Annotated in this window: 38 protein-coding genes (1 of these 38 running past the window's edge); 25 read left to right on the forward strand and 13 right to left on the reverse strand. The window is 39.4% G+C overall.

The features are described from left to right. From CNR22_22935 to CNR22_22950, 4 genes are all read right to left on the reverse strand, one after another. Positions 1 to 2,739, reverse strand: the 5' portion of a protein-coding gene (locus tag CNR22_22935; GenBank protein PBQ34513.1) for a hypothetical protein. Its footprint begins 1,890 nt before the window's first position; the window shows 2,739 of its 4,629 coding nt (coding positions 1-2,739); the start codon lies at positions 2,737 to 2,739; its stop codon lies beyond the left edge, outside the window. 475 nt (positions 2,740 to 3,214) lie between these two features. Then, positions 3,215 to 6,658, reverse strand: a complete 3,444-nt coding sequence (locus tag CNR22_22940; GenBank protein PBQ34514.1) for a hypothetical protein — start codon at positions 6,656 to 6,658, stop codon at positions 3,215 to 3,217. 2 nt (positions 6,659 to 6,660) lie between these two features. After that, entirely contained in the window at positions 6,661 to 7,803 is a 1,143-nt protein-coding gene (locus CNR22_22945) for a histidine kinase (protein PBQ34515.1), read from the reverse strand. Between the two features lie 17 nt (positions 7,804 to 7,820). Continuing rightward, positions 7,821 to 9,173: a regulator gene (locus tag CNR22_22950; GenBank protein ID PBQ34516.1), complete on the reverse strand. Its 1,353-nt coding sequence runs from the start codon at positions 9,171 to 9,173 to the stop codon at positions 7,821 to 7,823. Between the two features lie 589 nt (positions 9,174 to 9,762). On the opposite strand from CNR22_22950, the gene CNR22_22955 reads away from it, so the two are divergent. Then, positions 9,763 to 10,851: a hypothetical protein gene (locus CNR22_22955; protein ID PBQ34517.1), complete on the forward strand. Its 1,089-nt coding sequence runs from the start codon at positions 9,763 to 9,765 to the stop codon at positions 10,849 to 10,851. Between the two features lie 11 nt (positions 10,852 to 10,862). Here CNR22_22955 and CNR22_22960 read toward each other — a convergent pair whose 3' ends face one another. From CNR22_22960 to CNR22_22975, 4 genes are all read right to left on the reverse strand, one after another. Further along, positions 10,863 to 12,275: a hypothetical protein gene (locus CNR22_22960; GenBank protein PBQ34518.1), complete on the reverse strand. Its 1,413-nt coding sequence runs from the start codon at positions 12,273 to 12,275 to the stop codon at positions 10,863 to 10,865. Between the two features lie 289 nt (positions 12,276 to 12,564). After that, positions 12,565 to 13,923, reverse strand: a complete 1,359-nt coding sequence (locus CNR22_22965; GenBank protein PBQ34519.1) for a hypothetical protein — start codon at positions 13,921 to 13,923, stop codon at positions 12,565 to 12,567. A gap of 94 nt (positions 13,924 to 14,017) precedes the next feature. Continuing rightward, on the reverse strand, positions 14,018 to 14,422 hold the full coding sequence (locus CNR22_22970) for a hypothetical protein (GenBank protein ID PBQ34520.1): 405 nt from the start codon (positions 14,420 to 14,422) through the stop codon (positions 14,018 to 14,020). Between the two features lie 32 nt (positions 14,423 to 14,454). After that, positions 14,455 to 20,004, reverse strand: coding sequence for a hypothetical protein (locus tag CNR22_22975; GenBank protein PBQ34521.1), 5,550 nt, complete (start codon positions 20,002 to 20,004; stop codon positions 14,455 to 14,457). A gap of 240 nt (positions 20,005 to 20,244) precedes the next feature. Between CNR22_22975 and CNR22_22980 the strand changes: the two genes are divergently transcribed. Beyond that, positions 20,245 to 20,901: a DNA-binding response regulator gene (locus CNR22_22980; protein PBQ34522.1), complete on the forward strand. Its 657-nt coding sequence runs from the start codon at positions 20,245 to 20,247 to the stop codon at positions 20,899 to 20,901. A gap of 56 nt (positions 20,902 to 20,957) precedes the next feature. Here the strand turns inward: CNR22_22980 and CNR22_22985 are convergent, their stop codons facing one another. Continuing rightward, positions 20,958 to 21,521: a chemotaxis protein CheB gene (locus tag CNR22_22985; protein PBQ34523.1), complete on the reverse strand. Its 564-nt coding sequence runs from the start codon at positions 21,519 to 21,521 to the stop codon at positions 20,958 to 20,960. A gap of 3 nt (positions 21,522 to 21,524) precedes the next feature. Then, positions 21,525 to 22,340 carry a chemotaxis protein CheR gene (locus tag CNR22_22990; GenBank protein PBQ34524.1) on the reverse strand — a complete coding sequence of 272 codons (816 nt, stop codon included), beginning with the start codon at positions 22,338 to 22,340 and terminating at the stop codon, positions 21,525 to 21,527. A gap of 274 nt (positions 22,341 to 22,614) precedes the next feature. On the opposite strand from CNR22_22990, the gene CNR22_22995 reads away from it, so the two are divergent. Genes CNR22_22995 through CNR22_23105 form a run of 23 tightly spaced genes read left to right on the forward strand, consistent with a single transcriptional unit; the run spans position 22,615 to position 54,560 of the window. Further along, a complete protein-coding gene (locus CNR22_22995; protein ID PBQ34525.1) occupies positions 22,615 to 23,382 on the forward strand; it encodes a hypothetical protein in 768 nt (255 codons plus the stop codon). A 26-nt stretch (positions 23,383 to 23,408) separates the two neighbouring features. Then, the gene (locus CNR22_23000; protein PBQ34526.1) at positions 23,409 to 26,663 is read left to right on the forward strand and encodes a hypothetical protein; all 3,255 of its coding nucleotides are present in this window, start codon (positions 23,409 to 23,411) and stop codon (positions 26,661 to 26,663) included. 20 nt (positions 26,664 to 26,683) lie between these two features. Further along, positions 26,684 to 27,229, forward strand: coding sequence for a chemotaxis protein CheW (locus CNR22_23005; GenBank protein PBQ34527.1), 546 nt, complete (start codon positions 26,684 to 26,686; stop codon positions 27,227 to 27,229). 13 nt (positions 27,230 to 27,242) lie between these two features. Next, positions 27,243 to 27,611 (forward strand): response regulator, encoded by a 369-nt coding sequence (locus CNR22_23010; protein ID PBQ34528.1) that lies wholly within the window; start codon positions 27,243 to 27,245, stop codon positions 27,609 to 27,611. A gap of 37 nt (positions 27,612 to 27,648) precedes the next feature. Further along, positions 27,649 to 28,668, forward strand: coding sequence for a chemotaxis response regulator protein-glutamate methylesterase (locus CNR22_23015; GenBank protein ID PBQ34529.1), 1,020 nt, complete (start codon positions 27,649 to 27,651; stop codon positions 28,666 to 28,668). Then, positions 28,656 to 30,479: a hypothetical protein gene (locus CNR22_23020; GenBank protein ID PBQ34530.1), complete on the forward strand. Its 1,824-nt coding sequence runs from the start codon at positions 28,656 to 28,658 to the stop codon at positions 30,477 to 30,479. Before CNR22_23015 ends, CNR22_23020 begins: the two co-directional genes overlap by 13 nt. Next, positions 30,480 to 31,100 (forward strand): hypothetical protein, encoded by a 621-nt coding sequence (locus CNR22_23025; GenBank protein PBQ34531.1) that lies wholly within the window; start codon positions 30,480 to 30,482, stop codon positions 31,098 to 31,100. It begins immediately after the preceding gene. A gap of 42 nt (positions 31,101 to 31,142) precedes the next feature. Further along, on the forward strand, positions 31,143 to 31,997 hold the full coding sequence (locus CNR22_23030) for a chemotaxis protein CheR (GenBank protein ID PBQ34532.1): 855 nt from the start codon (positions 31,143 to 31,145) through the stop codon (positions 31,995 to 31,997). Between the two features lie 59 nt (positions 31,998 to 32,056). Beyond that, positions 32,057 to 33,043 (forward strand): hypothetical protein, encoded by a 987-nt coding sequence (locus CNR22_23035; GenBank protein PBQ34533.1) that lies wholly within the window; start codon positions 32,057 to 32,059, stop codon positions 33,041 to 33,043. 4 nt (positions 33,044 to 33,047) lie between these two features. Then, positions 33,048 to 33,581, forward strand: coding sequence for a hypothetical protein (locus tag CNR22_23040; protein ID PBQ34534.1), 534 nt, complete (start codon positions 33,048 to 33,050; stop codon positions 33,579 to 33,581). A gap of 6 nt (positions 33,582 to 33,587) precedes the next feature. Then, positions 33,588 to 34,130 carry a hypothetical protein gene (locus CNR22_23045; protein ID PBQ34535.1) on the forward strand — a complete coding sequence of 181 codons (543 nt, stop codon included), beginning with the start codon at positions 33,588 to 33,590 and terminating at the stop codon, positions 34,128 to 34,130. An 11-nt stretch (positions 34,131 to 34,141) separates the two neighbouring features. Beyond that, positions 34,142 to 34,525 (forward strand): nuclear pore complex subunit, encoded by a 384-nt coding sequence (locus CNR22_23050; protein PBQ34536.1) that lies wholly within the window; start codon positions 34,142 to 34,144, stop codon positions 34,523 to 34,525. Positions 34,526 to 34,542: 17 nt separating this feature from the next. Continuing rightward, a complete protein-coding gene (locus CNR22_23055; GenBank protein PBQ34537.1) occupies positions 34,543 to 35,613 on the forward strand; it encodes a hypothetical protein in 1,071 nt (356 codons plus the stop codon). After that, the gene (locus CNR22_23060) at positions 35,610 to 38,672 is read left to right on the forward strand and encodes an ABC transporter (GenBank protein ID PBQ34538.1); all 3,063 of its coding nucleotides are present in this window, start codon (positions 35,610 to 35,612) and stop codon (positions 38,670 to 38,672) included. Before CNR22_23055 ends, CNR22_23060 begins: the two co-directional genes overlap by 4 nt. A 21-nt stretch (positions 38,673 to 38,693) precedes the next feature. After that, positions 38,694 to 39,599 (forward strand): hypothetical protein, encoded by a 906-nt coding sequence (locus CNR22_23065; protein PBQ34539.1) that lies wholly within the window; start codon positions 38,694 to 38,696, stop codon positions 39,597 to 39,599. 55 nt (positions 39,600 to 39,654) lie between these two features. After that, positions 39,655 to 40,134 (forward strand): hypothetical protein, encoded by a 480-nt coding sequence (locus CNR22_23070; GenBank protein ID PBQ34540.1) that lies wholly within the window; start codon positions 39,655 to 39,657, stop codon positions 40,132 to 40,134. 28 nt (positions 40,135 to 40,162) lie between these two features. Further along, positions 40,163 to 40,675 (forward strand): hypothetical protein, encoded by a 513-nt coding sequence (locus tag CNR22_23075; GenBank protein ID PBQ34541.1) that lies wholly within the window; start codon positions 40,163 to 40,165, stop codon positions 40,673 to 40,675. Between the two features lie 34 nt (positions 40,676 to 40,709). After that, entirely contained in the window at positions 40,710 to 48,989 is an 8,280-nt protein-coding gene (locus CNR22_23080; protein PBQ34542.1) for a hypothetical protein, read from the forward strand. Beyond that, complete coding sequence (locus CNR22_23085; protein PBQ34543.1) at positions 48,986 to 49,990, forward strand: hypothetical protein; 1,005 nt, start codon at positions 48,986 to 48,988, stop codon at positions 49,988 to 49,990. Before CNR22_23080 ends, CNR22_23085 begins: the two co-directional genes overlap by 4 nt. Before the next feature lie 16 nt (positions 49,991 to 50,006). Then, on the forward strand, positions 50,007 to 50,465 hold the full coding sequence (locus tag CNR22_23090; GenBank protein ID PBQ34544.1) for a hypothetical protein: 459 nt from the start codon (positions 50,007 to 50,009) through the stop codon (positions 50,463 to 50,465). A 28-nt stretch (positions 50,466 to 50,493) separates the two neighbouring features. Next, a complete protein-coding gene (locus tag CNR22_23095; GenBank protein ID PBQ34545.1) occupies positions 50,494 to 51,837 on the forward strand; it encodes a hypothetical protein in 1,344 nt (447 codons plus the stop codon). Between the two features lies 1 nt (position 51,838). Then, positions 51,839 to 52,762 carry a hypothetical protein gene (locus CNR22_23100; GenBank protein ID PBQ34546.1) on the forward strand — a complete coding sequence of 308 codons (924 nt, stop codon included), beginning with the start codon at positions 51,839 to 51,841 and terminating at the stop codon, positions 52,760 to 52,762. A 10-nt stretch (positions 52,763 to 52,772) separates the two neighbouring features. Further along, positions 52,773 to 54,560: a hypothetical protein gene (locus CNR22_23105; GenBank protein PBQ34547.1), complete on the forward strand. Its 1,788-nt coding sequence runs from the start codon at positions 52,773 to 52,775 to the stop codon at positions 54,558 to 54,560. 235 nt (positions 54,561 to 54,795) lie between these two features. Here CNR22_23105 and CNR22_23110 read toward each other — a convergent pair whose 3' ends face one another. From CNR22_23110 to CNR22_23120, 3 genes are all read right to left on the reverse strand, one after another. Continuing rightward, entirely contained in the window at positions 54,796 to 55,296 is a 501-nt protein-coding gene (locus CNR22_23110) for a hypothetical protein (protein PBQ34548.1), read from the reverse strand. A 242-nt stretch (positions 55,297 to 55,538) separates the two neighbouring features. Further along, a complete protein-coding gene (locus tag CNR22_23115; protein ID PBQ34549.1) occupies positions 55,539 to 56,642 on the reverse strand; it encodes a poly(A) polymerase in 1,104 nt (367 codons plus the stop codon). Beyond that, complete coding sequence (locus CNR22_23120) at positions 56,626 to 57,330, reverse strand: 2'-5' RNA ligase (GenBank protein ID PBQ34550.1); 705 nt, start codon at positions 57,328 to 57,330, stop codon at positions 56,626 to 56,628. Before CNR22_23120 ends, CNR22_23115 begins: the two co-directional genes overlap by 17 nt. Between the last annotated feature and the right edge of the window lie 341 nt (positions 57,331 to 57,671).

Below are 57,671 nucleotides of genomic sequence, written 5' to 3' on the forward strand. Positions count from 1 at the left end.
TACAGGGTCGCCTGTAATCTTTGTAAACCCACCAGACTTGTTATTGAGGTATAGAAAATCATTTTCATTAGAGGCATTAGAAACAAAAAGATCCAGCCAACCATCATTATTTATATCTCCCCAGCAACTCCCCACAGAATTCCCTCCATCGTTACATACAATTAAATTGCTTTGTCTGGTAAACGTTCCATTTCCATTATTCAGAAACAGTGAATTATTAACGCCTTCACCATTAGGAACAAACAAATCCTGATCTCCGTCGTTATCATAATCGGCCCATGAAGAACCAAGTGACATATAAGATTCAGTGCTCATAGGATTATTTGTGACCAACGAAAATGTACCATTACCATTATTATGATAAAGTTCATTAAACTTTGTGGGCATGTAGTTGCTCAGGAAAATATCAAGAAATCCATCATTGTCATAATCTGCGAAAGAACCGCTGTGAAAGTAAGCCACGTGATCGGCCACCGGGCTGTTCGACAAATTGGTGAAGCTGCCATTTCCGTTATTACGGTAAAGTGAATTAGGCTTTTTTGTGTTGTTAACCACAAGTACATCTTTGTCGCCGTCATTGTCGTAGTCGGCCCATGACGAACAGATGCTGGCAGCAGCGTCACTTGTGAGCTTAGCAATAGTTGATTTAATAAATGTATTATTGCCGGTGTTGCGATAGTAGATATTGGCAACCGTTGCGTTCTTTACGGTGAGATAGATATCTTCTAAGCCATCGTTATCCACATCTACTATGTTTGCGGTCCATGAATCTGTAAGGTCTGCCCCGAAGTTTGCTATTGAGAACATCAGATTCGAAGTGTTGGCAGAGATAATTTGAATTCCTTCTACAGAAGAAGATTGCTGTAAGGTGCCGTTAATTTTACCGGATATGTTTGTTTCTGCACTAACAACTGTATTGTTTGGAAGCAGGCTGCCATTATTGTACATGACTTGTGCAATTACCTGGGTTTGTACCACATAACTATGAGTAGCCAGTAATGAATCCTGAACTGCAAAATTGACAAGTGTTTGAGATGTTTGTTCAGTGATTGTTCCATTTACAGAAGTATTAGTTGTTTGATCTTTTAATACCGAAGATATTACCTTTGCCCCGCTGCCCACTATAACTGACACGTATGCACTATCAATGCTAAGCGGAGAGCTAAACACTATCTGCGAAGAAACCATAACCGTGTCTCCTGGTGCAGCATGATCGGCTGTTGAGCTTGAAATTTGTTTGTAACTCTGTTCCAGTGAAGATCCAAAATACATCATCCAGTTGTCGTTAAAATTAGTATTCATCACACTGATAGGTTTGTTGGATGTGATTTTCAAATACGGTCGTTCTGGTCCGGAGTTATTGCCAGTACCGTTGTAAATAGACTGCCATTCGCTCAGCGTTAAAAAACAATCTACATAACGACCCGGTAAAACTGTATATGTTCTGTTTATGTCAATTCCATTACTATAAGCGTCTTTTACAGAAACAATACAAGTATCATTGAATGAAAATAAATAGGCGTGCGTTACCATTTGACCAAATAATGCATTGGTAAAAGGATCTCTCACATTTTCCTCGTGACCCGGAGGTGCCATGTAAATTAGAAAGTTGTTACCAGAACTTGTACCCAGATCGGAACTCGCCATGGTACCTATGTCTGCAGTGCCCGGGCTGCCTGTTTCCAACCAATTGGCTTCAAAAACAGATACTTTTTTTCCGGCACTGCATCTTACTCTAAAACTGGTAGAGTAATTTACGCTGCCATTATTTTTACCCACCCAGTCAACGGCTGCACCCGAATTAACGGTCCAGGTTTTCATACTAACCCAGCTTCCCGCATAGTATCTTTCAAGAATTATACTATTAGAATTATCCCAGGACGCAATTCTTATTTCCTGTTCGCCCTTTGTACCACTTTGAAAGGGAACCCCAAAATAAAAAAGTTCTCCCGCAGAGCTTCCATTTGCTGAAGGCACATATCCGCCACCGTCGCGCTCATTGCCATATAAAGCGCCATACTGAAGTGTGATAGGTTTGCTGGCTTCAATGACATAGGTGTCGCCTGAACTCATAAGATCCCGTCCTTCACCTGAGTAATAAATGATATCCTGCCCTACCATTAACATTTTCTGCACTACCACAGTCGAACTTGCAGTGCTGATATTCGTATAACCTGTAATAAGGGTTGGCGCAAAAGAGATTTTACGAATGGTAATCACTGTGCTGTCAAAATAGGCAAAAGTATTTAAGTCTCTTTTTGAGCTGGTAATTTGGGGCGCATAAACAATAAATTTTTGTCCCAGGCCTGATTTGGTTGTTGAGGGCACCCAGTCGTGCTGCCAATCGCTGTTAGTAGATTGAGAGGCGTAAATAAGTTTATCGGAAGTAACCATAAAATAGTCGCCATCTTGTTTTAAGGTTCCACCTGATGCATACTTCGCATCATCGTTGATGCCATTGTCCTTAATGTATAAGATATAAGACTGCCCTGCCATAAGCACACCCGTTTTTGTATCATCTGTATCGCCATCGGCACCATCGTCAATGATAGAAAAATGTGTGCTGTCTTGAATGGCAGTAATAACCAAACATACGTCGCGATGAACAGCATCATTATTTGGTGGAACAAAAATATTGAACCAGGTAGATGGTTCGCCGGTAGCATTAGCGAATGCAAAGCTTAAAACAAAAAGAAACGTAAGAATTTGTTTTTTTAGTGTTGTGGCAATCTGTATCATGTGTAATAAATTTCTTAATCCTTTAGTATAAAAACCGGGCCAAACATGTAAGATGCTTATAAATAGAGCTTTGCAAGAAAATACTTAAGCATTGAATTCCAAAAACTGGAAGCTAAATACGTATTTCGGATCGTTTGCCAGGATTTAAGGAATCTTTCGGAAAAGTTGTGGTGAGTTAAAAATTCAGTTCGGTTTGAAGTTTACAATCTATAGTCCAACCTATGCCGCTTGATACATGGTCTACTCAGCAAATAAGGGCGGTAAACCGTCATGCCTTTCATGGCCAATAGTTGATGCTACCAAGAGGTAGTAAGGTTTTAAAACACCGCAGTATTTCGTTACTTAGATATAGATTATGAAAACAGTTTCCCGGATATCTACAGACTGGCAGAACATATTAAGCCTAAGTGCTCGTGTGTAAGACTTAAAAAATTGTTTAGCTATTTTGCGGATTGGCGTTAGAAGTTGCTCCCTGCTATAATTCTTCGTTCAAATCCGCGATTACTTTTTTAAGCACAACATCGGCATACTTCACCAGGTCTTCCAGTCTTTTTGAATAGATATGTTCTTTTGCTGTTTTTTCGATCTCACTTATTTCAGCTTTAAGACTTTGAATGTTCATGCCATCTATGCTGGGTTTAATGCGGTGTGCGATCTTACCAACCGTTGGAAGATCCTTTATTGCCATAGCGGCATTTATTTGTTCCATCGAAACGCTGCACTGTTCAATAAAAATACCAATCATTTTACGCACATAGTTTCTATCGCCCCGCGCCAGGGTTCGCAGTTTATCGAGGGTATAAAGTTTTTGTTCACCCTGAGTTTGAGGAAACTCTGCTTTGTGCAATTCTACCTGTTTAAAAATGCTGTCTACCAGCAGTTTTTCTTCGTAAGGCTTTGTTACGCAATCGTTCATTCCCACGTTTAAACAATTTGATATTTCGTTTTTAAAAGCATTTGCTGTTAGAGCGATAATCGGGGTAGCAAGCTTTAGTTCATTTCTGATCACTTTGGTAGCCTCAATACCGTCCATTACCGGCATCTGCAGATCCATGAGTATAACGTCGAAACGTTTTTTTCTTAGAAGATCTACTGCCTGCTGACCGTTCTCTGCTTCTGCTACAACGCAATTACTTCTCTCCAGAATTTTAATGGCTGTGAGCCGGTTAAATTCATTATCCTCTGCCAGTAAAACACGAATCGGTTCATGGTTCTTATGTCCCTCAAACATTACCTGCTCCTGTACGATTTTTGTTTCGTCGCCCAGGGGTAACGTAAGTTCTACGGTTACAGTAGTCCCCTCATTTTTTTTGCTTTTCACCGAAATAGTTCCATTCATCAGGTGAATCAGTTCTTGTGTAATGACCATGCCAAGACCCGTTCCGCCGTATTTGCGGGAAGTAGATAAATCTTCCTGGGAAAACTTTGTAAATATTTTTTTTACGTACTCAGCATCCATACCAATGCCCGTATCGGTAATGGAGATCTGCAGAGTCTGACTCCTCTTCGTTTCTTTTTTGAGTTCACAACCGATAGTAATGCCTCCCTTTTCTGTGAACTTAAGGGCGTTTCCAACCAGGTTTAGCAGGATTTGTTTGAGTCGTATAGGATCGCCATAAAACACCCGCTTAACTCCCTGCAGTACCGAAACATTAAGGGCCAGATTTTTTTCAATGGCTTTGCTTCCCATAATAGAAACAATGTCGTTAAAAATGTTATTCATCTGAAAGTCCTGAAGATCAAGGTTAAATTCACCAGACTCTATTTTAGAGATATCGAGAATATTGTTGAGGATAGAATATAAATGCTGTGAAGCAACGGATGTATTTTGCAGGTACATGCGTTGTTCACCGGTAAGTTCTTCGCGCGATAATTCGCGGATCATTCCGATAATGGCGTTTAAAGGTGTTCTGATCTCGTGACTCATGTTTGCCAGAAAAGCTTCTTTTGCTTTAGAAGACTCTTCTGCTTTTTGTTTTGATACCACCAGTTCCTGCTCCAGTTTTTTTCGCTCTGTGACATCAAAATTTATCCCGATAGATCCTGTAAGATTCCCGGCATCGTCGTAGTTGGGCGCACCGCTCACAATCCACCAGCGCAGTTCTCCCCGCTTGTTTTTCATTTGCAGTTCATATGTGTCAGACAATCCGGATAAACGTTTCATGAATTTTTCTTTGATCAGGTCCTTGCTAGAGCCTACTACCATTATATCCACAATGCTTTTTCCTATTATTTCTTCGGCGCTGTAACCCGATTGTTCGCAGAAGGCCTGGTTGCAGTGGCGGACTGTTTCATCTTTATCTACCTCTACAAGACCCATGTTCATGTTGGCGATAATGTTCTGATATTTTTCGTCCTTCAGACGAATGGTTTTTTCGTGTGCCTTTCTTTCTGTGATATCTATAGCGAGTGCAGTCAATTCAAAACTAGTTTCGGCGAGTGTTGCATACTGAACACTTTGACCAATCCAGACCTCTGCACCGCTTTTAGTGCTTATGGGAAACTCAAAATAGCTTGTTGGTTTTTTTTCAATTACCTGCTGCTTATAAAATTCTAAAGCCTCCTGTTTATAAGCATCTTTAATGAGCTCAGAAAAATGCATGTTTAATAATTCGCGTTGAGAATAACCGGTTATCCGCTCTGCCACAGGATTTACGTAAGTGAAATAACCAATTTTGTTTGTTTTGTAAATAATATCGGTAGATTTTTCGATAATGTTTTTGTACTTCTCTTCACTCACCTTAAGCGCTTCCTTGGCCTGCCTTTCTTCCGAAATATCACGGGCAATTCCCAAATAACCGCTTATTTCATTCACGTCATTTTTTATGGCGCAGATGGTCAGAGATACCGGAAATTTTTGTCCGTTTTTTCTTATGTAAGTCCATTCAAGACTTTCCACAACACCCCGCTTAGCTTTCGCAATAAAGGTTTCGAAGCTAGGTTTTATTTCCCGGGAGAGTTCTTTTGATAAGTGTACCGACCTTTCTTTTATCTCCCCAAGATCATGAAACGTAGAAGGATTATGTTTTCCAATAAGGTCTTCTGCTTTATAACCCAACATTATTTCCGCACCCTTGTTGAATGATTGTATCATCCCATCCACATCGGTGAAAATAATAGCATAGTTGGTACCATTTAAGATTGCCTCCTGTGTACTGATAAGATAGCGAAGTGCATTTTCATTCGTTTTACGTTCTGTGATATTTCTATATTTCCATAAATGCCCCTTGTAATGGTTGTGAATATAGATTGGAATAAAGTCTCTTTCCAGGTACTGCCCATCTACTAAAACTAGCTCCTCAGACAGCACGGTTTGCTTTTCAGCAAGAAGTGTAGTTATCCTTTGAACAAATTTTTCAGGATCGGAAAACAAATGTTTGTCATTTTCAGCGCGACCAGAAAAGTTCAATCCTTTCAGTTGCTCAGGTTCAAGCGTAATAGCAAAAAATTCGCTGAACATTTTGTTCGAAAATAATATATTCCGGTTTTCGTCCTCCACTAAAATTCCGGAGTTAATGTTACTCAAAAGGGTTTCCAGAAGATTAACGGTGCGACTGAGTTCTTTTTCAGCATTCTTTCTTTCACTGATTTGTGTATTGAGATAATCGGCAATTTTTAAAAGTTCGTCGTCGTTTGCTCCGAATGTAAAATCATCAGACCTTGCGGTTTTGTTTATGGCCTGTTTGAGTTTTTCGATAGAAAGTTTTTTTAACTCGTGTTCTTTTACAAGACTCTGATTAATGTTCTGGTATTCCTGCTCACTCATGCTGAAAGCATGCGTGAGAAGTTCACGGTCGCGGTCGTGAGCCACAAATGCATCGTTTATACCCTGCAGAAATTTATCCAGGGCGGGATTCGCAGCAATCTCATCAGAGAGATTTTTCCGGATCTGTTTTTGAAGGTGTGGATGTAATGCCATAATTAAATCTCGTCAAAGGTGGTGATAGTCATCGTTTGATTGTGCAGTTCGCATTTGGTTCCGCTGCTGAGTGGAGAAATTTCTCCGTAAGAATAAAAGCCTGTTGTTACCACATCTTTGCCAAGTGTGTCTCTAACCGCCTCTACTTCCTCCTCTACCCTTTTATCGAGAATTATTTTCCGGCCTACACAACTAATCAAAATGGCCAGTTTGGGATGGGCGTTATCAGAAAAAGAAAAAGTACTCTGGGCTGCTCCACTGGCGGCATCTATGAGCCTTTCAAAATCGGCCTTCATAAATCTTACGCGCGTTCCTTCTGGCACATCCCCTGCAAATACCATACTCTCTTCTTCTTTATCAATGGAAAGAATGGTTCTTACAACTTCCGCTTCACTGCCTGGAAGTTTCACCGATAAAGGAAAAAGTAAGGCCGAGCCGGGAAGTCCTTCAGCATATTTACCGAGGTATTTTTTATAAATACCCAGTGCATTCTTGTGATCGATCTCAAAGAGTTTATTGGCACTGGATTTGGTAATGGTTTTCTCGAGACCAAAAATATCCCAGCCCCCTTTGGATCCGTGAGATATTCTTAAAGCGTCACCATAAAAACCAATAGCCAAAATATTTCCTTTAGCAGGCTGACAATTAAGGCCAACAAGGGTAGAATTAAAATTTTCTCCATCTCCTGCAAGTCCGCCGGTAACAGGTATTTTATCAGGGTTAACTTCATCTATTCCTCTAACCAGTTCGCTGCCGTTAACCGTGGCACCATCTGAAAGTATAAAAATATAACGCAGTGCTTTTTTATCGAGTTTACTTACCAGGTTTTTGCCTGCTTCAAAACTCGATGTAAAATCAGCACTGTTTACCATAGCTGTTTGTAAGTGTGTTTTTTCAAATGCAACCGCAGTTAGCACCAGGCTATCATCTTTTACTTCCGAGTCTATAATTTCTCCTGCAGTAGAAGCCAGGGCTATCTGGGCATTTGGAAATTGCTTACGGAGTTCACTGTACAATGTTTCTGAGCTTAAGTTCTTTTTTCCTCCAAAACCGAGCAGCAGCTGACATTCGTCTTGGCGCATAACTGAAGAACTTTGAATTTTACCGAGTTGGTTATTCTGAAATAAATACGATGCTACTTTCATGGTAGTGGCGTTAAATTTTAATTAATGACAAGTTCTTTCTTTTTAATAAGATTATAGATAGTAGATTTACCAAGATCCAGTCTTCGGGCCACCTCCAGCACGTCATTGTCGTATTTTTTCATGAAAAGTTTAATGATATCCAGGGTATATTCATGCAAGGTTTTTTCTGTAGCGGTAATAACCGCTTCACTTTGCAGTGTATTAAATGTAATGTCCTGGGCGTGTATTTCTTTACCATCACTCATCACGCAGGCAAGATCTATAATAGACTTTAATTCGCGTACGTTACCCGGGTAGTTGTATTTTAATAAAGTTTCTTTTGCCCCGGCTGAAATAAGAATGGGTGCAAGACCGTTCCCTTTTGTAAACGCATCAGCAAAATGCCTTCCCAGGATAAGTACATCGTTTCCTCTTTCTCTGAGAGGAGAGAGTTCTATGGGGAGGCCAATAATCCTGTAAAACAAGTCTTCGCGGAAGGTTCCCTTCTTTACTTCTTCAGCCAGATTGCGATGAGTGGCTGTAATTAAGCGGGCGTTAAATTTTATTTTTTCATTGCCGCCAAGCCTTACGATCTCACGTTCTTGTAAGGCACGTAAAATTTTGCTTTGCAAATTCAAATCCAGTTCTGCAATCTCATCCAAAAAAAGTGTGCCGCCGTTTGCTTCTTCAAATTTACCAATCTTACGGCCTACGGCACCTGTAAAGGCTCCCTTCTCGTAGCCAAAAAGTTCGCTTTCCATAAGTTCAGCGGGAATTGCCGCCATGTTTACAGCCACAAAGGGTTTTTTATTACGCTCACTGCTATAATGAATGGCTTTGGCAACAACTTCTTTACCTGTTCCAGTTTGTCCTGTAATAGACACATTAATATTAGAGGTTACCGCTTTTTCAACGAGTGCAAAGGTTTTTTTAATGGCAGGACTTTGTCCGAGTATCGTTTTTTCAAAGCTGAATTTCTGCCCGAGTTTTTCTTTTAATTCAGCTACTTCTTCTTTCAAGGTAGAGTTTTCTCTGATTTTTTGAATAGAGTTCCATAACAGTTCTTTTGTATTATCATTCTTAACAAAGTAGTCTGCTGCACCGCCTTTTAAGAGATTAAGCGCTACAGAAATATCTTCCTGAGCGCTAATGATAATAGCTGGAATATTTTTGTTAACCGCATGGATCTTCGCCAGCAAATCATTTCCGTTCATATCGGGCAGCTCATAATCGATGCTGATGGCGTGTGGTTTTTTATAAAGATTATCAAGACATTCTTTTGCACTTGCAAAGAGATAAACTTCGTAATCCGGATTGAGAGAGAGGTGATGCTTTAAAAGATTACCAAACCATTGGTCGTCTTCTACAATAAATATTCGAAATGGCGTCATAGTACATTTTGTTAGTGGTTAAAAAATAAGTACTTAAGTTCCGTAACAAATATAGATAGTTTAAAAACTGGAATCTTTCCATAAACTGGAACTACCACACAGATGTAAGATTTTCTTGTTTTTTGTAAGCTATTCCGTATAAGCTGAAAGTTTGTGACCCATAGAGTATGTTTGCGTTCAAGAAGGGGATGTTTTATCATAAATCTTCCTGAGATATTCTTCCCTTAGGTGGCCCCCAAAATTATTTGCCGATAAGCTACCCATTTTATTTAGAGGAGTTTTTCTTAGTCAGTAAGTTATAACTGACAGCTAAAACTCCTTTGTACCAGATCAATTACCTGGTATTTAAAGATCTCTGGCTTTTTCATATTTTAAGATCACTGTCTTTATTTTGGAATATCAGGTTATTTGCGCACTCTTATCAAGCTTACAAACACCTGACACTAAATCCTTAAAAACGCTTCTTAAAATTTGAAGAACAATGAGCAGAATAGTGTATATTAAGGGTCTGCATCGTTTTATTTTAGCATCGAAGAGTTTTGAACCTGGATAGTAGTTATGCTGGGTTCATTTAAAACAGTTGAAGTATATGCCAATAGAATCAGAAAACATTTATAATTTATTAGGGTTAAAAGTTGCCGACCATGTTTCAGCAATGCTTGCTTATTGGGATAAGGATCTTATATGCCGCTTTGCCAATGCGGCCTACAGAGATTGGTTTGGAAAAACGAAGGAAGAAATGGTAAACAAGATGACCATTAAAGAATTACTGGGCCCCCTGTTTGACATAAACGAGCCATATATTTCTGGTGCCCTGGAAGGTAGATCTCAAACTTTTGAACGTGAAATACGTTTACCAACAGGTGAGCTACGTTACTCCCTCGCTAATTATTTCCCTGATAGTATGGATGGAAAAGTGAGAGGTTTTTTTGTTCATGTGGCAGACGTCAGTTCCATTAAACGGTTGGAAATGCAGCTAGTTAAATCCAATGAGATAATTACAGAACAAAACAAACGGCTAATGAATTTTGCCAATGTAACTTCTCATAACCTGGGCAACTATTCTCATGGCTTTGCAGGATATCTGGAAATGCTGGAAGAGAATGTTGCCAGTGAATCGCAAGTGAAAATAATAAATAAGCTAAAAACCATTTCAACGAATTTTACCGAGACAGTAAAGAACCTGAATGAAGTGGTTTACATGCAAAACACCGGCACGGTTGAATTAATAGAAATTAATCTGTATGATTATATTATTAAGACCATAGCAACACTGCATGTGCAAATTCGCCATAGCCAGGTGCTTATTTTCAATGCCGTTAGTGCCGACACTGTTATTTTATGCAACCCTGCCTACCTTGAAAGCATTTTAATGAACTTACTTACTAATGCTATTACCTATAGGCAACCAGAACGCGTTGCGACCATTGAGCTAAAATGTTCGGCAGAAAAAGAAGAAGTTGTTTTTTCTATTACCGACAACGGAAGAGGAATGAATTTAGAAAAACATGGCAGCGATCTGTTTGGCATGTACAAAACATTTCATGATAACCCTAACGCGAGAGGGCTTGGCTTGTATATTACCAGGTATCAGATAGAAACCATGGGAGGAAGAATTAAAGTGGAAAGTGAAGAAGGCAGGGGCACTAAATTCACTGTTTATTTAAAACAGAAGTAGTTAAAGATGTCTTAATTACCCTTTTTAGGATCGGGTTCGGAAGGCTCTTCTTCGTAAGATTTTAACCGGTTAAGCTCTTCCTTATAAAATTTCAGCAGACAACTTACTTCAACTTCTATCACCTGCAAAGTTGGCTTAATATCTACCGGTGTGCTAAGTGCGTTGAGATCCGTTAACTGCCAAATAGCCTCTTTCATAACCGTGGCTCCAAAATAGACTCCATAATTTAAGAGCTGGTGAAGAGATTTAGGATTAATACTCTCAATCAGATTTTTTTTAAGCAGTTCAAATTCAGAAGCCTCGTTTTCTAATATAACGATAAACTCCTGGATCCATTTTTGCAGCTGGCTGGATGAATCTCCCGTAATCGAAAGAGCCATGGAATAATCGTAATTAACAGAAGTATTCGGTTTACTACTTTCTTCCACCGAAAAATTTACGCCTACATACTTTCCCACGGTCCTCCTAAAGTCTTCTACACTTAGGGGCTTTAAAAGATAATCATCATAAACAAGCAATTTATTATCACGTCGAATTTCGTCTTCTGAGTAGCCGGAAATAATAATAAGCGGAGCGCTGTTGCCTTGTGCATTCAGGCTCTTTACTATTTCCAAAGCGGACATATCGGGCAGGCTAACATCCAGCAAAATCAAATCTACTTTGTGGATTTTTGCCTGCTGAAGTGCTTTTTTTCCGGTACCGGCTATTATTGCCTGATATCCTATTTCATCCACTAATGATCCGATGTAAGCCTGATTTAAAGCATTGTCTTCAATTACTAAGACAATGCCTTTTGATTGAGCTGCTACCGTTTTTGGGGTCATTTTATAACCACCCTCATTAAGCAATAAATTATCAGAATCGTTTGAATAGGCTGGCATTAGAGGCTCAGGACTTACAACACTTTTTGCAAGAGATTTTTTTTTACTGCCAGGAAATTTACCGGTACTTTGTTTTTGAATTTCAAGTTTCACTTCGGTAAGTTCAAAAACCGTTTTAATTTTACTGCTGAAGTTACTACCTTTCTCATTAAGGACTAAATTCGTTACACTATTAAGCCGGAAAAGCAATTCAGATGTTACCACGGGTTTACAAATGAAATCGATGTTCGTATAAACTCTCAGTAAATCTAAGATCTCATTTTTAAGTACAGAAAAGATAAACATCACCGGAATGTGAGAAAGAGCCACACTCTCTCTCAAGTCTTTAAACAAGTCGATAGCTAGTAACGGCGATTCTGCCCCTAATAAAATAACATCGGGGCTTTTAGTGAGTGCCATTTTTTTTGCCTGACTGTGAGTGCGTGATACAAGAACATCATATCCATTGGTTTGCAAGAATGTGCCAATTAGTTTTATGTCGTCGGTATTCGTCTCAATAAGTAAAACCTTATTTCCAGCTATTTTTGGTTTGTCAGCATCCATTTAGTGTTATAATAACAAGTTACATTTAAATTCATTCTATCCCTTTTTATAAATGACAAGGGATAAAAAAGAAAATTTAAACAAAATACAAAAGAGAAAAGTAAGACGTGGGCCATATCCCTCTTTCATTCTTCATTTTTTTAATTTAGTGTAGCTGTTAGAACAAGGGCAATCTTCGCTACTTTTTACTTTGTTAAAAAGATTGGATGCAATTAACAAACTTATTTTTTTCAGAAACATTGATTTAGTGTTTAAACAAAAGCGCTCTGTAAATGTTTAAACTTTAATTTTAAAGTTCAGGGAGATTTCTTTGTTTCCGCTTGCTATCAGGCTGGGAGACACTGTTAAACTCTACCACAACAACAGTTCCCACATCCACCTTACTTTCAATGACGATCTTTGCATCCATCATATGAACCAGCTTATTAGTGATTGTTAATCCCAAACCAGTACCACCGTATTTTCGGGTGCTTTGTCCATCCATTTGCATAAAGGGTTCAAAAACAACCTCCTGTTCAACATTTGGAATGCCAATACCTGTATCAGAAATCCGGAATATCATTTTGATTTTTCCATCCACCTGAGGTTCAGAATTAACATGAATGATAACACCGCCTGTTTTTGTAAACTTAATGGCGTTACCTATCAGATTAAACAGAATTTGTCTGAGTCTAACTTCATCAAGAAGTATCAACTTAGGTGTTTCCGGCTCAATAAAATAGCTCAAATCAAGTTCTTTTTCTTTAGCGCGTTGCCGAAACATAAAATAAAGCTCTGTCATTAAAACTTCAAGATTCATTACCCGTGTCTGCAACTTCATTTTTCCAGCCTCGATTTTAGACAAATCCAGAATATCGTTTATAAGTGACATTAAGTTACGCCCACCTATCAATATACCATCGACGTAGTTTTCGTATTTCTGCGATAGGGTATTACCCTTCAATAACTCTGAAAATCCAAGTATGGCATTCATTGGAGTTCTTATTTCATGACTCATATTGGTAAGAAATTCAGTTTTGGCCTTATTAGCGAACTCGGCTTTTTCTTTTTCATGAAGGAGTTTTTGGTTGAGTTTTATATACTGAAGGTTTAGGGCTTCGTATTCTGCGTTGCTCTGTTTGAGTTTGCTGACATCGGTTGCGGTGCATAAAATCCCGGTAATTTCACCATCTTCTGCAAGTATGGGAGACGAAGAAAACAATATATTTATTTTTTTGCCCGATTTTGACGCATACACTTTTTCTTCTCTTTCAATGCTAAGGTGATGAGGCAAATTATTGGCAAGCGTTTGCTGGTGCGAGAAGTCTTTTTCTAAAAAGAGTATATCGATAGGCTTTCCTATGAGTTCATTTTCATCGTATTCGAGAATTTTCCGTGCAGCATGATTGATTGATTTTATAACGCCCGTGCAATCGAGTATGATAAAAATCTCATTAATAGATTTGAGAATGTTATTAGAATATTCTTTTTCTTTCGCGATACTATCTAAACTATCCTTAAGATCGTCAACCATTAAGTTTATACCCATGGCCAGTGAATCGAGGTGATCATTTTCACCCGAAAGTTTTATCTGAGCCTCATAGTTACCCTGGGCTACATGCAAAATGGTATCCAGCATGCTTTGCAACCTGTCTTTGTCTGTATTCATCGTTTTTAGATTTCTTTAAGCCTTTCAGCCGAAACAGCATGGTCGCTTTTTAAACTCATACGTGTGGTGGTTGCATTGCTAAATGTAGTTCGAATCATTTCTCTTTTAACCATAGTAAAGCCTCTGTTTTTGTTTTAAAGAGGGCTATCTCTTTTTTTTGTGAAATACCGATATAAAAAGTTGCCAGCACTTTTGCCACCGGGTGCATGCCTATAAATGCCAATCGGCCTACCTCGGTACATTCGATAAATTTCTTCAGAATTTTCCTGGCCTCTAATGAGGGCTTTCCTGCGTGCGTAAGGTCTACAAGTACACTACTGGGCTTACCATTCAAGCACGCCAGGGTAAGATTGGCGTCTTTAATGGCCTGCGCTGTTTCCATGCTTGGCGTACCATAGGCTTCATTACAAATAATATCATCCTCGTTCAGATAAATTTTACTTTCATTTACCTGGAATTCCCGCATATTGATCCGGGTGATTTTTAGAGTTGGGTTCATGATCTTGTTCTTTATTTATGAGTGAAATGTGGTTAGGTTACTTCCGAAAATTCATTAAACAGGAGCGTAAGATTTTCGATGTCGAAGCTATGGGCGTAGTAGTTTAATTTTTCACCATATCTTTCAAGTTTCTTGTTTTTATTTGTTTTTGCATAACGAATTATCTCATTTGCAAAAATCTTAATGTCATCCAGGCTCATGAGATCAGACACTTCTTTCCACTTATTGTCAAATAGTATGCGCTCCTGTGGATCAATCTGAAAATCCGTTGCTTTTTTGGAAGCAATACTTTTCTTCACAGTCATTTTCGATTCAACCTCTGGTGAGTTATCCAGGAGTTGAAAAGCAAGATAATATTTGAGAATGGCAATTAATTTATCTCTACTAAAGGGCTTGCGAATGTAGTCGTCGCAAAATTTACGGATATTACTTTCGTTGTGCGTAAGGGCCAATGCTGTAAGGGCAACAATGGGAATATGCTGCAAATGTTTTTGCGATCTGATTCTTTCTACAGTTTCATAACCGTCCATTACCGGCATCATCATGTCGAGCAGAATAAGATCGGGTTGTACTGTTTCCAGCATTTCCAAAGCAACTTTTCCGTTTTCGGCTTCAATAATTTTAAGATTAGTAGACTCCAGAAATCCTTTAACAATTTGCCGGTTGGATTCTACATCTTCGACTAATAAAACAGTTTGATCTTTAAAAATAACAGTTTGTGGTTTCTTTGATGGGTTTACCTTTTTTAATTCGGGCGCCACAACACCTACATTTTCTAAAATCACAGAAACGGTTGTACCAACATTTACCATACTTGTAATGCTTATGATACCATTCATCATGTTCACCAGGCGTTTGGTAATAGCCAGACCCAGTCCGGTTCCTCCATACTTGCGTGTACTTTGACCATCCATTTGCCTGAATGGTTCAAAAATAATTTCTTTCTGATCTTCGGGTATTCCAATTCCTGTGTCAATTACGCGGATGATCAGTTTAAAGGTGCTATCATTTTCTTTCCAGTTGGAACTAATGTTTACTGACACCTGGCCAGACTGAGTAAACTTTATAGCATTACCCAGCAAATTAAATAAAATCTGTTTTAAACGCCCTTCATCAATAAGAAGGCACTTCGGAATATCCGGCTCAATAAAATAACTAAGACTTAATTTTTTTTCTTTAGCCGTTTGCTTAAACACATTATACAACTCCTTCATCAATGGCTCGATATTTACTATAGAATTATGGATCTCTATTTTACCAGCTTCAATTTTAGAGAGGTCTAAAATGTCGTTTATCAATGACATTAAACTGCGTCCGCCTGCCAAAATACCTTCCAGATATCTCTCATGTTTTGCGGAAGTGGTTTTACCGCGTAACAAATCGGCAAATCCAAGTATCGCGTTCATGGGTGTTCTTATCTCGTGACTTATGTTGGCCAGGAATTCTGTCTTAGCAATATTTGCAAATTCTGCATGATCTTTTGCACGAATGTATTCCAATTCAAATTTGCTCCTGGTAAGCGCGTCAGAAATAACATTTGCTACTACCTTAATTTTCGCGATCTGGTCGTCTGAAAAATTTAAAAGAAATGTGTTTGTTGCCACTCCAAAAATGCCGAAAGGAGCGCCATTATTATCAAGCCTGACAAACAAAACAGAACCCATGCCCTGCTCTTCCCATTCTTCTTTCTCTGCGGCCAGATCTAAGGACACATCGCGAATGTTTGGCACAATAAATACTTGTTGTTTGTAAATATGTTCTGCAAACCAGGGGAATTGATCGAGCGGCAAATTTTGAACGCGGTGTTTTGCAGAAAGAATACCCTCTGCATGCCAATCGTGGGTATTTGAAAATAAAAAATCTTTAATTTGAAAAACGAAACACCTTTCAACTCCTATAAACTGACCGAAGAGCTTGAGCGAATTACTGACAACCTCTTCTATATTTGCGACGTTAGCTTTTACAAGGTTTGTTGAAATTTCAGCGATTAGTTTTTGAAATTCATTTTGTTGTTCAATAATTAACTGTGTTTCGCGTTTGGCAGTAATATCCCTGAATGTTCCATAGATTCGCTGTATCCTGCCTTGCTGTATATCAGCTTTGCCTATAGCTTCTACCCATTTATTAGTACCGCCCCTATTGATAAGTTCAAGTTCGAGGTTAAAACCCTCTCCGGAGACCAGTATTTTTTCGAGTGCTTTTTGGATGCTGTCTCTGCTCTCTCCCTCTTTGTAAAAAAGCGAAAAATCTTTCGTGGGCGTGTAGGTCTCATCTACCTGGTAAATGAGGCGGGTAATAACAGACCACATTGTGATGCCTGTTTCCAGATCATACTCCCAGCTGCCGAGCATGGCAACTAAGTTGGCCTGTTCAAGATTTTCTGTTAACCGTATCAACTCCAGTTCTGAAGACTTTCTGTAAGTTATATCCTGCACTATACCGACAGACTTAACTGGGTTTTCGTTTTGATCATAATGCGTGATACAAGACGTCATTACCCATTTCGTTTTTCCATCGGGCGTTATCAAACGATGTTCTGTCTGATAGTCTGTATTATTTATCAGCGAATCTTTATAAGCGGCATTTACTCTTTCCTTATCTTCAGGATGGATGCTGTTAAGCAGGTCGTCATAGGTCAACGCTTTCTTTTCGTCAGGAAGCTCCCAAATCTTAAATACGTTTTCAGACCACCAGAGTTTATTGCTAAGCAAATCAAGTTCCCATCTCCCAATCTTGGCAATATCTTTAGCCTGTTTTAAATTTGCCTGACTCTCTTTTAAACTTTGCTCCGAAAGTTTAGTAACAGAAATATCAGAAATGTACCCATCAATCCTTATAATTTTATCTTGTTCGTCTCTAATAAGTTTCCCTTTACTTCTTATCCATTTCGAACTGCCTTTAGCATCTACAATTTTATATTCTTCTTCGTAAGCACCTTCATCATTAAAAAGCTTTTCGCGTATTTTTTCCACTACAATTTCATCTTCACCAAATACTACTTTCTCCCAAATCGCTTTGTTTGCCATAAATTCTTCAGCTGAAATGCCAAAAAGCTTGCTGATAGATGGGGTAATAAACAACAGCTTCATAGAGGGCATGCTTACTGACCAAATAACATCCTCTATTTCATCAAAAATACTGTCGAGTTTTTCTTTTGCATACTTAAGTTCATTTTCGCTTTGAATTATTTTCGTAATGTCTGTGGCCACTGAGTCAATACGAACAACTTCGTCTGCCGGATTTTTTACAAGCTTACTTTTAGTCGAAACCCATTTGTTTTCGCCTGATTTTGTTTTAATTTCATATTCACGTTCAACGGTTCCTTTCTCAAATAGTTCTAAATTGTATCCTCGTATTTTTTCTAATGTTTCAGAAGAATACATTTTTTTCCATGTATTTTTATCCTGAATAAATTCCCCGATCGAATAACCAGAAAGCCGCTCAGAAGCTTCATTGATGAAAATAAAATTGCCTTTGATGTCTGTAGACCAAACAGCACTTTCAACGTTGTTGATTATATCATCCATTTGCTTTTTAACGGTAGTCAACTCAAATTCAGCATTTTTGCGTTGCGTTACTTCATAGCTTATAGAAAGAAACTCTTCCATTTCTCCCTCTGCGTTAAAAATGGGATTTACCACAGAGTAGACCCAGTAATGACAACCATCTTTGCGTTTATTTTTCACTTCACCCGTCCAGATCTCTCCCAAACAAATACTATCCCAGAAAGCTTTCCAGAAAATTTCAGTATGATAGTCTGAATTGAGAAGTGAATAGTGTTGGCCCACTATTTCATTGCTTGCATACCCGGATATTTTACAGAACAGTTCGTTCACAAAAACAACAAGTCCTTTTGTATTTAAGCGCACAACCATTGCGCCCTGGTTCACGGTTTCAGTAAACTCTCTGAGTTGTTTATTCTGCAGTTCCAGTTTTCTTTCAATTTCCTTTCTTTCCGATATGTCCTGCCCTGTTCCTCTTAACCTTACAACTACGTCTTTTTCATTTAAAACACATTCACCTGTATTTAGGATATATTTAATCTCGCCATTGTTGCACCTGATACGATATTCAAATTGATAATCCTTTTTCTCAAGAAGTGCTTTATCGATAATTTCTTCAATTAAAAACAAATCTTCTTTAATAATTTTTTTGCTGCATACTTCTAATATGTCTGCATTAGAAGACGGAGATAGCTCGTAAAGCTCGTAATGTTGTTTTGAAAAAAAGAGAGACCTTGTCTTAAGATCAAATTCCCAACTACCGATTTTGGCCAGCGATTGAGCATGGTTTAATCCACGTTCTGCCTCCCGAAGATTCGTGATGTCTGAAAATACGCCAAGTGTTCTGGACAGTTTGTTTGCAGCGTCTTTCTCTACCTTAACGCGTGCAAATACGATTATTTCTGTTTTGTCTTTTTTTATTGCTCTGTACTCCAGTTCAACTTTACTATCATGTTTTTTTAATGACTGATATTTCTTAATGATAACTTCCAGATCTTCAGGATGAATGATCTTCCACCACAAATCTTTATCGTCGGTAAATTCTTTCGACGTGTATCCAAATATTTTGAAAGCATTTTTCCCATAGAAATGTTCGCCGGTGTTACGATCGACATACCATAACATATCGTCAATCGATTCTACAATATCATTGATTCTATCTTTGATTTGCAACACTTCGCCTTCATTTTTTTTTCTCTCCGTTATATCACTTAAAATAAGATAAGCGTGTGTTATTTTAGTATGGTCTTTTACCGGAACTATCTGAATAGAAAAGTAGCGTCTAAAAGATTTATCATCGCAGGTTGTGAACTCCTCGTGAATAGTTACGCCATTTAAAAAAACATTGCGAAGCCATTTCGTATATAAAGGTTTTACATCGTAGGGAAGTTGCTGGAGGATGTGATCCCCGGCGCTGACACTAGCGTTATGAAAGAACTCACGTACTTTATTAATGTAAGATATTTTGTAATCTGTATTTACAATGGTTAAAAGATCAGGTGAATTCTCTGTAACAATCCTGTTTTTTTTTTGTTCTTCCTGAAGTTTCTTCTCGCTTTCAGCCCTATAAATAAGGCCGCCAATTTGCTTGGCGAAAAGCTCAATATTTTCATGGTCAGTAAGTTCCTGACCTTTTGTAAGCACCAGCATCAATGTACCTATAACTTCCTTAGGACTATAAATACCAACCGAGTAAATATCCCCTATGTTCAATGCTTGCTTTAATACTCTTAATAGTCGTGCATGTACGAGAGTGCTTGTGCTTTCAACGTTAGTGCGCCGTACCAATGTCTTTGAGCCAAGCGCTTCTAAACCAAATTCCTCAAGAGGCCACTCCTTGCCTACTATCTCAAAACCAAAAAAACCCACAGCTTTCAGAATATTTTTCTTTATTCCCGAAAGAGCGATGCTTTTAATCTTTGCCTTATCCTCTGAAAGAAAATTAATGATTGCGTAACTGGCCCCGGATAAACGAAGCAAGTCGTCGCATAGTTCTGAATAATCTATATTCTCTGCGTTAATAGCATAATACTTAGAAGAAACTTCTTTAAATACCCGAAATTTTTCTTGTGATGACATACTCTAGTTTATATGAAATTACAACATAAATGTATCACTCTGTAGTTAAAAGAACGCATAAAGACCTGCTTGTTACTAGGGTATTTACCCTATTCGATTAGGCCTTTTACAAGTTGTTTATTCCATATTTTTCAAGTATAAATTCTCCGGTTAAAAACAATTCTCATTTTAAAACTGCTACTAGTGAAAAAGTTATTGCTTGAATGCCGCGTATTTCGCTACATTTACCAAAAATTAACAATGGTAAATATTTTTTTAGTTGACGATCATCAAATTGTTAAACAAGGAATAAAATCTTTGCTGAATGAGATTGATTTATACCAAATTGTTGGAGAAGCGGCAAGCGGTGAAGAGTTGTTAAGCCAATTAGGGAAATCAAAAATTGATCTTGTTATCACCGACATTACCCTGGAAGGAATGGACGGAATTGAACTAACAAAAAAGATAAAAAAAACTGCCGGAGAGTCTGTTAAGGTTATCGTCTTAACAATGCATGCAGATAATTATCATATTAACCAGTGCTTTGAAGCGGGAGCAAATGGTTATATGCTGAAAGATTTTATAAAAAATGAACTTTTTACCGCCATTGAAATGGTGATGCGAAATGAAGTATACACAAGTCGTACCATATCTAACGTGCTTGCCAACAATTATCTTAACCGAGAATTTCCCCAAAAAAAGAATGCAAATTTTAAGGTAGATATTTCAAAGAGAGAGAAAGAAATTATTGAATTAATTAGCAGCGGGCTGAGTAATAAAGAAATTGCCGCAAAAATACATCTGAGTGTGAGTACCGTGGATGCGCACAGATGTAATGTTTTTAAAAAACTTGAAGTAAAAAATACTGCCGGAATGATCATGAAGGCGTTAAAGTTAAAAATTATTGACGTAAAGTAATACCGCGTACATTCATTGAACTAACTTAACTCGTTTCGTCACCAGCAAGGCTTAATTTATTTTTCAAGTAAAAACGAAATTATTTTTCGCTCTGTAAATATGTAATCCACACATTTAAGCGCCAGAGCAGCAGCTGGCATAAAGGGTGCACTGCATTCTTCAGGATCCTGCACTATAGTAGTTCCACCATTATTTTTTACCGCGAGCATACCATGTGCCCCATCTTTATTTGCGCCGGTTAGCAGAATCCCGATCAATCCACTTTTATAAACTTTTGCAGCGGTTTGAAAGGTAAGGTCAATGGCGGGCCGGGAGTAATTTACCAGTCGGTCTGTTGAAAGTGAGAATGTTTTGTCGCTGCCAATAAGGAGGTGGTAGTTAGAAGGTGCAATATAAATATTACCCGGAAGAATAGGCTCTTTATCATTTGGCTCGAAAAGGGCGCAGTTGGCATTTAATTCGAATACCTCTTTGATTCCTTCGGCGACATTTTTCATGCGGTGAACACATACAATAACCGGCAAAGGAAATAGTTTTGGTAATGCTGCAATAATTGTATTAAGCACCGGGATGCTTCCTGCCGAACCTCCAATTACAACTGCCTGCCTGTTGTTTAGCATAAATTAAATCAGTTGGTAAATTTTTTCTATCGAATCGTATTCGGAGAAACTTCTGAAATTTTCATAATAAGACATCGTTTCTTTTTTTCCAATTACAACGAAACCCTTTTTGAACAAGCTTTGATGAAACAAATGAAAAACTCTCTCCTGCAATGTTTTATTAAAATAAATCATGACGTTTCTGCAAAGAATCATATCAAATTTTGAAAAACTTGATCCTGCTGATAAATCATGTTTCAGGAATTTTACATTTTCCAATAAATAGGGATCCATAATTACATCTGAATCTTTTGTGGTATAATAGTCTGACAAAGCGTGTCTGCCGCCCGATTTAATGTAATTCTCCTCGTTAAGCGGCATAGACTTTAAGGAGTATTTTCCTTTAGTAGCATTTAAAATAACTTCTTTATTGAGGTCGGAGGCAACCATTTTTGCTTTATGGTATAAGCCTTCTTCTTTGAGAAGTATAGCCATTGAAAAAACTTCTTCGCCCGAAGAGCAGCCCGCGTGCCATATTCTAATGGAAGGAAATTCTTTCAGGTGCTTTAAAATCTCAGTCCGAATACTATTCCAGCATTGCGGATCGCGAAACATTTCAGTAGTATTTACAGTGATCTCCTGCACAAACAAATCAAAAAAAGTGACATCGTTTAAAAGCTTTTGAGTTAAGGCAACTACATCTTCAAATGGGTGAAGACTTAAAAACCTCTCTATCCTGCGCTCCAGTGAGGCCGCGGCATAGTTTGAAAGATCGAGATTGTATTTATTCTGCAACTTTTCGTAAAGCGAATCCAGATTCCAGTTTTCAATTTTATTCATGCCTGACTATTTTACCGCAAAAGTATATTTAAATGGCTATCTACAATGTTTAAAATGCCGGCCTGAATTTAAACACGCGTAATTTTCTTAAAATTATGAATAGCCGCGCGAACCCTGTTAACACAGGCCACTACAGACTTTTCTCTACCTCATGAACTAGGTATTTACCCTAGTATCAATAGTGTTTTCCGAGGCTTTACAGGAATAACATTCGGCTTTTCACCTTATTCCTTTCCGCTTGAAGATTGCATTAGTTTGTAGGGAGATTAAAACCATGATAATTGCTTTTGCCAATCATAAAGGAGGAACCGGAAAGACTACCTCAGTCATAAATCTAGGGAAAGCTCTGAGCGATTCCGGTAAGAGAGTTCTGCTCATTGATCTCGATCCTCAGGGAAATCTGAGCTACTCGCTCGGACTGGCAAAACAGCAACTGACAGTTGCCGATTTTATGCTTGGCACCCATTCTTTTGAAGAGGTTGCCTGCGATGTAAATAATGTGCATGTACTGAGTGCTGACGGCAGACTCTACACAAGCATGGAATTAATTGCTGCGAAAGCGGATAAAGAATTTTTATTAAAAAAAGCTCTTGATAAAATAACAAACAACTACGATTTTATAATTATAGATTGCGCCCCTTCTCTTTCCATCTACACGGTTAACGCTTTTACAGCGGCTAATGGAATAATTATCCCTTTGGTTTTTGAAATACTATCCATACAAGGACTTGATCAGATATTAGTGGAAGTAACCAGAATTCAAACTACAACAAACCCTCATCTTAAAGTGATCGGCGCACTGGGTGTTATTGTGAATGAAAGCAGAAAATTGTCAGAAGAAGTATTAACATACATTAGAGACAATTACAGCGTAAACGTTTTTAATAACCACGTACGCAACAATGTTAAAGCCGCTGAAGCTCCCTCGTTTGGTATAAGCGTTATAGAATACGCTCCCACATCCACCAGCGCCAAAGATTATATAAATATCTCAAACGAACTTTTGACGATTCTTAAACACACAACCGAACATATCAATTAAACAATAAATAATTAAAACACTCTACTATGGCTTTAGGAAATAATATGAAAAAATCGGATGATACGTTCAACACTTCCGAAAATCAAAACGAATTTGGCACAGACCAACGTACTACTAACGGAAATGGATCTATGACTCAGAGCACTTTGGAAAATCAACGCATGCAGGGAATTGCAGACGCTATTGATGCCTCTTATGCCTTTATTGAATTTGATATTAACGGGGAAATTATCACAGCGAATGGAAACTTTTTGAATTCGATGGGTTATAACCTGAACGAAATTAAAGGTAAACACCATCGCATATTTGTTGAAAGTAGCTATGGTAATTCGATAGACTACGTTAAATTCTGGGAAGACCTCAAACAAGGCAACGTTCAGATAAACGAATTTAAGAGGATAACCAAATCGGGAAAAGAAATTTGGCTGCAGGCAGTTTACTCGCCGGTTAAAGACGAAATGGGAAGAATACTAAAGGTAGTTAAAATAGCTACCGACGTGTCTCCGCAGGTACAAATGCGTGAAGAAGCAAAACAATCGGCTGAGGAATTAAAGGCACAGGAGGAAGAGATCCGCCAGCAGATGGAAGAAATGTCGGCTACACAAGAGGAGATGGCTAGGGCAAGTGCTGAAATGAAAGGTATAACTACCGCTATAGATACTTCCTTTGCCTCAATTGAATTTGATACTAACGGAAACATTCTCACCGCAAATGCAAATTTTTTAAAAGCTGTAGGCTATTCTTTAGAAGACATTAAAGGTAAACACCACCGCCTATTCGTTGACAAAAATTATGCTAACACTGCCGACTATTCAAGATTCTGGGTAGATCTCGCCAACGGAAAAGAAAACAATGATCAGTTTAAACGCATCACAAAATCAGGCGATGAAATTTGGTTGCAGGCTGTTTATTCTCCTGTAAAAGATAGCACCGGTAAAGTAATAAAAGTGATTAAAATCGCTACCGATATTACAAATCAAAAAAATGCGGCACTTAATGCACAAGGTTTAAAAACGACTGTAGATGCTTCGTTCGCCGAGATTGAATTTGATACAAAAGGGAATATTTTAGAGGTTAACGAAAACTTTGTAAGAACGCTGGGTTACAATTCCTCAAAAGACATTCTCGGAGGTCATCATTCTATGTTTGTGGATAATGAGTATAAACGTTCTTTAGAGTATAAAAAATTCTGGGATGATCTGGGTAACGGCCTCACGCAAGCCGGAGAATTTAAACGCATTACCAGAGATGGGAAAGAAGTATGGATCCAGGCGGCCTACACTCCAGTTACCAATGAAGAAGGCAAAGTAATTAAAGTTATTAAGATCGCAACCGATATCTCTTCACAGGTACAAATGCGTGAAGAAGCCAAACAGGCAGCCGAAGAATTAAAAGCACAGGAAGAAGAGATCCGCCAGCAGATGGAGGAAATGTCGGCCACACAAGAGGAGATGGCCAGGGCAAGTGCTGAAATGAAGGGCATAACCACAGCTATCGACTCATCCTTTGCCTCTATCGAATTCGATCCTAACGGTAACATCCTTACCGCAAATACAAATTTTCTAAAAGCAGTAGGGTATTCTTTGGAAGAAATTAAAGGAAAACACCACCGCATATTCGTTGACAAAAATTATAGTAACACACCTGATTATTCGAGATTCTGGATGGATCTTTCAAACGGGAAAGAAAACAACGATCAGTTTAAACGTATTACCAGATCAGGCGATGAAATATGGCTACAGGCTGTATATTCCCCGGTAAAAGATAACACCGGCAAAGTCATAAAAGTGATTAAAATCGCTACCGATATTACCCTTCAGAAAATCGCAGCGCTAAATGCACAAGGCTTAAAATCAACAGTGGATGCCTCTTTCGCCGAAATCGAATTTGATACGAAAGGAACCATCATTGACGCCAATGAAAATTTCGTAAGCACACTAGGCTATTCAAACGCTAAAGATTTAGTCGGCAATCATCACTCTATGTTTATCGACTCCGAAACTAAACGTTCATCTGAATACAAAAAATTCTGGGACGATCTGGGTAATGGCATTACACAGCAGGGACAGTTTAAGCGCATGACCAGGGACGGAAAAGAAGTGTGGATCCAGGCAGCTTACACCCCTGTAAAAAACGACGAAGGCAAAGTAGTAAAGGTTATTAAAATTGCCATTGATATTACTGCGCAAAAGGAAGCAACACTCGAAACCGAAAAATCAACTATAGAAGTTAAACGCGTTGTAAGTGCGCTTGCTTCGGGTGATCTTACCCAACGGTATGCGATTGATTCAAAAGGAGAACTAAAAATGATGGGTGATTCTCTTAACACCGCAACTGCTAATTTAAACAGCTTACTAAGCAATATTTCCCAGATCGCGAATCTTGTAGCTTCCTCGGCAGAAGAACTTTTAACCAAAGGAGAGCAAATGAAAAACACCACCCAGGAGGTGGCCTCAGCAACACAGCAAATGGCTGAAGGAGCGCAACAGCAAGCTCAACAAACAGACGAGTCGAGCAAACTGATAGATGGCGTTTTGAAATCGGCAAATGAAATGGGTAAAAAAGCAGAAGTAATTAATGTTGCGGCAGAACGTGGTCAGAAAAGTGCCACCGAAGGTTTGTCTACGATACGCAAAGTGGTGGATAACATGAGCGAAATTTTAAACTCAGCTTCTATCACTTCCAATTCTATTAATATCCTGGCACAACGTTCTGAAGAGATCGCAAGCACACTAAGCGTTATTACAGACATTGCGTCTCAAACAAATTTACTGGCCTTAAACGCAGCTATCGAGGCAGCGCGTGCAGGTGAGGCTGGCAGAGGCTTTGCTGTGGTTGCTGAAGAAATCAGAAAACTGGCGGAAGGTTCACGTAAATCGGCCATAGATATTGAAAAAGTGATTCGTGAAGTGCAAAAAGACGTTTCGTCTGCGGGTAAGTCTATTGAAACAATGGAAGTGAGTGTTAAAAGCGGGAATACCGCCTCTAAGGAAGCTGAAGTTGTGTTTCAGAACATTGAGAAAACCAGCAGTGAAACGCTCGATCTTTCAAAAGAAATTGTTGATGCTACGGTTATTCAAAAAGAATCGATCAACTCCACTGTGAAAAATATCGAAAAAATTGTAGTGGTAGCAGAAGAAACAGCCTCAGGCACCGAACAGGTAGCGAGTTCTGGAAAAGAACTAAGTCAGGGTATGAATGAAGTTACTGCAACCAGCAAAGATCTGGCAAATGTAGCGAATCAGCTACAAGACAGTATTTCCAAATTCAAACTAAAATAATAACCCTTAAAACAATCACTATGAGTTCAACCACAGAATATACATTAGATGATGTAAAGCGTGAAGCCGGGAAGGAGATTCAAAAGCGCGAACATTCTGAAAGAATGCAGCTCATTATTTTCAAACTTGGAAGTGAAGAGTATGGCCTGTCCATCGAACAAATCAAAGAAGTTGTTTTAACTCCAAGAATTGCAAGAATGCCGCAAACCTCCGAACACATAAAGGGAGTAGCCAACATACGCGGTAGTATAATTGCGATAATGGACCTGGAGCAAAAATTTGGTTTAACAAAAATAACATCAGCAGAGGTATCGGCTAATTCCAATTACACTTTAGTTGTTGAAAGCGAAGAGTATAAAGTGGGTGTGCTTGTAAAAGAAGTTCCGAATACCCTCTCTATCAATGTATCTGATATTGACACAGCCTCTAACTTCGTTCAATACACTTCGTTTGACACCAACAGTGTTATAGGAGTAGTGAAATCGGGAGAGCGAATGATTATTCTGATCGACATGATCAAATTGATAGAAGCAGAAAACACTAAAGACGTATTAATAAAACAATAACTAAAATACCATTATGAGCAAAAGAGTTTTAATAGTTGATGATTCATTGTACATGCGTACCATGATAAACGAAGCATTAAAAAATGCTGGTTATGATGTTGTAGGTCAAGCAGGAAACGGGGAGTCGGCAATAGACATGGCCCTTGAATTAAAACCTGACCTCATAACACTTGACAATATTCTTCCCGACATGATAGGAACGGACATTTTAAAAGTACTGAAGCAAGACGAAGGCATAGCTTCAAAAGTCATTATGATAAGCGCTGTAGGACAGGAATCTGTCATACAGGAAGGCATGACTCTTGGCGCTTCAGATTACATTGTAAAACCTTTCACCACTGAGGGCCTGATTACCGCTGTGAATAAAGTAATGACTTCCTAAATTCATATAGAAGGTGGGACTTAACAAAACTATAAGGGTGCTGATTGCAGACGACTCTGTATTTATGAGGATACTCATAAAAGATATTCTCGAAGGAGAAAGCCAGATACAGGTTATAGCGCAGGCCAAAGACGGCAAGGAAGCCGCGGCATTGTGTGCTTTGCACAAACCCGATGTTGTTTTGCTGGATATGACCATGGGAGAGTATGATGGAATTTATGGCGTAAAAAAAATAATGGAATCTTGTGCCACACCCATCATTATTTTAAGTGCTTTGGGTAACACAGATATGTCGCCGGTTATGGAAGCATTATCTCTTGGAGCTATAGATTATCTTAATAAACCCGCCAATAACAATTCAAACATCCGCGAAGTTGGAGAGCCCTTAATAAGAAAAGTAAAAGAGGCGTCAGAAATCAGCCTTGCGCATCCGGTAAAAATTGACAAAATAATAAACATCAATCCCCATTCTTTTATTGATCAATCAAACTTTGACATTATTGTAATAGGGTCTTCTACCGGCGGGCCCACAGCTGTTGAAAAAGTAATCACGAATTTACCTGGCAACTTAAACATTCCTGTTTTAATTGCTCAGCACATGCCCTCTAATTTTGTTCCTTCTTTTGCTTCCAGGTTGGATGCGCTAACACCCCTGTCGGTGAGTATGGCAAGAAAAGACGACATCATTGAAAAAGGAAAGATATTGATAGCTCCCGGGAGCAGGAACATCATTGTGCGAAGAGAAAATGACAAAGTGCTGATCGACTACACACATCAAAGGTATAAAGAATTTAATTTTCCATCAGTTACCGGACTCATGTTATCCGTTGCCCAGGTTTATGGAAGTAAGAGCATTGGGGTTATACTTACCGGAATGGGTAAGGACGGCGTTGAAGGTATGAAAGCTATTTATGAATCAGGCGGATATACCATTGCTCAAAACCAGGAAAGCTGCGTCGTATATGGCATGCCACGAGCTGCAGTAGAAGAAGGATGTATCAGACAAATTGTTCCCTTGAATGAAATAGGCGGTTTTCTAACAAGTTGCCTTTCTTAAAAATTAATTTTATGAGTAAAGAAAAAGAATACAGGGAAATATTTTTAGCTGAAGCCCAGGAAGGTTATGAAGAGTTGAATAATCTCTTCACCGAACTTGAAAAAGACATTCATAACAAATCTGCAGTGGATGCAATATTCAGGATCACACATACTTTGAAAGGCAATGCTATGGGCATGGGCTTCGCATCCATCGCCGAACTCAGCCATGTGATGGAAGATATTTTTAACGAAGTAAAATCAACCAGGTTAAAATTAGACTCTATTATTTTCAGCAGCCTATTTAAAGCCAACGATGTTTTAGGCCAGTTGATAAATTCTTTGAACACAGGAGAAGAAATCAAATACAAAGGCATAAAAACAAAACTGGAGGTAATACTTAAAAACGTAAGACGCAACGATCAGGTTAACGATCAGGTTAACGATCAAAAAGCAACTGACAACAATCCAGCTGAAATCATTTCGGCAACAAACGATCAAAAAATAAACGCACTTACTTCCATCGTAGAAACTAGTGAAGCTAAACATCCCGTTCAAACAGAATCAGAGGGAGAAGAAGAAGAAAACATTGAACAAAAAATCGTTCTCTCTGATGTGGTTCAGGTGCCTGTGCGCAAGTTAGACGCCCTGCTCAACATTATCGGGGAGCTGATTATTGAAAAAGATACACTCACGGCACTAAACATAGAGCGCGGATACCAGTCAACCGATCTGGCAAGACTTCACCGGATAACATCCGACCTGCAATACGGCATTATGGATGTGCGCTTGGTGCAGATAGGTTTTTTATTTAATAAGTTTCACCGCATTTTACGCGACGTGGCCGTTATTGAAAATAAAAAAGTAGACCTGATACTGGAAGGAACTGAGATAGAAATTGACAGAAATATACTGCGTATTATGAGCGATTCGCTCGTTCATTTAGTTAGAAATTCTGTTAGTCACGGTATCGAATCTCCCCAGGAAAGAGTTGACCGGGGTAAACCTGAAACGGGAAAAGTAACGCTCCGGGCCATTAATGAAAAAGACACTGTATATATTGAAGTGCATGACGATGGAAACGGAATAGATCTGGCTGTAATAAAAAGGAAAGCCATTGAGAAAGGAATTATTTCGCAGGAGTACGCAAAAATTATCAGTGATGACGAAATAATGATGTGCCTTTTTGAGCCGGGTTTTTCGAACGCTGAAAAAATCACGGAGGTTTCGGGAAGGGGTGTAGGAATGGATGTAGTAAGACGTTCAGTAGAATCTATTGGTGGAAAAATTACTATAAGCACCCAACTTGGCAAAGGTTCTGTTTTCACCTTATCGTTGCCTTCCTCCATGGCTGTTAAAGGGGCCCTGTTATTTGAACTAAATAATCAAACCTTTGCTCTTGCGCTCACGCATACCGAAGCTGTCATCTCTATCGAACGCAAAGACATCCACAAAATAAGCACAGGCCTCATATCCAAATACCTTGGAAAAACCATCTCTATCATTTTTTTAAACGATCTATTTGAAATGGAAAGTCTGCAAGTAGCCATAGAAGAAGGCGCTTTTCATGAAACTTTTGATAAGATAAAAGAGGGACAAAAATTAGACGTGGTTATTGTTTCATATAACAAACACCTGGTAGGACTTGTGGTTGATAAATTAATGCAGCAGAAAGAAATCGTAGAAAAAGCATTGGAAAAACCTGTACAGCACATTCACATGTTCAGTGGTGCAACCATTCTCGGAGATGGAAATATTTGCCTGGTACTGGACGTTGCAGGCATACTGAAAAATCTATTTAAGGAAAAACTAACCTCAAAAATTGAAATTTAAATGATGAATAAAATTAGTGATATAGAACTTTCTGCTGCCAGCGAAATAGTAAACAAAGGTTTGTTTAAAGCAGCCGAATCTCTTTCGTTTTTTATGAAAGAGAAAATTTCGCTCGACGAGATGGATTATAGTTTTAATAAATCGTCAGAACCTGCAGATTTTACAAGCAAGAAAGGCAATAACATTCATCTGTTGTTAACTGAGATAATCGGAGATCTAAAAGGAATTTGCTGTCTTATTTTTAGCGAAGAAGAGGCCGACAAACTCCGCCAGGCTGCCCTACCCGAAGAAATAAGAAACAATCCTGCTATCATGGCCGAAATGAGCGACGGAATTTTGCTGGAGGTTGACAACATTATTTCAGCCTCTGTGATCACACAATTTTCTAACATTCTAAAGCATAAAATATATGGAGGCGTACCCGCTCTCAAAAAAATCAGCAGCGAACAGATCAATCAGTACATCAAAGGTAAACTCGAAGACGATATGTTCGTTGTGAGTTTTAACACCCATTTTGTTTCCGAGAACCTTGACTTTGGTCCGCAATTCTTATGGCTTTTTGACTCTTCTTTTGCTGAAAGTATTAAAAAATACACAGCACAGTTAAATACAATGCAATAAGCCAAACTTTTAAAAATTTATTTACTCTAATTTTTTCTATCTATGTCAGGCTTGCTCAAAGAAATATCTCAGCGCATTGAAATAAGCAATGAAGAACTAAATTCATTAACCACAGCGATAAAAACCCGTTATGGCATTGACTTTACAAGCTATGAACCTAAATCACTTAAAAGAGGATTTGCAAGACTCATAGCCAAAAACGATTTAGGTTCACTTGTCGGCTTATGGTCAAAAATCCTCAAGGACAAAGAGTTCCTTGTAAAATATATTGATGATCTTCTAGTAAACCTAACCGAATTATTTCGAAATCCGGAAGTATGGTTAAAAATAAAAGATGATTTACTTGAGACGCTTAAGTCAAAATCTAATATCAACATCTGGCATGCCGGCTGTTCAACAGGCGAAGAAATTTACTCTATGGCCATTGTTTTACGAGAACAACACCTGCTCAATAAAAGCAAGGCCCATGCCACTGATCTTAGCACAACCGCTCTTAATACAGCCAGACAGGGCGTTTATAATAAAATGCTTCTTAAAAAATACACCGAATCTTATCTCAGCTACTTTCCTAAAGGTGATCCAACCAGGTATTTTAAGGTTGAGGAAAATACGATTATTGTGAAAGATGAACTCAAGGGACACGTTACTTTTAATGTGCATAATCTTGTTCAGGATAAGATGCATAAAAAATTTAACCTGATCTTTTGCAGAAACGTGATGATCTATTTTGATGAACATCTTAAAATGAAAGTACTCCGTTTGTTTTACGATTCGTTAGAAGACGATGGTTATTTTATTATAGGTTATTATGACATGCTGCCTGATAGTTCAAAAGAACTATTCACTTTGTACGATGCCACTACCAGAATCTATAAAAAAAATAAATTAAACACATAACAAGTACTAGCTGTTTACCCTATTGTTTCTGACCCCTCATAACTTTTACTTTGACGTACATGGAAACTGACCAAAAATATAATAAAGTTTTAGAAGAACTCGACGGCACGAGGGAAGAAAATGCAACACTTCAAAACGAACTACAAAATTTGAAAATACAATTCCACGAGCTGGAAGAAACCAACAATCACCTTATTGCCGCTACCTGGCGCGAACGTGATCTAAAGAAAAAATTAACCGATACAATCGGCGAATTAAACAGAACTAAACTAGTTGTAGAAAATCAAAATAAACGTATTACAGAAAGTATTAACTACGCCCGTAAAATACAACTCGCTATTAATCCTACAGAAGCAGATCTACAAACCTGTTTGCCTGAAAGTTTTATTCTGTATTTACCAAAAGACATGATCAGCGGTGATTTCCCATGGTTGTTTCAACATGGCGACTTTATATACGTGGCAGCTGTAGATTGCACAGGACACGGCGTTCCTGGAGCAATGATGTCTATGATAGGCAATCTGCTATTAAACGATATAACAAATGGATCGGACATCATGCTTCCGTCACAGATCTTAAACCATTTGCACGCAGCGGTTGTACAGACTTTGAAACAAAATGTGCAGGATAATAACTCCAGCGACGGAATGGACATTGGCCTTAGCAGAATAAATATCAAAACCCGGGAAATAGTGTACAGCGGCGCGCACAGGCCCCTATTCCTGTTGAGAGACGAAGAAATAATTGTACACAGCGGAGATAAATTTCCAATCGGCGGAATGCATTATAAAGGCTTAAACAGTTTTACGGATACACAATTTCAATTTCAGGCCAACGACCGGATATTTCTCTTTACGGATGGATTTCCCGATCAGATAGGCTCCACTGGAAAAAAACTCATGACAAGAAATCTTAAACTATTTATCGAGTCGAATTGCAAAGGACCGATGGAAGAAACCAGGACGAAATTGTATGATTTTTTTCTTGAATGGAAAGGTGATCAAAAACAAATTGACGATATCTTAATTATGGGTGTAAAATTTTAATCAGATGTATATAGAGTTAACGAAGAGCATTCACAAACAAATGTCCGAGCATCAATTCGTGGTTTCCATTATGGGAAATTTTAATCAGGATTTTCTTAAATCATTGATAAAAATGACCGACAATAAACTTACGACACTCGACTTAAATGAATCTGTAAAAAAAAGAATTTTTCATTTTGTGGTAGAATGCGCACAAAATATCTGTACCTCAGATGACGGGCTTAACTCGACTTACAACAGTCTTTTTCTGATTGGAAAAAAGAAAGACGATTACCTGGTTTACCTGGGAAGTGTTTTTGATAATCATGCGGCTGTGCGTATTCAAAAACTTATTGCGGAAGTTAACGCAATGACCACTCCCGACCTTAAGGAAAAATTATATCAGGAAATGATAAAAAAAGAGAATACGGAAAATCATTTGCTTATGAGTTTGCTGGATCTTTCAAAACGTACGAAAGAAAAAATATCCTGTGACGAATTCATTTTCGACACCACCAATAAGTTTTTGTCTTTTAAAATAACCTTATCAAATTTTTAGCTCATAATGGACAGTCAGATTAATATTTACAACATGTTCAGGTTAATGCTTGACAACAAATTAATAATCATTTACCAGGGCTTATTTGACCAGGAAATAATAAAGTCGATGGTTGCCATGACCGAAAAAAAACTGATGCAGGATAACGTTGACGAAGGCCTGCGAAGAAAATTATTTAATATAATGGTAGAAGGCCTTCAGAACATTTGCAAGCACCAGTTTAAAACAGAGGTCTTTGAGCATAATCCTTTCCTGATGGTAGGCGCGGGTGACAGCTACTACAACATGTCGACCGGCAACCTTATAAATAAAGATAAAATCGCAATGCTTGAATCTAAGCTAGACGAAATAAACAGCCTTAGCAAAGAGGAACTTAAAGAGTTTTACAAGCAAGCCAGGCTCAAAAGCGTTATAAGTGATGTGGGTGGCGCAGGTCTTGGCTTTATAGACATGGCAAGAAAATCGGGTAACAAATTAGAATATAAATTTTACGACGTTAATACCACCCAGTCCTTTTTTGTTTTATACACTAAAATAAGTAACAATTAAATATATATACTATGGAAACGCTTGAATTGAAGATATCTGGCACTGAGGATACGCCTGAAATTAGCTTTAACAACGAAACAAAAGAGTTTATGATCTCAGGAAGATCTTTACCGGAAGACGTAAGCACATTTTATAAACCCGTGTTTGAGTGGTTGGATTTTTTTGCCACTACCACAAGCCTTAACACGGTTTTTAAATTTAAGCTTGAATACTTTAACACAGCTTCTTCCAAAATTATCCTGGACATCCTGATGAAACTAGAGGAGCTTCAAAATTCAAACAACTTTGCAATTAGTATCGAATGGTTTTATAACGAATCAGACGATGACATGCAGGAGGCCGGCGAAGAATACAAAGAGCTTGTTGAAGTTCCGTTCAATGTTATAGCCTATTAATATTAAAACAAACTACCATGGTAACTGAAATAAATAATGTACTCTCAGGACTTAATTGGCCTAAAGACAGCCTGGTTACCCTCCACCGTTTAAAGCTGGGAAGCTCATTCACGGAAAATACGCTATTAAAAAAAATAATTTCTTTAATCGGAAGTCGAAATTCAAGCCGGCTCAACCGACTAAATGAAAACTCAAAAATAGATCGTCCGCTAACCGCCGAAATGCGTTTTTACCTCTTTTTTCTCGTACTTAATTTAAACTTTGACTCCCATAGCGGTAAGATAAATAGCGATCTCGAGAAGATGATCGCTTCTCTGAAGCGCATTCTGCACATAGAGGAAGCGGTTTACCAGGATCTGCTTGTTTTCCTTTCCTGCAATAAACTTTATGCTGACACAAAGGAGAGTATATATTTAAGTCCGGCAAGAACTAATCCCTTACTAAAAGCGAAAGGTGTAAACATTCATTTTAAAAATAAAGATCAGAATAGAATACAGTACATGAAGTATTTTAACACGTACGATCTTTTTCTAACTAAAACCTTCTACTCTGCCAGACCTTATAATACTTTCGAAGACGAAATAAAAATAGAAGAAATAAATGTGGTTAGCGAAAAACAATGTGTAGTTTCTGACTATGGCATGTTTTCATTCGATGAATTAAAGCATGAGATCAGGAATTTCCATCCCCTGCAACACGTGCAGGTTTATGGAAATGATTATTTACCGAGTATTCAGCTTGATCCTTACAAAAGCGAGATCTCTATCTCGGGCTCTTCTGCCCCACTCTCGGTTACCAGCTATTTTGAACCCATACTGGAATGGGTAAATATTTTTAACTGGTATGGAAAAAAACACCTGCGGATTTATTTGAAGTTTGACTATTTTAACACCTATACCACCCGCTTTCTTGTTGATCTTGTAGCGCTTTGCAAAACTTTTTCTATTCACGGCAAAGAAATAATTTTTTTCTGGTACTACGATTTGGAAGATGTTGATTCGAAAGATTTCGGCGAATACCTCCAAAGTCATTTTTCACAACAAAGTACTTTTCACCTTCTTGAGAACGATAACACGGTTTACAAATGAGCGAAGAAATTTTAAAAGCCTTAATGCAATTATTTGCAATTCTCGCAAGACAAGATGGTGTTCTGATCGAAAACCACGAGGCGTACGTATTTAATTTTTTGTCGTCGCAACTGAGCGCCGACCGAGTTAAAGAGTATATGGAAATCTATACTGCGTTTTTTAAGGCAACCAAATCAGAGAGTCTTGCAACCGATGAAAAAGAAAGAAACCGCACCTCTATGAAAGATTCGGTTAGAACACTTTCCATCTGCAAAAAAATAAACAAAACTTTAGCCCAAAAGCAAAAATTAATAGTTCTTATCAGGCTCCTCGAATTTTTTAAGAAAGACTCGCAACATTCTCTCAACCGCGTACAAATTGTTGAAACGGTTGCTGATGTTTTTAAAATAGAAAAACAAGAGTTTAATGAAATAAAACAATTCGTTTTTCAGGAAGAAAAAGCCATCGACCAAAATCAGATTCTCATAAGCACAGGATTGGATTCTGAGAAAAACAATTGCAAACATTACATCGACATTCCGAACTATACCGACAGATGTAAATTGCACTTCATCAAAAGTATAAACATAATTATACTGAAATACCACGGTTCGGCTGAGTTGTTTCTCAACGGCATTGTCATACAGCCAGAGTCTATCTACCTATTTCCGCAAGGCAGCACCTTAAGATTACCGCAATCGTCCATCTATTATTCTAACGTAATTACCCTTTTTAACGAAGAGCGTCAGGATGCTGTTTTTTCTTTCTCGGCACATATTGTGGAACATAAGTTTCCGAACGGCACAGTGGCATTGAACGAATTGCGCATCGAGGAAAGTTCCGGAAACTTAGTTGGGATCATGGGAGCAAGCGGGTCGGGCAAAACAACCTTATTAACGCTTTTGTCAGGCCAGGAAAAACCATCGAATGGCACTATCCTAATTAACAATACCCCCGTAACAACATCTAATTCAGAGTTAAATGGGGTCATTGGATACGTTCCACAGGATGATCTTCTGATTGAAGACTTAACCGTGTACCAGAATCTTTATTACAATGCAAAACTTTGTTTTAAAGATTTAAGTGAACAAGAAACAGACGACAAGATCCTAAAAACACTGGCCTCGCTGGGACTAGAAGAGATTAAACACATTAAGGTAGGTAACGCACTTAATAAAAAAATAAGCGGTGGACAGCGCAAACGACTAAATATTGCTCTTGAATTATTAAGAGAACCTCATATTATTTTTCTGGATGAACCTACCTCAGGTCTCTCCTCGCGGGACTCAGAAAACGTAATGGACCTGTTAAAAGAACTCACATTCAAAGGCAAACTTATTTTTGTAGTTATTCATCAGCCTTCATCAGATATTTTTAAAATGTTTGATAAGCTTATGATCCTTGATAAAGGTGGCTTTGCAGCGTATTATGGCAACCCCGTGGAGAGTGTGATCCATTTCAAAAAAACCACACTTCAAATTAATGCAGAGGTAGCAGAGTGTTCAACGTGCGGAAGCGTAAATCCGGAAACTATCTTTAACCTGATTGAGTTAAAAGAAATTGATGAGTATGGAAATTACACCTCGAAAAGAAGACTTAAGCCTGTTCATTTTTATGAAATTTACCGCCAAAAATTTTTCGACACGGGCATAAAACAACAGGTGACAGAAAAAATTAAAACATCTTTAAATACTCCCGGAAAAATCAAACAGACCTTATACTTTTTTCTGCGGGATTTCCACGCGAAGATTGGCAATAAACAATACCTGCTTATTAATGCATTAGAGGTGCCTGTGCTTGTTTTATTTCTTAGTCTTATAATAAGGTATATCGACAGAAATAAGACGGATAACTACATCTATGCGCACAACTACAATATACCGGCCTATTTTTTCATGGCCATTATAGCTTCATTGTTAGTGGGACTTACTATAAGTGCTGAAGAAATATACAGGGACGAAAAAATACTAAAACGAGAAAAGTTTTTGCATTTAAGCAGGCTTTCCTATTTATTATCAAAGGTCATTATTCTCTTTTCGATTTCCTTTATACAATCTCTTCTGTTTGTTGCAATTGGCAACGTGATATTAGAAATCCGCGTTAATTATCTGGACTTTTTTATCATGCTCTTTTCCGTTTTTTGCTTCTCAAATATTTTAGGCTTGATCCTTTCGTCGACATTCAACAGTCCGGTAACGATCTATATTATAATTCCTTTAATCATTATTCCCCAGCTTATTCTGGGTGGCGCTATGTTCAGTTATTCTAAACTTAACAGCTTGTTTGGCGGCGGTTACAAGGTGCCTCCAGTTGCAAATTTAATGGTTTCGCGCTGGGCCTACGAAGCAATTATTGTAGATATGTTTACCAACAACAAATTTAACAGCGACAAGTTTAGTTACGACAAACTGGAAAGTAAGTTGAATTATAAGCTGGTTTATTTTATTCCAAAAATGGAAGAACTCGTTGGACGCAGAAATGAAGAAACAGCGAGTGCCTACCTTGCTACCAGCTCCATCATTAGAAACCAATTAGTAAAGGATGCGAAAGATGCAAAGAATTTAGGATTTACGCTAAATGTTCCCGATGAAAAATCAGCCTCCGCAGTTTTACATTACCTGGATACGCTAACTAAATTTTATATAGAAAAAAATAATTCGGTCGTTCGCATCAAAGAACAGTTCGTGACTAAAAAAATCCGGGCTATGGGTGGAAAAAAATCATACGAAGAAGAAAAACTAAAGTATTTGAACGGAAGACTTGACGAAATTGTTACAGCTTCTTTTGAGAAAGAGAAAATTATTGAGATGGATGAGGAGTTGATCCAGATCATCGACCCCATATTCAGAGATCCTGAAACATCTGCTAAATTCATGAGTTACGATGCCCACTTCCTAAGCGCAAACAAATATTTTGCAGGCATCCTCATCCCGACTTTTATTTTTAATCTCCTTGTAATTTGGGTAATTAACCTACTCCTGTTTTTTATTTTATACTTCAATTTTTTCAAGCGCTTGTTAAGCGTATTTGACAACCGCACATTTAAAATGAAGATTCCCAAAACTACAACTACTATTTAAAGTCAAACAAACACCGCCAACATGAAAAAAAATATATTGATAATCCTATCAGGCTTTCTTATTTCGGGATGTAACACTTCCTCAGACAATAAAAACGAAGCCGATATTTTAAATACTAAATCAGATACATTGCAATCTGTAAATATCTCACGGGAAGTGCTCGATGATATGATGCAAACCTTGCCATCGCCTATAGAAATGGCAAATCTTATCACTCAGTCGAAAGGTGGATTTAAAAAAGAACTTTTGATTCCTTCTGAAAATGCAGAAAGCTATTCTGACAAATATTCACAGGCGCTTGCTTTAGGCGGCTATGGCGTAGATCTTGGTTACCTGAATCTGAATAATAAAATGCTTTATACCATGAATTACCTCGAAAGCATAAATACAGTTTCGAAAGAACTCCGGGTAAATCAATTCCTTGATTTTTCAGTCTTAAGCACCCTGGCAAAAAACCGGAATAATGTAGACTCCCTGATCCAGATCTCAACTAATAATTTTAATCAGATCAATGAATATTTAAGATCTCAAAATCGCGGAGACCTGAGTGTATTGATTCTTGTGGGCTCATGGCTCGAGGGCTTACATATGTTCACCGCCATAGTACAAGAGAATCCATCTGACGAGGTTAAAAAAAGAATAGGCGAGCAAAAAGTCATCATCGACAATATTTATGCAATACTGAATAAAATCGAAAACATTCCTTATTACAAGGATCTGAAAATGAAACTGGCTGGACTTAAAAAGGCATATGCACATGTAAAAATATCTTATATCTATAAAGAACCGGAAATGAAAGAAGTAAACGGCGAACTCGTTGTTACGGATAATTCAGAATCTATTATAGAAGTAGCACCTGCCGATATTCAAACAATCTCAATCGAAGTAAAAAAATTAAGGTCTGATATTTTTCTTATAGACAAATAATTAAGCCACCAATAGTTAAAAATCCTCTCTCACTTAAAAAACCACGCAAATGAATATGAATAAGTCATTAAAGAAAACGTATTTTTTTATACTTACCCTGATCTCACTCGTAATTCTGTCGCCTGTTTTTGGTTTTAAAAAGGGCGGTTGCAACCATGAACGTCTGATGACGGAGGCCGTGGACCGTCTTAAAAAATACACGCTCCTGCAGGATTTTCCACTTTATATGAAGGAAAAGAAAAAAAAGGACGCCATTGAATTTAAAAAACAGATCATTACACTTAACAGGGGCGTGAAATATAAATTCTATACTGTAAGGAATACCGATTACGAAGGTTTACCAATACTCTCTATTTACAACAATGAGAAAATGGAATTTCTACTCGGTATAACCTACAATGCCAACCTCAAGAAATTTTATAACGAACTCGAATTTGAATGTAAAACCACAGGCAACTATTGTTTAGCCTTTAACTTCCAGGATGGTCTTGAAGGTTGTGGCCTTGGCGTTTTTGCATCACTAATAAAAGAATAAATCAGGTTCTGAATAAAAATTTAACCACATGCAAATGAAGAACGTTTATATTTTTTTACTGGCTTTGATCTCGTCGGAGTTTTGCGCTCAAAACCCAAAACTAAAAATATACATCGACACCGTTGAATTCAAAAACAAAGAAAAACAAGTATCTGCAACTGTGAAGATTGGAAAAAATAACGTCGCTATTTTATCGCCTGAACAAGATAGAATAATGTTGCCTGCCGATATGGATGTTAGAACAATTGAAGCCATCACATTTATAGTCTGTAACGACACTATCACGTTTTCAGTTAACAAGATACTTGAGGGAACAGATATATCGTCAGAATCAGTGCGACTGGCAGCGCTGAATATAATTTTCCATTCCGTAAAGCGGTGGGAACTTCGTGTAAGTGGTTTTAGCAGCGAAGCAGATAAAAAAGAAAAAGGTACAGAAAAAAATACCGGTAAGTTTGAACGTAAAAATGCTCAATCCAAAAATTTTAAGATTTACGCGCTCCGAACGATCAGCTGGAAATATTATATAGTGAAAGTATGATTTTTGATTTTAATCCTGCAAGCACCGATAACTAATGAAAAAACAAATGACTCTATTGCGTGATAAAATAAACAAGTTTACAAAGATCATCAGTCTACGCCTGGTATGTTTTCTTTTTATACTTACCCCTACTGTATCTTATGCCACGCACGTAGTAGGCGGAGTTCTCAACTATAGTTATAACGGAAATAATGTTTACACAATTAAATTACTACTTTACCGTGACTGTGGATCTTCGTCTGCAGCCCTTCCATCTAACGTTACCATTAGCATTCGGGGCGCTAATGGTGGCACTTTCTCACCAAGCATCGACCTCACAATAAATCTTGGAACAGTAACAACGCTGCCGTCAAATCTCGCTGCCTGTGCCGTTACACCAAACCCCCTGCCATGCGTTCAGGAAGGAGTGTATACCAAAACAATTTCTTTGCCCTCCGTTACAGGCGGTTACCACTTGTATTACCAGGTTGTTGCACGTAACCTGTCTTTAACAAATATCAATAGCTCCTGCAATTGTGTCGGTGAGAGTTTTTATGCCTATGTACCCAGCACAATTTCCAATAATAACGCCGTATTTAATCTCTTTCCTCCGCTTTTCATCTGTGTGAATAAACCATTTTCGTTTAATCATTCCGCTACGGATAGTAATGGCGACTCCCTGGCCTACTCACTATATGCGCCCTACGATGGTGACAATGGCACAGGATCACTAGACCCCACTTTCCCGTCTAATACGGCATCTTTCACACCTGTGGGCTACCTTTCGGGCTACACCGCTACTACTCCACTCGGCGCCTCACCCTTTTTTCTAAATGCAACTACGGGAGTTCTTACGTGCACTCCCAGTACCATAGGGCAGTTTGTTGTTGGAGTGAAAGTAAAGGAATACCGGAATGGCGTATTTATTTCGCAAACACTTAGAGATTTTCAATTTAACGTATTAAGTTGTCCTACCCCTCCTCCCACACTTGCAATCAACAATTTCACAATCAACAACGGTTGTTCCATAAAGGTGCAAGCAGGTGGTATCTCGGCTGCTTCGGCAACCTGGACTTCGATTTTTCCCGGAACTATTGGCACCTATAGCAACTATCTTTCGTGTACAGCCGCCTGTTTAAATCCCACCGTCTCTGCTCCAGGCTCTTCCAGCTCTATACCTTCTTATGTAGATTTTCGTGTATGCGGAACTTCCACCAACTGCGGCGCTGCTTTTATCTGTGACACATTCAGAGTATCTTTTAATTCCGTACTCAGCGTTTCCGTTTTGCCGGCAAACCCGGCACTCTGTAATGGACAATCGTCCACAACAATAACGGCGGTGGGGTCTGGAGGCACTCCTCCCTATAGTTACCTGTGGAATAATATAAATCCTTCTCAAACAATTAACGTCGGGTCTGGAACATATAGCATTAAACTAACAGATGCTTCGGGATGCCCTCCCGTGTACAACTCAGCTGTGGTAACAACTTACACAGTACCAATAACTGTAAATGCGGGCGCAAACCAAACGCTTTGCGCACAAAACCCAGTCACCCCGCTAGGCGGAACGGTAACAGGCGCAACCGGAGGTCTTTGGTCGGGAGGCACGGGCACCTTTAGTCCTAATAACAGCGCCACTGCAAATCTTTTTTATTCGCCCTCCCCTTCTGAAATAACTACAGGTTCAGTGAGTTTGTTTTTAACCAGTAGTGGAAATGGCAGTTGTCCCTCAAAATCAGACACGGTAGTTATTTATTATAAAAATTTTACCGGCACGCTTTCACCGCTTGCTTCCATGGCAAGTTGCTATGGTGGAACTAACGGATCAGCTACAGTAAGCATTCTCGGAGGGATTGGCCCACATACTTACACCTGGAGCACAGTACCTGTTCAAACTACATCGTTTGCTTTAAATCTTCAACCCGGATCTACGTATACTGCCTGGGGTACAAACGGTATTGGCTGCACATTTCAGACAACGGTTGCTATATTGCAGCCACCGCCTTTAAATAGTAATGGCACCATCACCAACGTTTCCTGCAACGGATTGACTAATGGCTCTGTATCGATTATCGCAATGGGCGGTACACCGCCCTATACTTACTCATGGTCTCCCGGAGGGGCCGCAAGTGCATCAGTCAATACCCTTTCCGCGGGTGTATACTCCGTTAAAGTTACTGACTCTAAATCATGTCAGGCGAGTTTTACCTATACGGTTACTCAACCTGCTTCTATAACCGCGGTATTTTCTCAAACACATGTCAGCTGTTTTAACGGTACTAATGGATCTATTAACTTAACTGTTGGAGGAGGTATTGCACCTTACTCATACAGTTGGGCGCCAAATGGCGCAACTGCGCAGAACCTATCAGGATTATCCGCCGGCAACTATACCGTTTTTATCCGCGACAACATGAATTGTCTCTCAACTCAAACCATTACGCTTACACAGCCTTCATTACTCACGCTAACTGTAGCTGTCGTAAACCAGAGTTGCGACGGTCTTGCTGATGGGTCTGCTGCTGCAACTGTTTCGGGGGGCGCAGGTGGCTATATTTATTTATGGCAGCCATCATCCATTACAACAAGTAGTTTGTCTAATCTGGCAAGTGGCAATTATACAGTCGTGGTAAGCGATATGAACAGTTGCGCCACTTCCAGTTATATCAGCGTTACCAAACCTGCTCCTTTAACCGTTAGTTTTATTAGTCAGCTGAATGTCTCGTGTAACGGTGGGTCTAACGGCATGATAACAGCTAACGTAGCCGGCGGCACGCCAAACTATGCGTATTCCTGGAGTCCCGGAGGCTTAACTACTGCCACTGCAAACAGCCTCTCGGCAGGTACTTACACCGTAATGATCACCGACAGTAAATCTTGTTCTGTGACGAACTCCGTAACCATCACGCAACCCTCTGCCCTTTCTGTTACAGGCACTACCGTAGGAGTATCCTGCTGGGCGGGAAACGACGGTTCTGTTCTTCTAAGTCCCGGCGGCGGTTCATCTCCCTACACATTTTTCTGGCTTCCCCTCGGCCAGTCTACAGCAAGTATCTCCAATCTAACGGCCGGTACTTATACATCTTCACTTACAGATAATAAAGGGTGCAGTATTTCAGCCGTTTATGTCATACCACAATCACCCCAGATCATCGTGACCTTTACACAAACCAATGTCAGCTGCTTTAATGGCAACAATGGCAGCATTACTACCTCTGCTTCCGGAGGCGCAGGACCATACGTGTTTCAGTGGATGCCAGTAAATAGTTCCTCGCAGAATATCACCGGGCTAGGCTCAGGAATTTACACACTCACGGTAACTGATAACCTGGGCTGCACCAATTCCAAAACCGCGTCTATCACTCAACCTCCGCTGCTGGCTTTAACAACAACAGTTGTAAATGAAACTTGCGACTATCTTAATAACGGTTCTGTGTTTGCCGCAGGATATGGTGGAACGCCAGGCTACACTTATCTGTGGCTTCCAGGATCCAACACTACAAACAGTGTTACTAATCTTTCCGCTGGCAACTATTCGCTAACTCTCAGTGATACATTAGGCTGTACCATCACTACAGTAGTTGTTGTTACAGAGCCAGCTGCGCTTTCTTTAAGTTTCAGCAGCCAGGTAAATGTATCCTGTAATGGTGGGTCAAATGGGGCCGTAACAGCCTCTCCTTCTGGCGGTACGCCTAATTATTCCTATTCCTGGAGTCCGGGAGGATCAGCCAATGCAATGGCAAATAGCCTATCCGCAGGGATATACAGCTGTTTGATTTCTGATAGCCACTCCTGTGTAACACAAAATACGGTCTCAGTTTTGGAACCCGCAAATCTTAATCTCATTCCCACTATTACAGATGTTAACTGCAATGGAAGCGCCAACGGGGCTATTTCGATTTCAATGAGTGGTGGCACGGCTCCTTACGTTCAAACCCTGATACCCGGAAATATTTCAGCTTCTAATTTTTCAAGCTTGTTACCCGGAACTTATACTATTGTTACCACAGATGCTCATGCCTGCATCATTAACACAACACTTTCCATTAATCAACCCATTACTATTACATCCGTAATAAGCACTACCAATTCTGCATGTCTGCTGCAATCAGGCCTCGCTTCTATTGAGATAACAAGTGGAGGAATTCCGCCTTTTTCGTATTCCTGGACTCCTGCCGGGGGCACTTCTACTCTAACCACCGGGTTGTATGCAGGCACCTACACGGTAGCTGTATTAGACAGTAGTGGCTGCGTGTCAACAAAAATCGTAAACATTAATGATACTGGCGGACCAGTAGTAAGCATCCTTTCTACCACAAATGTTTCTTGCCATAGTGGTTTTAACGGAGCCGTTGAAGCTGGTTTCTCCGGGGGAACAGGTCCTTCATTCACTTATTCATGGATACCGGCAGGCGGAAACAGCCTGACGGCAACAAATCTGCCAACAGGAATTTATGCTATTAAAGTTACCGATGCGCTTGGTTGCATTGGTATAGTAAACAGTTCACTCATTACAGAACCCCTGGAGCTCAGCGTAACTCTTAGTTTAACAGATGTGTTATGTTACGGTGGAAGCAATGGAGCAGCAAGTGCCAGTGTATATGGAGGAACACCGGCTTATACTTTTACCTGGTTACCTGCAATGAGTAGCGGAAATTCGGTAATGGCATTGCCTGCGGATAATTATACTCTGCAAGTCAGCGATAATAACAATTGTTCTGTTACGTCAACATTTGCCATTACACAACCTTCCTCGGCACTCAGCCTTTCTCTGTCTCCTGCCGGTGTAAGCTGCTTTGGAGGAAATAATGGTGCAGTGATAAATCTGGCAGCTGGAGGAACAGGACCACACAGTTACAATCTGGCACCCGGAAATATAAGTGGTCTGAATTTTTTTAATCTTACTCCTGCAATTTATACAATCACTACAACAGATTTTAATAATTGTGCTTTATCAAAAACAGTAGCAGTTGATCAACCCTCTGCTATAAGCCTTACAATCAGTGCGGCGAACTCCAATTGCAGTCTTGCAAATGGACAGGCTACCGTTTTAGCTTCGGGAGGTACCGGAACATTTTCCTACGGGTGGTTTCCTTCTGGCGGCACAAATTTTAATGCCGTCGGTCTCAGTGCGGGCGCATATACGGTTACCGTTAGCGATGCAAATAATTGCGTTGCCATAGCGGGCCAGACTTTATCAGACAATCCAGCCCCGGCAGTTTCGGTCTCGGTAACTGCAAATGTAAAATGTTTTGGCGGATCTGATGGAGCTGTTAATGCGGTCGTAACGGGCGGAACAGGCCCGTTTACCTATTCGTGGAGCCCCTCAACGGGCAATGCCTCTAGTGTTGCCAATCTCCCGGCAGGCACCTACACAGTTTTAGTATCTTCGGCAAACACCTGTTCAGTATGGGCAGTCAGCGCTGCTATCACACAACCCTCTCCGCTGTTTGCTATGGTTTCTACAACTTCGGTACAATGTTTTGGAGAGACGTCAGGATCAGCTACTGCACTTTCAGGTGGCGGCATACCGGCCTATTCTTATACCTGGTTGCCCGTTGCGGGAACCGGAACCTCGGCAATTGGTTTAGCGGCTAGTAATTGCACCTTGCTGTTAAGCGACGCTAACAACTGCACTCTTTCTTCAACCTTTGTGATTGCTCAGCCTTCTGCCGCGCTAAGCGTATCCATTCTTTCTTTCACCAACGTGAGTTGTTTTTCCGGAAATGATGGAGCTATCACTTCTACCTTAAACGGAGGAACTCCCGTTTATAATTTTAACTGGCACTCCGCCTCATCCACTGGGCCCTCGATTCTTGGCCTTCCCGCGGGTAGCTACTCCTTAACGGTTACAGATTTAAATAGTTGCACAGCGGACGCCTCACTTACCATTACTCAACCTGCTTCTGCCTTATCAGCCTCTGCGATCACTTCTTCTATAACCTGTTTTGGTTCTGCAAATGGCTCCGCAACAATAACTCCATCAGGGGGTACTCCTGGGTATGTATACGTATGGAATCCGAATGTGGGAAACACCAATGTAATTACTGGTCTTAGTCCGGGCACGTATGTAGCCACTATCACTGATTTAAATGGGTGTCTGACTAACTTATCTCTCCCCATCACCCAGCCTTCTGCACTTGCAGGAACGGTTACAGCAATTCATCCGGCCTGTGCACAAGCAAATGGTTCAGTTTTTTCTCAACTAGCCGGGGGAACTATTCCGTATAGTTACACATGGTCGGCCGGCGCATCCACTGCTTCTTCAATTTCGGGCCTGACTCCGGGTACATATAGTTTGTTAATCAGCGATAATAATTACTGCCTTAAAAGTTTCAGTATAACAATTTCTAATATTCCCGGACCAACTGTTACAGTTGTTTCAAAAAGCGTTTCGTGTTTCGATGGAAACAATGGCTCAGCTACCGTCAGTATTGCACAAGGCAGCGCCCCTTTTGTGATCAACTGGACACCCTATGGTGGAAATGCCGTTGCAGCTTCATCGTTAACGCAGGGTACTTACACAGCAACAGTAATAGATGCGCGAGGTTGTGAATCCACTGCCAGTACCAACATCACAGAACCCTCACAACTTGTTCTTGCTATTGCATCCGTTACAAATGTTGCCTGTGCCAATGGATCCAACGCTGCAATTGCCGTAGCCGCCAGCGGAGGTGTGCCGGCTTATAGTTTCTCCTGGCAACCCTCTGGTGTAGGCAATATAAAAAGCAATCTTTCTGCCGGGATTTATACAGTGAATCTTAAGGATAATAATAATTGCAAGAGGATCATGTCTATTCAGATCACGCAACCCACTGTGTTAACCTCCTCCATAACCAATATACAAAATGCCCTATGCTATGGCGGAGCTGGTAATGCCACAGTTGTCGCTGAGGGAGGCACCGCGCCATACACTTATACCTGGAGTCCCGGGGCAGCTCAGAATGGCAATACACTTTTAAACGCACCGAGCAAAGCATACGCGGTAAACATAAAAGACGCGAATGGCTGCGCAACCTCAAACACTTTATTTATATCCCAGCCTTCTCAAATTAAAACAACAGTAAGCAATAACGACACTATCTGTATCGGATCTGCCGGCATTTTAACTGCCAGCGCTACGGGTGGCACAGGTGGCTTTTACTATTCGTGGCAACCTGCAAACGTTATAAACACAGGTGTCTACACTTTAAGTCCTTCGGCTAATACGTCTTACACAGTGTCTGCTTTTGATCAAAATGGTTGCTTCGGCGTAGATGCCGATACTAAAATAATTGTTTACAATTTCGATTCACAAAATGTAAAAGTCTTTGGCGCTAGTCCTATATGTCCAGGTGCAGTAACCAGCGTCTTCATTGAAACACATGGAAATACAGGGCATCTGACGTATGCGTGGAACGATAATCTGGGGTCTGGCCCCGGAGTGTACGTGGTGTCACCCGGAAAATCAAAAACCTACTACGTTACCGTTACCAACGCCTGCGGAAAATCAGTGCAGGACTCCATTTATGTTATCGTTCGTCCGCTGCCACTAGTAGACTTAACTGCCGACACTCTGTTTACCTGCACGCCTGGCACTATTAATTTTTCAGATAAGTCTATCCTCGCAAGTGCTGGAGACGATATCGCCTCATGGCAGTGGAGCTTTGGAGATAATACATTTTCTACCAAACAAAATCCTTCACACCTGTACAGCGCTGAAGGGGTATACAGTGTAAACCTCTCTGTTACTACGAGTGAAGGTTGTACAAATAATTCCGACACATCGCTTGTAGTCACGTCTCTTCCCAAACCCACTGCTTCTTTTTCAACAAATGCCGCCATCTATAATCTGCCTTATCAGGAAATAGTCTTAAGTAATACATCCACCGGGGCAATAAAGTACAACTGGTTTTTCCAGGATGGTGGAAGTTCAGATCTGAAAAATCCCAAATACTTACCTCAAACTATTGGCTTGTTTAATATTGAACTTATCGCTTTATCATCTTACGGATGTGCGGATACCGCCTTCCAGTCGGTAGAAACAAAGGCCGACATAACCTTCCCCACGGCTTTTACACCAAACAATGAACACGCGCCGGGTGGATATTATGATGTAAGCAGCCTCAACAACGACATCTTCTTTCCCTACACGTCAGGGGTAGTAGATTTTGAAATGCAAATTTTTAACCGCTGGGGCGAATTGATATTTGAATCAAAAGACGTCAAATATGGCTGGGACGGCTACTACAGGAATAAGATCTGTCAGGTAGGAGTTTATTTCTGGAAAGCCCACATAAAACTAAATGACGGAAGGGAATTTAAAACAACAGGAGATCTGACTTTACTGAAATGAAAAACATACTACTTCTTTTTATCGGGTTTACTTTTTTAGCGCCGCGGTTTCTAAATGGGCAGGACATGCAATTCACGCAATTTTACGCTTCGCCCGTTTATTTGAATCCAGCTTTCACAGGGGCTAACAGCTGTTCGCGGGTTTCTCTGATCTACCGCAAACAGTGGAACGGAATGTCTAATCCTTATACCTCTTACATGGTTTCCTTTGATCATTATCTTTACAACAAACACATCGGCTTAGGATTAATTGTTGCGGAAGATCATGCAGGGGCCGGCAGTTTGAAAACTACTCTTATAAAACCCTCCATTGCATATGGGTTTAAAATAACTAAAAAACACTCCATCAGGCTGGGCATGCAGCCAGGAGTTGGTATACGAAGCGTTGACTACGGTAAATTACTTTTTGGAGATCAGATCTACAGGGGCGGTAACAACGTTGCCACTGTTGAAGCTCCAATGCAGTCTAAAACATATTTTGATCTATCTGCCGGTATTCTTCTAAACGGAAAGCAGTTCTGGACAGGCGTTTCTATTTACCATCTTAACGCACCAAATGAATCCATGATCAATGGCTCCCCTTCACGTATTCCTATGCAGTTAAGTTTACACTCGGGTTTTAAAATAGATCTTAATACAGAAGAAAAAGACAGTCATCAGAAAAAATACTTCACGCCAGTGCTGCATTACCGACATCAAAAAAAATTCGATCAACTTGATATCGGATTTTATTTAACCAAACATATTTTCACAGTCGGTGCATGGTACAGAGGAATTCCATTGCTAAAAGCCTATCAGAAAGGCTATCAAAATAACGACGCCCTTGCTTTTATTGGAGGTCTGCAAACAGAAAGACTTAAAGTGGGTTATAGTTACGATATAACAATTTCAAATTTGGCAAGAGTTGCCAAAGGTGCTCACGAAATCACGCTCTCTCTCCAAATATGCGATCCAAAAAAAAGAAAGACAAAATTTGAACTTATTTCCTGCCCGAAATTTTAATCTCATACCAATAATCATGTACATAACTACCGCTCTAAAAAATACAAGAACGCAAATAGCCTCGCTGCTCCTAGCCTCAGCCTTTATATTACTTTCTTTCAAGTCTCCTCCACCCTGTGATGGCGAAGCCTTGTTAAATAAATATGCAGTTGGCCTCGACGATTATGTATTTATAAAATCATTTAGTGTTTCAGCAGAAAAAATAGATGATAAAACAGAGTATTCCTATGTATTGAGTCGTGCCATCAGCTACCGTATTGTTATTGGCGATGCAAATACAGAAAGTAAAAAAATGATCGTAAACCTCTACGACAGAAATAAAAAATTAATTGCCTCAAATTATTTAAAGAGCAGCAAAAAAACATTTCCTATAATAAATTATACCTGCGCAGCAACCGGCGTATATTATGTGGAAGCCTTTTTTGAAGGCGAGAAAAAAGGGTGTGGTATAAATATTTTGGGCTTTAAAAAATAAAAAAGAAAACGATGAAAAAACGCTAACTATGTTTAAACCGTTTGCATATAGCTTACTATTTTTCCTGTCCTGGCTAACTGCCTGCAGTCAGTCCTTAGGAGGATATACCTCTGGTGCAACCGCATTTTGCGATTCGATTAATTCAGGTTTTATCTCCCTTAACAACTATTCCGGAACAGTTTTAAAGTGGGAATCCCGTATTAATTCCGCAGTTAGCTGGACAAGCCTCATGAATCCGACTTCCTCGCAGAGTTATAATAACCTTAAGAAAACAACAACCTTCAGGGCAATTGTAAAAAACGGCTCTTTTCCAGCAGATACATCTGCACCCTGCACAATTACAGTTCAGGTAAAAGGTGAAACAGGATCACTGACCGGAGGCGGTATTTTTTGTGGAGAAACAGGAAGTGGAGTGATCAAATTAAACGACTTTGTGGGAAATGTGAACTACTGGCAATCTTCAGGCGATAGTGGGCTTACATGGGTAATTTTGACAGGAACTTCGCCCAGCTATACATTTACAAATATCACACAGACATCCCTTTACCGCGCCATAGTAAGCGCACTGCCGGTTTGCCCAAAGGATACGACAAAAAACATTTCATTTACAATTCATCAAAAAACAAAAGCGGGAACTATTTCAGGAGGCGACTCACTTTGTTATGGTTCACCCGGAGATACCTTAAAAATAAAAAACTCTGTGGGAACTGTTTTGGACTGGTTCTCCTCTGGTGATAATGGAATAAGCTGGAAGTCTCTGGGAATAAAGGATACACTGATGGTTTACCCTGGCGTGGTCAACACCACCGTGTATAGAGCAACGCTTAAAAGTGCTACCTGTAATTCAGAAGATACTCCGCCGGTAACGGTAGCTGCGTATAGTGTTAATGTTGCAAACGCAGGTCCGGATAAAGAAATAATTCAATTTCAATATGTAGTTCTGGAGGGAAGCGGCAAAGGAACACCACATTGGACTCCATCGTCATCACTGAATAACGAAAATATTCTCATGCCAGTGGCTGATCCGGAAGACACAAAGATTTATGTACTAACGCTTTCAGATGCACATGGCTGCCTCACTTCTGACAGTGTTACCGTCAAAGTAATCATTCCTGTTCCAACAGTTATTACACCCAATGATGACATGGTAAACGATTATTTTATGGTAGACAAAATAGAAGAATACAGTCAAAATACGCTCACGGTTTATAACCGTTGGGGAAGCGAAGTATATTCCGCCAGACAGTATAAAAACACATGGAATGGAAAATCAAACAATGGCAATGACTTGCCGGACGACATTTATTATTACATCCTTGACTACGGAAATGGTGAAAAGCCTTTTACAAATTACATTTTGATCAAACGCTAAGATGGGCCACAGAAAAATTATACTTCTTATTTTTTTACTTGTGCGGGTAATGCTTTTCTCGCAACAAGATCCTATGTATTCAATGTACATGCTGGATAAGATGCTTATTAATCCGGCCTTCGCGGGAAGCGCTAACTGGGCGGTAGCAACCATAAAACACCGGCAGCAATTTGTTGGCCTCAATGGTCACCCCTCCTCCGGCACTTTGAATTTTCACGCTCCGATACAAAAAAAACACTTGGGGTTTGGCCTCAAAATCATAAATGATAAGATCGCTGTTCAAACAAGCATACATATGGCCGGAATAATTTCTTACCATCTCAATTTTGCAGGAGGAAAATTATCTTCTGGAATTGAATTCGGTTTTAATAACAGGCGAATTAATTACACAAGTCTGGTGGTAAATAAACAAGGCGATGCTGCTCTGCCCCCTAATGCAATGGCCGCCACCGTACCCGATGCTTCATACGGTTTCTATTATCAGAAGAAGCAGTTTTATGCCGGGTTTTCGCAGTACCATATTCTTCAAAAGCGATTCAATTTCACTCCCACTTCAAGTGCGCATTTATACAGACACTTTTATTTTCTCGCTGGAAATGTCTATAAGCTTTCAACTCATTTTACAGTTGAACCCTCTCTCTTAATTAAATGTCAGAACGCGGCAAAAATACAAATAGATTTGAATGCCACTGTTTATTACAACGACGTTATCGGTCTGGGATTGCAATTACGTACAAAAGAATCTTTTATTGTTTTCCTGAAGATCTCTGTTTCTGAAAATTTTAAAATAGCGTATGCTTATGACCACACGGTATCAAAGCTTGGTCTTTATTCAAAAGGCTCTCACGAACTCATTATCTCCTACGCTATCAAACTCCCGCCGCCGCCCTCGCAAAAAGAAATTCATCCAAGATATTATTTTTAAACGCTGATAAATGAAAACAAGCCATTTAATAATCTTTACATGTACCTTATGGAGTCTGACGTTGCCAGCTACTCTTTATTCTCAGAGCAGTTCTGCGAAAGGAGATAAGTACTACAATCAGAATTTATTCGAAAGTGCTATTAAATATTACCTGGTTGATGCAAAATCCCACACTAAAAAAGTATCAGAGTATGCTCTTCAAAAGTTGGCAGATTGTTACAGAATAACTGGAGAGTTTGAAAAAGCAGAAGCAACCTATAAAAAAATATTGAAGAAGAAAAAAAAAGAACCTGTTAACGTTTTAAACTACGGCCTCTCACTCAAAAGCAGCGCCAAGTATGCCGAAGCAGTAATTCAGTTTCAGGAATATATACGTTTAAAACCTGAAGACCCAATGGGGCCCATCTTTCTAATGTCTTGCGATTCTGCTCAAAAATGGCTTGACGAAACGCTTGGCAAAGAGGTTAAAAACAGCGTGAAAATAAATTCAGAATTATCCGATTTTAGTCCTGTATTTTATTCTCCCCGAAAATTGTTTTTTTCTTCTTCCAGGCTGGGAAGCACAGAAGCACTTATCAGCTTTGAAGGCGGCACAGAGATGCATCGCCTGGACCTGTATGGCATTGATATCGAAAACATCGAAACCCCGCAACGTAAAACGAAAGACGTTGTCAATTTCAGGGAAATCAATACCGCCATGCATGAAGGGCCTGCCTGCTTTTCGAGCGATGGAAAGGAACTTTATTTTACTAAAACTATTAAAGGGGTTAAAGACAAATCAAACAACAGTATTCTTAACACCTTACAGGTCTATTACAGCCGCCTGGACAGTAATGGAAAGTGGTCGACCCCTGGCAGCGCTTTCGAATTCAACAGTCTGGATTACTCAGTTGGACATCCCAGTTTATCAAAAGACGGTAAAAAAATTTTTTATATGTCCGATAAACCAGGTGGTTTTGGTAAGACGGATATATATTATTCGGTAAAGGAAAATGGAAAATGGAGCGCACCTGTAAATGCCGGCAACATTGTAAACACATTTGGTTTTGAATTATTCCCCTACCTCGCTTCATCCGGTGAATTGTACTTTTCATCTAATGCACATCCTGGAATGGGACAGCTCGATATTTTTCGCGCGCATTTCGAAAATGAAAAATGGGCAAGCATCGCCAATTTAAAACCACCTGTAAATTCTATCGGAAATGACTTCGGCATTAGTTTCGACGGAAATCATCTAAGAGGTTTTTTCAGCTCCGACCGCTTTAATGGAAAGGGTGCCGAAGACATCTATAGTTTCTCAGACGAACTTTTTATGGAATTTTCGCTCATAAATGACTCTCTGCAATTTAACGACCTGGAAGTATACGACGATGTAAAATATAAGCTTACAAACGAAACCGATTCTACAAACATCGAACTTCACGCTGTAAACGGTATATTTTCCGTGCCGATTTTACAAAACAAGAATTACAAATTAATAGCGAACCGTTACGGCATGAAATACAATCAGGTAGTTATCTCTTATACAAAAGACAGTCTTCAAAAAAACATGACCTTCACTTTAAGAACCAGCGAAAGACCTTTGCAGGTAACCGGCAAATGGTTTATAGGGGTAACTGCTTCACCCGACCACAACACACTGAAATCAGAAAACACATTTTCACCAACAGGAAATTCTTCTTTTAGCGAAACAGAAGCTGGTATTTCCAGGCAGGGCTATTTTACCTTCAAAGCTTACCTCGAAGCCGGTCAACAGAAAGTAGTGTCGTCAAACAGTACTATTTCTGATAAGGAATAAAAATTACCGGTTGAAAGCCACTGATGTGATGTAATTACCACTAAGACTTTTCACAGCGCAAACACATACCTTTAGGTAAAAATCAAAAAAGCAGAGAAAAACTCCCTGCTTTTTTTTGTACCCGGCACGTTGAAATTATCGAACTTTAGTGCGGATTTTAACAGAATAAGAAAACTTAAATCTTTCCTTGCCTCTATAATTTTGTATCGGAATAAAGGCATAGGAATTCTTATTATCAATCGTCAAACCCACTCCTTGAGGAGGAGGATTTTATTTTTTCTCCGTTCTCATCCCGTGCATAAAATGGCGCCTTAACATAAATACCCGGACAATACAATTTCTTCTTATCTATATATCTAAACCTAAAATCAAATCCAAGATAATAGTTGGCCCATACGGATCCCTGAAAACCGAATCTCACCGCTGGTTTATCAGTTTGTATTTCGATAACTGGGCCTGCCGCAATACCTGCCACGCCAATGCCCGTTTGTGCTTCACTATATAACCGTATACGTTTTCGTTCAAACTCCATCCCAAAATCAACACTGTAGGGAAAATGCGAGAAATTCCAATAAGCAAGTTCAAGGGCATACGAAACCTTCACCTTTTCACCGCCAATATTTACGTGTAACATAGGCCCTATCGACCAAATGGTTTGGCCTGAAACCAAACATGTATTGAACAGAAAAATGAAAAAAAGCACTGGCTTAGTTAGGAATGTCTTTATCAAATTCATTTGGATTTGTTTTACACGACATTCAAAGATACATAAACCTTTCAAAGGATTACAAGCACATTCTATTGCGTAAAACCTGGTCCGAAAATCAAAACGTATGCTGCTATATCATAAAGTGAAAAGCGGCACCCAAATGAATGAGAAAACGCTTTTCTGATTTATATACCCGGAGGCACGATTTATCGAATTTTTTGGATGATTCAGGCGATTAGAATGTTAAGTCGTTTAACAGAGTATAATTTTCAGTACACAACATATTCCACCCGATGAGCCTCCCACGTTCTTGGCACTTCTAATTTGTCAATCATCTTTTCAATAGCCGTTCCGGGAATTGGATATTCTCTGTTCCTGTTCTGGTTCATAAGAGTTTTGTATTCTACTTCCAGGTATATAATCCGCATCAGGGGATTATATACCGCAAATAGATCTATTAACTGACTACGCATCTGCGTGGTGATATTGGTAGCATTCCAAACAAATGGTTTTCCAGCTCTTAAGTGGTGTCTTGCCAGCTCTTTCGCTTCCTGTATCACCCGTCCGTTGCCCTTCGTATCGTTATACTTGATCTTTAGTTTTCGCCGCAGATCATCAAGTGACACTACGGCATAATGCGGTAGATGTTTTCGGATATAATGATCCTTGCCACTTCCTGCAATACCAGACAGGATAATCGCTTCGCCTTTACGATTTTCAAAAGGCAAATAGTCAGGGCTTTGATCTTCTTTTCTAAAAAACTCGAACTTACCAGACTCGCTCCGGAACTCGCGAGCCTTACCCCAGCAATCTTGCTCAATACAAAGTTCTTTGAACATATCGATCTTATAAAGCAGCTCCTTTTTATCCGAACAGATTCTGCCCAGTACATCAGCTTTAGCCAGCATAACCAATAATTTAGTATCCACTTCAAGACTTGCTTTTAGCAATGCCTGTATAGGATTAGGTTTTTCAAACACCCACAATGGCAAACCATGATACCGTACCAATGCGACTATAGCTTCGCGCAATCCAAAGGGTGCATTAAAATCACGATAGAGGATTTGCCTGGCAGTTAACGCACCTTTTTTTGCGTGCCCCGGTGAAACGATATTGCCAGCATCATCTACCCTCGTGGTAGATCGCTTTTCTACATCGTGCATTAAAGCAGAGGCCCAAAGAAGCTCGCGCTGCTGTTCAGGTAATTCTTGAAATTCCGGAAGCTTTTCCAACTCAGCAAGTACCATTTGTGTATGCAAAGCCACATCGCCTTCAGCATGATGCACAGGGCTTTGCTGAACGCCATGCATATCATTAACCCAGGAAAGTTTCCGGAGCTCATCCCAATTTTTATTTTTACTTAAGGTCCACATCGTTCTCAAATTTAAGAGGAGCCCGCTTCCAGTTTCGCGTCCAGTGTTCATCAGTCTTCACATGTCCTTTGCGCACATACTTAAACACATTTTTCTGAAAGTCGTTTACCTCATATTCATATTTATTTCTTGTTACAACACCCTCCATGGTACAAAGCTTTCCACTCTGAGTATCCACTGATCCAAAGGTTCCCGGCATTTTAACCAGGTCCAGAATAGTCGTTTCGAATTCTGCTTTGCTTGTAAGCCTCGAGCATTCTTGTAACACAGGAACTAACGGAAGATCAAAAGCTGCCGCAATGAATTCAGTTTCTTCCCAGGATAGCCAACGCTCCTCCTCTCTAACTCCGAATACAAAATAGTGACTTTCGAGATGACAGTATTTAATTGAGTGAATAGCATACAGATTTTCTCCAAAGATCTCATAGTCGCCCAGATCTCTTTTGATTAAACTCCAACGCTCTCTCAGCTTGGCAGTCCAGGGTGACACCGTGGGCGTAGCGTGCGACCTGGCAAACACGCCGTATTTGCTCAGGCAGTTATTTTCACCATCCAGCTTTTCAGTATGAATAACACTTTTCAAACCGGATATATCTTTCCAGTAATCTTTGTTTATTCTATCGTCGCTGCTGGTCCCGGGAGAAAAAGGATAATGGTAGGTTCTCCCATATTTTCTTGATAAAGACATGATAATTTATTTTAGATTAGACAATACAATGCACAGCCGATACTTTCGGGTGCCTGTCACTTCTTATCTGAAAAAAATTACACGACTTCTGGTCATTTACAAAGTTACATTCTGAATTACCAAATGGAGTTTGGCTTCTGAACCTGAAAGCAAAAGTATTAAAAATTAAATAATTTGAGAGAAAGTTTTTTTTTTAAGAATATGTTTACGAACTAAAAAACACGCTTCACTCATTGAAACGACTCTTTTTATAAAAATCATAAACCAGACTTAAAGGGCGCAAAGCCCTTATTTTATAAGTGCTACGAGAGGTGTTAAATAACTATTTAAATACACTTCAA

The organism is Sphingobacteriaceae bacterium (assembly GCA_002319075.1).
GTDB lineage: Bacteria > Bacteroidota > Bacteroidia > B-17B0 > Aurantibacillaceae > Aurantibacillus.

Excerpts from the sequence above, each read along its gene's own strand:
- CNR22_22940 (PBQ34514.1), bottom strand. The coding sequence starts at position 6,658 with ATGGCATTACATCCACACCTTCAAAAACAGATCCGGAAAAATCTCTCT.
- CNR22_22945 (PBQ34515.1), bottom strand. The coding sequence starts at position 7,803 with ATGAAAGTAGCATCGTATTTATTTCAGAATAACCAACTCGGTAAAATT.
- CNR22_22950 (PBQ34516.1), bottom strand. The coding sequence starts at position 9,173 with ATGACGCCATTTCGAATATTTATTGTAGAAGACGACCAATGGTTTGGT.
- CNR22_22955 (PBQ34517.1), top strand. The coding sequence starts at position 9,763 with ATGCCAATAGAATCAGAAAACATTTATAATTTATTAGGGTTAAAAGTT.
- CNR22_22960 (PBQ34518.1), bottom strand. The coding sequence starts at position 12,275 with ATGGATGCTGACAAACCAAAAATAGCTGGAAATAAGGTTTTACTTATT.
- CNR22_22965 (PBQ34519.1), bottom strand. The coding sequence starts at position 13,923 with ATGAATACAGACAAAGACAGGTTGCAAAGCATGCTGGATACCATTTTG.
- CNR22_22970 (PBQ34520.1), bottom strand. The coding sequence starts at position 14,422 with ATGAACCCAACTCTAAAAATCACCCGGATCAATATGCGGGAATTCCAG.
- CNR22_22975 (PBQ34521.1), bottom strand. The coding sequence starts at position 20,004 with ATGTCATCACAAGAAAAATTTCGGGTATTTAAAGAAGTTTCTTCTAAG.
- CNR22_22980 (PBQ34522.1), top strand. The coding sequence starts at position 20,245 with ATGGTAAATATTTTTTTAGTTGACGATCATCAAATTGTTAAACAAGGA.
- CNR22_22985 (PBQ34523.1), bottom strand. The coding sequence starts at position 21,521 with ATGCTAAACAACAGGCAGGCAGTTGTAATTGGAGGTTCGGCAGGAAGC.
- CNR22_22990 (PBQ34524.1), bottom strand. The coding sequence starts at position 22,340 with ATGAATAAAATTGAAAACTGGAATCTGGATTCGCTTTACGAAAAGTTG.
- CNR22_22995 (PBQ34525.1), top strand. The coding sequence starts at position 22,615 with ATGATAATTGCTTTTGCCAATCATAAAGGAGGAACCGGAAAGACTACC.
- CNR22_23000 (PBQ34526.1), top strand. The coding sequence starts at position 23,409 with ATGGCTTTAGGAAATAATATGAAAAAATCGGATGATACGTTCAACACT.
- CNR22_23005 (PBQ34527.1), top strand. The coding sequence starts at position 26,684 with ATGAGTTCAACCACAGAATATACATTAGATGATGTAAAGCGTGAAGCC.
- CNR22_23010 (PBQ34528.1), top strand. The coding sequence starts at position 27,243 with ATGAGCAAAAGAGTTTTAATAGTTGATGATTCATTGTACATGCGTACC.
- CNR22_23025 (PBQ34531.1), top strand. The coding sequence starts at position 30,480 with ATGATGAATAAAATTAGTGATATAGAACTTTCTGCTGCCAGCGAAATA.
- CNR22_23030 (PBQ34532.1), top strand. The coding sequence starts at position 31,143 with ATGTCAGGCTTGCTCAAAGAAATATCTCAGCGCATTGAAATAAGCAAT.
- CNR22_23035 (PBQ34533.1), top strand. The coding sequence starts at position 32,057 with ATGGAAACTGACCAAAAATATAATAAAGTTTTAGAAGAACTCGACGGC.
- CNR22_23040 (PBQ34534.1), top strand. The coding sequence starts at position 33,048 with ATGTATATAGAGTTAACGAAGAGCATTCACAAACAAATGTCCGAGCAT.
- CNR22_23045 (PBQ34535.1), top strand. The coding sequence starts at position 33,588 with ATGGACAGTCAGATTAATATTTACAACATGTTCAGGTTAATGCTTGAC.
- CNR22_23050 (PBQ34536.1), top strand. The coding sequence starts at position 34,142 with ATGGAAACGCTTGAATTGAAGATATCTGGCACTGAGGATACGCCTGAA.
- CNR22_23055 (PBQ34537.1), top strand. The coding sequence starts at position 34,543 with ATGGTAACTGAAATAAATAATGTACTCTCAGGACTTAATTGGCCTAAA.
- CNR22_23060 (PBQ34538.1), top strand. The coding sequence starts at position 35,610 with ATGAGCGAAGAAATTTTAAAAGCCTTAATGCAATTATTTGCAATTCTC.
- CNR22_23065 (PBQ34539.1), top strand. The coding sequence starts at position 38,694 with ATGAAAAAAAATATATTGATAATCCTATCAGGCTTTCTTATTTCGGGA.
- CNR22_23070 (PBQ34540.1), top strand. The coding sequence starts at position 39,655 with ATGAATAAGTCATTAAAGAAAACGTATTTTTTTATACTTACCCTGATC.
- CNR22_23075 (PBQ34541.1), top strand. The coding sequence starts at position 40,163 with ATGCAAATGAAGAACGTTTATATTTTTTTACTGGCTTTGATCTCGTCG.
- CNR22_23080 (PBQ34542.1), top strand. The coding sequence starts at position 40,710 with ATGAAAAAACAAATGACTCTATTGCGTGATAAAATAAACAAGTTTACA.
- CNR22_23085 (PBQ34543.1), top strand. The coding sequence starts at position 48,986 with ATGAAAAACATACTACTTCTTTTTATCGGGTTTACTTTTTTAGCGCCG.
- CNR22_23090 (PBQ34544.1), top strand. The coding sequence starts at position 50,007 with ATGTACATAACTACCGCTCTAAAAAATACAAGAACGCAAATAGCCTCG.
- CNR22_23095 (PBQ34545.1), top strand. The coding sequence starts at position 50,494 with ATGTTTAAACCGTTTGCATATAGCTTACTATTTTTCCTGTCCTGGCTA.
- CNR22_23100 (PBQ34546.1), top strand. The coding sequence starts at position 51,839 with ATGGGCCACAGAAAAATTATACTTCTTATTTTTTTACTTGTGCGGGTA.
- CNR22_23105 (PBQ34547.1), top strand. The coding sequence starts at position 52,773 with ATGAAAACAAGCCATTTAATAATCTTTACATGTACCTTATGGAGTCTG.
- CNR22_23110 (PBQ34548.1), bottom strand. The coding sequence starts at position 55,296 with ATGAATTTGATAAAGACATTCCTAACTAAGCCAGTGCTTTTTTTCATT.
- CNR22_23115 (PBQ34549.1), bottom strand. The coding sequence starts at position 56,642 with ATGTGGACCTTAAGTAAAAATAAAAATTGGGATGAGCTCCGGAAACTT.
- CNR22_23120 (PBQ34550.1), bottom strand. The coding sequence starts at position 57,330 with ATGTCTTTATCAAGAAAATATGGGAGAACCTACCATTATCCTTTTTCT.